The 56,059-nt window shown below is 73.6% G+C and carries 50 protein-coding genes and 2 pseudogenes (1 of these 52 cut by a window edge); 17 read left to right on the top strand and 35 right to left on the bottom strand.

Going from position 1 to position 56,059, the window contains the following annotated elements; genetic code table 11:
- The 4 genes from ACZ4W9_RS34080 to ACZ4W9_RS34065 form a co-directional block, all read right to left on the bottom strand.
- Positions 1-124: the start of a beta-ketoacyl-[acyl-carrier-protein] synthase family protein gene (locus ACZ4W9_RS34080; protein ID WP_467942298.1), read on the bottom strand. Its footprint begins 1,148 nt before the window's first position; 124 of the gene's 1,272 nt are visible here — the first part of the coding sequence; the start codon lies at positions 122-124; its stop codon lies off the left edge, out of view.
- Positions 121-453 (bottom strand): TcmI family type II polyketide cyclase, encoded by a 333-nt coding sequence (locus ACZ4W9_RS34075; RefSeq protein ID WP_467942296.1) that lies wholly within the window; start codon positions 451-453, stop codon positions 121-123. The genes ACZ4W9_RS34080 and ACZ4W9_RS34075 overlap by 4 nt, the downstream gene beginning before the upstream one ends.
- Before the next feature lie 104 nt (positions 454-557).
- Entirely contained in the window at positions 558-2,045 is a 1,488-nt protein-coding gene (locus ACZ4W9_RS34070) for an FAD-dependent monooxygenase (RefSeq protein ID WP_467942295.1), read from the bottom strand.
- 395 nt (positions 2,046-2,440) lie between these two features.
- On the bottom strand, positions 2,441-3,277 hold the full coding sequence (locus ACZ4W9_RS34065; RefSeq protein ID WP_467942294.1) for an IclR family transcriptional regulator: 837 nt from the start codon (positions 3,275-3,277) through the stop codon (positions 2,441-2,443).
- A 784-nt stretch (positions 3,278-4,061) separates the two neighbouring features.
- On the opposite strand from ACZ4W9_RS34065, the gene ACZ4W9_RS34060 reads away from it, so the two are divergent.
- Both ACZ4W9_RS34060 and ACZ4W9_RS34055 read left to right on the top strand, forming a co-directional pair.
- Positions 4,062-4,526: a hypothetical protein gene (locus tag ACZ4W9_RS34060; protein ID WP_467942292.1), complete on the top strand. Its 465-nt coding sequence runs from the start codon at positions 4,062-4,064 to the stop codon at positions 4,524-4,526.
- Positions 4,523-4,714 carry a hypothetical protein gene (locus tag ACZ4W9_RS34055; protein WP_467942291.1) on the top strand — a complete coding sequence of 64 codons (192 nt, stop codon included), beginning with the start codon at positions 4,523-4,525 and terminating at the stop codon, positions 4,712-4,714. Before ACZ4W9_RS34060 ends, ACZ4W9_RS34055 begins: the two co-directional genes overlap by 4 nt.
- A gap of 12 nt (positions 4,715-4,726) precedes the next feature.
- On the opposite strand, the gene ACZ4W9_RS34050 is transcribed toward ACZ4W9_RS34055, so the two are convergent.
- The 3 genes from ACZ4W9_RS34050 to ACZ4W9_RS34040 all read right to left on the bottom strand — a co-directional run bounded on the left by ACZ4W9_RS34050 (position 4,727) and on the right by ACZ4W9_RS34040 (position 7,786).
- Complete coding sequence (locus tag ACZ4W9_RS34050) at positions 4,727-5,431, bottom strand: TetR/AcrR family transcriptional regulator (RefSeq protein ID WP_467942289.1); 705 nt, start codon at positions 5,429-5,431, stop codon at positions 4,727-4,729.
- Complete coding sequence (locus ACZ4W9_RS34045; RefSeq protein WP_467942287.1) at positions 5,428-6,261, bottom strand: NAD(P)H-binding protein; 834 nt, start codon at positions 6,259-6,261, stop codon at positions 5,428-5,430. Before ACZ4W9_RS34045 ends, ACZ4W9_RS34050 begins: the two co-directional genes overlap by 4 nt.
- Positions 6,262-6,559: 298 nt before the next feature.
- On the bottom strand, positions 6,560-7,786 hold the full coding sequence (locus ACZ4W9_RS34040; protein WP_467942285.1) for an MFS transporter: 1,227 nt from the start codon (positions 7,784-7,786) through the stop codon (positions 6,560-6,562).
- 164 nt (positions 7,787-7,950) lie between these two features.
- Between ACZ4W9_RS34040 and ACZ4W9_RS34035 the strand changes: the two genes are divergently transcribed.
- Entirely contained in the window at positions 7,951-8,313 is a 363-nt protein-coding gene (locus ACZ4W9_RS34035; RefSeq protein WP_467942284.1) for an ArsR/SmtB family transcription factor, read from the top strand.
- Positions 8,314-8,949: a pyridoxamine 5'-phosphate oxidase family protein gene (locus ACZ4W9_RS34030; protein ID WP_467942283.1), complete on the top strand. Its 636-nt coding sequence runs from the start codon at positions 8,314-8,316 to the stop codon at positions 8,947-8,949. It begins immediately after the preceding gene.
- Between the two features lie 72 nt (positions 8,950-9,021).
- Here the strand turns inward: ACZ4W9_RS34030 and ACZ4W9_RS34025 are convergent, their stop codons facing one another.
- The gene (locus ACZ4W9_RS34025; RefSeq protein ID WP_467942281.1) at positions 9,022-9,459 is read right to left on the bottom strand and encodes a hypothetical protein; all 438 of its coding nucleotides are present in this window, start codon (positions 9,457-9,459) and stop codon (positions 9,022-9,024) included.
- Positions 9,460-9,653: 194 nt separating this feature from the next.
- On the opposite strand from ACZ4W9_RS34025, the gene ACZ4W9_RS34020 reads away from it, so the two are divergent.
- Positions 9,654-11,714 (top strand): NAD(+) synthase, encoded by a 2,061-nt coding sequence (locus tag ACZ4W9_RS34020; protein WP_467942280.1) that lies wholly within the window; start codon positions 9,654-9,656, stop codon positions 11,712-11,714.
- Between the two features lie 93 nt (positions 11,715-11,807).
- Positions 11,808-13,616, top strand: a complete 1,809-nt coding sequence (locus ACZ4W9_RS34015; protein WP_467942279.1) for a potassium channel family protein — start codon at positions 11,808-11,810, stop codon at positions 13,614-13,616.
- Positions 13,617-13,626: 10 nt separating this feature from the next.
- On the opposite strand, the gene ACZ4W9_RS34010 is transcribed toward ACZ4W9_RS34015, so the two are convergent.
- Both ACZ4W9_RS34010 and ACZ4W9_RS34005 read right to left on the bottom strand, forming a co-directional pair.
- On the bottom strand, positions 13,627-14,793 hold the full coding sequence (locus tag ACZ4W9_RS34010) for a methyltransferase domain-containing protein (protein ID WP_467942277.1): 1,167 nt from the start codon (positions 14,791-14,793) through the stop codon (positions 13,627-13,629).
- A gap of 448 nt (positions 14,794-15,241) precedes the next feature.
- A complete protein-coding gene (locus ACZ4W9_RS34005; RefSeq protein ID WP_467942276.1) occupies positions 15,242-15,592 on the bottom strand; it encodes a hypothetical protein in 351 nt (116 codons plus the stop codon).
- 376 nt (positions 15,593-15,968) lie between these two features.
- Between ACZ4W9_RS34005 and ACZ4W9_RS34000 the strand changes: the two genes are divergently transcribed.
- Together ACZ4W9_RS34000 and ACZ4W9_RS33995 are read left to right on the top strand one after the other, a co-directional pair.
- On the top strand, positions 15,969-16,283 hold the full coding sequence (locus ACZ4W9_RS34000; protein ID WP_467942275.1) for a putative quinol monooxygenase: 315 nt from the start codon (positions 15,969-15,971) through the stop codon (positions 16,281-16,283).
- A 2-nt stretch (positions 16,284-16,285) separates the two neighbouring features.
- A complete protein-coding gene (locus ACZ4W9_RS33995) occupies positions 16,286-17,530 on the top strand; it encodes a helix-turn-helix domain-containing protein (protein ID WP_467942273.1) in 1,245 nt (414 codons plus the stop codon).
- Between the two features lie 67 nt (positions 17,531-17,597).
- Here the strand turns inward: ACZ4W9_RS33995 and ACZ4W9_RS33990 are convergent, their stop codons facing one another.
- On the bottom strand, positions 17,598-19,403 hold the full coding sequence (locus ACZ4W9_RS33990) for a S9 family peptidase (RefSeq protein ID WP_467942272.1): 1,806 nt from the start codon (positions 19,401-19,403) through the stop codon (positions 17,598-17,600).
- Between the two features lie 242 nt (positions 19,404-19,645).
- Here ACZ4W9_RS33990 and ACZ4W9_RS33985 point away from each other — a divergent pair, with 242 nt between their 5' ends.
- Together ACZ4W9_RS33985 and ACZ4W9_RS33980 are read left to right on the top strand one after the other, a co-directional pair.
- The gene (locus ACZ4W9_RS33985) at positions 19,646-20,428 is read left to right on the top strand and encodes a class I SAM-dependent methyltransferase (RefSeq protein WP_467942314.1); all 783 of its coding nucleotides are present in this window, start codon (positions 19,646-19,648) and stop codon (positions 20,426-20,428) included.
- Between the two features lie 81 nt (positions 20,429-20,509).
- Positions 20,510-21,301, top strand: coding sequence for an SURF1 family protein (locus tag ACZ4W9_RS33980; RefSeq protein WP_467942270.1), 792 nt, complete (start codon positions 20,510-20,512; stop codon positions 21,299-21,301).
- A gap of 30 nt (positions 21,302-21,331) precedes the next feature.
- On the opposite strand, the gene ACZ4W9_RS33975 is transcribed toward ACZ4W9_RS33980, so the two are convergent.
- The 7 genes from ACZ4W9_RS33975 to ACZ4W9_RS33945 all read right to left on the bottom strand — a co-directional run bounded on the left by ACZ4W9_RS33975 (position 21,332) and on the right by ACZ4W9_RS33945 (position 27,759).
- A complete protein-coding gene (locus ACZ4W9_RS33975) occupies positions 21,332-22,429 on the bottom strand; it encodes a hypothetical protein (protein ID WP_467942269.1) in 1,098 nt (365 codons plus the stop codon).
- Between the two features lie 113 nt (positions 22,430-22,542).
- Positions 22,543-23,223 carry a SigE family RNA polymerase sigma factor gene (locus ACZ4W9_RS33970; RefSeq protein WP_467942268.1) on the bottom strand — a complete coding sequence of 227 codons (681 nt, stop codon included), beginning with the start codon at positions 23,221-23,223 and terminating at the stop codon, positions 22,543-22,545.
- Positions 23,224-23,545: 322 nt separating this feature from the next.
- Positions 23,546-24,628, bottom strand: coding sequence for an aspartate-semialdehyde dehydrogenase (locus ACZ4W9_RS33965; RefSeq protein ID WP_467942266.1), 1,083 nt, complete (start codon positions 24,626-24,628; stop codon positions 23,546-23,548).
- A 16-nt stretch (positions 24,629-24,644) separates the two neighbouring features.
- Positions 24,645-25,916 (bottom strand): aspartate kinase, encoded by a 1,272-nt coding sequence (locus ACZ4W9_RS33960; RefSeq protein WP_318202212.1) that lies wholly within the window; start codon positions 25,914-25,916, stop codon positions 24,645-24,647.
- 164 nt (positions 25,917-26,080) lie between these two features.
- Positions 26,081-26,743, bottom strand: a complete 663-nt coding sequence (locus ACZ4W9_RS33955) for a DUF5063 domain-containing protein (RefSeq protein ID WP_467942265.1) — start codon at positions 26,741-26,743, stop codon at positions 26,081-26,083.
- Entirely contained in the window at positions 26,736-27,335 is a 600-nt protein-coding gene (gene recR / locus ACZ4W9_RS33950) for a recombination mediator RecR (protein ID WP_467942263.1), read from the bottom strand. The genes ACZ4W9_RS33955 and recR overlap by 8 nt, the downstream gene beginning before the upstream one ends.
- Before the next feature lie 82 nt (positions 27,336-27,417).
- Positions 27,418-27,759: a YbaB/EbfC family nucleoid-associated protein gene (locus tag ACZ4W9_RS33945; RefSeq protein WP_318202215.1), complete on the bottom strand. Its 342-nt coding sequence runs from the start codon at positions 27,757-27,759 to the stop codon at positions 27,418-27,420.
- A 261-nt stretch (positions 27,760-28,020) separates the two neighbouring features.
- Here ACZ4W9_RS33945 and ACZ4W9_RS33940 point away from each other — a divergent pair, with 261 nt between their 5' ends.
- A complete protein-coding gene (locus tag ACZ4W9_RS33940) occupies positions 28,021-28,773 on the top strand; it encodes an SLATT domain-containing protein (protein ID WP_467942262.1) in 753 nt (250 codons plus the stop codon).
- Between the two features lie 2 nt (positions 28,774-28,775).
- On the opposite strand, the pseudogene ACZ4W9_RS33935 reads toward ACZ4W9_RS33940, so the two are convergent.
- From ACZ4W9_RS33935 to ACZ4W9_RS33925, 3 genes and pseudogenes are all read right to left on the bottom strand, one after another.
- A pseudogene (locus tag ACZ4W9_RS33935) lies at positions 28,776-29,161 on the bottom strand (type 2 periplasmic-binding domain-containing protein); the annotation flags it as partial.
- Between the two features lie 35 nt (positions 29,162-29,196).
- Positions 29,197-30,117 (bottom strand): hypothetical protein, encoded by a 921-nt coding sequence (locus tag ACZ4W9_RS33930; protein WP_467942315.1) that lies wholly within the window; start codon positions 30,115-30,117, stop codon positions 29,197-29,199.
- 615 nt (positions 30,118-30,732) lie between these two features.
- Positions 30,733-32,130: pseudogene (locus ACZ4W9_RS33925) on the bottom strand (serine/threonine-protein kinase); the annotation flags it as partial.
- Positions 32,131-32,384: 254 nt separating this feature from the next.
- On the opposite strand from ACZ4W9_RS33925, the gene ACZ4W9_RS33920 reads away from it, so the two are divergent.
- The 3 genes from ACZ4W9_RS33920 to ACZ4W9_RS33910 all read left to right on the top strand — a co-directional run bounded on the left by ACZ4W9_RS33920 (position 32,385) and on the right by ACZ4W9_RS33910 (position 35,323).
- Positions 32,385-33,740, top strand: a complete 1,356-nt coding sequence (locus tag ACZ4W9_RS33920; RefSeq protein WP_467942261.1) for an aminotransferase class III-fold pyridoxal phosphate-dependent enzyme — start codon at positions 32,385-32,387, stop codon at positions 33,738-33,740.
- Positions 33,741-33,867: 127 nt separating this feature from the next.
- Positions 33,868-34,563: a GntR family transcriptional regulator gene (locus ACZ4W9_RS33915; RefSeq protein ID WP_467942259.1), complete on the top strand. Its 696-nt coding sequence runs from the start codon at positions 33,868-33,870 to the stop codon at positions 34,561-34,563.
- A gap of 109 nt (positions 34,564-34,672) precedes the next feature.
- Positions 34,673-35,323 carry a hypothetical protein gene (locus tag ACZ4W9_RS33910; protein WP_467942258.1) on the top strand — a complete coding sequence of 217 codons (651 nt, stop codon included), beginning with the start codon at positions 34,673-34,675 and terminating at the stop codon, positions 35,321-35,323.
- Between the two features lie 67 nt (positions 35,324-35,390).
- Here the strand turns inward: ACZ4W9_RS33910 and ACZ4W9_RS33905 are convergent, their stop codons facing one another.
- The gene (locus ACZ4W9_RS33905) at positions 35,391-36,674 is read right to left on the bottom strand and encodes an adenylosuccinate synthase (RefSeq protein ID WP_467942257.1); all 1,284 of its coding nucleotides are present in this window, start codon (positions 36,672-36,674) and stop codon (positions 35,391-35,393) included.
- A 212-nt stretch (positions 36,675-36,886) separates the two neighbouring features.
- Between ACZ4W9_RS33905 and ACZ4W9_RS33900 the strand changes: the two genes are divergently transcribed.
- Positions 36,887-37,711: a diacylglycerol kinase gene (locus tag ACZ4W9_RS33900; RefSeq protein WP_467942255.1), complete on the top strand. Its 825-nt coding sequence runs from the start codon at positions 36,887-36,889 to the stop codon at positions 37,709-37,711.
- Positions 37,712-37,746: 35 nt separating this feature from the next.
- Here the strand turns inward: ACZ4W9_RS33900 and ACZ4W9_RS33895 are convergent, their stop codons facing one another.
- The 11 genes from ACZ4W9_RS33895 to ACZ4W9_RS33845 all read right to left on the bottom strand — a co-directional run bounded on the left by ACZ4W9_RS33895 (position 37,747) and on the right by ACZ4W9_RS33845 (position 49,165).
- On the bottom strand, positions 37,747-38,967 hold the full coding sequence (locus ACZ4W9_RS33895; protein ID WP_467942254.1) for a cytochrome P450: 1,221 nt from the start codon (positions 38,965-38,967) through the stop codon (positions 37,747-37,749).
- 249 nt (positions 38,968-39,216) lie between these two features.
- Positions 39,217-40,122: an alpha/beta hydrolase gene (locus ACZ4W9_RS33890; RefSeq protein WP_467942252.1), complete on the bottom strand. Its 906-nt coding sequence runs from the start codon at positions 40,120-40,122 to the stop codon at positions 39,217-39,219.
- 210 nt (positions 40,123-40,332) lie between these two features.
- On the bottom strand, positions 40,333-41,517 hold the full coding sequence (gene kynU / locus ACZ4W9_RS33885; RefSeq protein ID WP_467942251.1) for a kynureninase: 1,185 nt from the start codon (positions 41,515-41,517) through the stop codon (positions 40,333-40,335).
- Complete coding sequence (locus ACZ4W9_RS33880; protein ID WP_467942250.1) at positions 41,510-42,358, bottom strand: tryptophan 2,3-dioxygenase family protein; 849 nt, start codon at positions 42,356-42,358, stop codon at positions 41,510-41,512. Before ACZ4W9_RS33880 ends, kynU begins: the two co-directional genes overlap by 8 nt.
- A gap of 152 nt (positions 42,359-42,510) precedes the next feature.
- On the bottom strand, positions 42,511-42,924 hold the full coding sequence (locus ACZ4W9_RS33875) for a DUF3151 domain-containing protein (protein ID WP_467942248.1): 414 nt from the start codon (positions 42,922-42,924) through the stop codon (positions 42,511-42,513).
- 176 nt (positions 42,925-43,100) lie between these two features.
- Positions 43,101-44,123, bottom strand: coding sequence for a class II fructose-bisphosphate aldolase (fbaA, locus tag ACZ4W9_RS33870; RefSeq protein WP_467942247.1), 1,023 nt, complete (start codon positions 44,121-44,123; stop codon positions 43,101-43,103).
- Positions 44,124-44,265: 142 nt separating this feature from the next.
- On the bottom strand, positions 44,266-44,817 hold the full coding sequence (gene pyrE / locus ACZ4W9_RS33865; protein ID WP_467942246.1) for an orotate phosphoribosyltransferase: 552 nt from the start codon (positions 44,815-44,817) through the stop codon (positions 44,266-44,268).
- Between the two features lie 10 nt (positions 44,818-44,827).
- Positions 44,828-45,616 (bottom strand): aldose epimerase family protein, encoded by a 789-nt coding sequence (locus tag ACZ4W9_RS33860; RefSeq protein WP_467942244.1) that lies wholly within the window; start codon positions 45,614-45,616, stop codon positions 44,828-44,830.
- A gap of 55 nt (positions 45,617-45,671) precedes the next feature.
- Complete coding sequence (locus ACZ4W9_RS33855; RefSeq protein ID WP_467942243.1) at positions 45,672-46,775, bottom strand: SRPBCC family protein; 1,104 nt, start codon at positions 46,773-46,775, stop codon at positions 45,672-45,674.
- 120 nt (positions 46,776-46,895) lie between these two features.
- Entirely contained in the window at positions 46,896-48,530 is a 1,635-nt protein-coding gene (locus ACZ4W9_RS33850; RefSeq protein WP_467942241.1) for a polyamine aminopropyltransferase, read from the bottom strand.
- 110 nt (positions 48,531-48,640) lie between these two features.
- Positions 48,641-49,165, bottom strand: a complete 525-nt coding sequence (locus ACZ4W9_RS33845; protein WP_467942240.1) for a DUF2617 family protein — start codon at positions 49,163-49,165, stop codon at positions 48,641-48,643.
- Between the two features lie 808 nt (positions 49,166-49,973).
- Between ACZ4W9_RS33845 and ACZ4W9_RS33840 the strand changes: the two genes are divergently transcribed.
- Entirely contained in the window at positions 49,974-51,158 is a 1,185-nt protein-coding gene (locus tag ACZ4W9_RS33840; protein WP_467942238.1) for a pyridoxal phosphate-dependent aminotransferase, read from the top strand.
- Positions 51,159-51,209: 51 nt separating this feature from the next.
- Here ACZ4W9_RS33840 and ACZ4W9_RS33835 read toward each other — a convergent pair whose 3' ends face one another.
- Complete coding sequence (locus ACZ4W9_RS33835) at positions 51,210-51,743, bottom strand: YbjN domain-containing protein (protein WP_467942237.1); 534 nt, start codon at positions 51,741-51,743, stop codon at positions 51,210-51,212.
- A 1,036-nt stretch (positions 51,744-52,779) separates the two neighbouring features.
- The gene (gene clpB, locus ACZ4W9_RS33830) at positions 52,780-55,377 is read right to left on the bottom strand and encodes an ATP-dependent chaperone ClpB (protein ID WP_467942235.1); all 2,598 of its coding nucleotides are present in this window, start codon (positions 55,375-55,377) and stop codon (positions 52,780-52,782) included.
- Positions 55,378-55,490: 113 nt separating this feature from the next.
- Between clpB and ACZ4W9_RS33825 the strand changes: the two genes are divergently transcribed.
- Complete coding sequence (locus ACZ4W9_RS33825) at positions 55,491-55,904, top strand: pyridoxamine 5'-phosphate oxidase family protein (protein ID WP_467942233.1); 414 nt, start codon at positions 55,491-55,493, stop codon at positions 55,902-55,904.
- Positions 55,905-56,059 lie beyond the last annotated feature (155 nt).

Raw genomic sequence — 56,059 nt, 5'->3', positions numbered from 1 at the left:
CGAAGAAGGTGATGCCGCGGGTCGCGGTGCGGCCCTCGCTCAGCAGGCTCCAGAAGTTCTTCACGCCGATGCCGCCCGGCGCGAGGACTCCGATGCCGGTGATGACGACGCGCCGGGGCGTCATGCGGAGGCCTCCCAGTGGTAGAAGCGGGTGGCCATCGCGTCCTTGGGCGAGCGCCACGTCTGCGGGTCGTACGCCTCGATGAAGGGCTTGAGGTCCTCGCTGATCCGGATGAAGCGCGGGTCGGTCCTGGCCTCCTCGATCAGCTCGCCGCCGTTGTCGGTGTCGAAGTCCTGGAGGTGGAAGTACAGGCCCCGGTACTTGAACAGCTGACGGCGGCGGGTGCCCATGCGGTGGGGCATCTCGGTGTCGTCGAAGGCGCCGAAGAGGCGGGCGACGTCGTCACTGGCGTGCGGCTCCATCCGGGCCACGATCAACGTGCTGTGCTTCATGGTGGGTGTCTCCTCACGACGGTTCGCGACCGGACGCGGCCGGGCGCGGCCGGTGGTGCTCGGGCGGGTGGCGCAAGAGGTGGGGTGGTGGGGCGGGCGCGGGGTCAGCGGGACGGGCCGAACCAGCGCTCCAGGGCGGCGGGCAGCTCGCCGGGCCCGCCGGGCGCGATCCAGGCCACATGGCCGTCGGGGCGCACCAGGACGGCGGTGGCGCCGGCCGCCGCGTGCTCCGGGGTGATGCCGTGCGGGGCCGCGGTGACGGTGTCCACGCGGTCCGCCCAGCCGGCGGCGGCGTGCCGGAGCGCGGGGTCGTCGGCGAGGTCGAGCAGCAGGCCGCGTGCGCTGTGCAGCAGGGCGGTGGTGCCGGTCTTGTCGCCGTCGGCGGTCACGAGTTCCAGGTGCGGCATGCGGCGGCCGGGCAGCGGGTGGCCACTCGCGCCGACGTCGTAGCGGATGTCCAGGCCGCTGATCATGCCGGCGAGGTGGCGGCCGACGTCCTCGTACGCGATCAGTTCGGAGAGCACGTCGCGCAGCGGCTGCATCTCGCTGCCGCTGAGGTAGAGCAGGCCCTGGGCCTGGGTGTTCGTCAGCAGCCGGCGGCCCACCGGGTGGCGCTCGGCGTGGTAGGTGTCGAGCAGTGCCCCGGGGGCCGTGCCGCGCACGACGGCGGCGAGCTTCCAGCCCAGGTTGACCGCGTCCTGGATGCCGGTGTTCATGCCCTGGCCGCCGGCGGGCAGGTGGATGTGCGCCGCGTCGCCGGCCAGCAGGACGCGGCCGCGGCGGTACTCGGTGACCTGGCGGGCGGCGTTGCCGAAGGCGCTGATCCACACGGGGGTGGCGCCGCTGATGTCCTGGTGGGTCAGGCGCTGCCAGGCGGCGGCGACCTCGGCGAAGGGCGGCGGGCCGGTGCGCTCGCGCGGCGGGTTGTCGCGCTCGCAGACGATGATGCGGTGGATGCCGTCGCCGATGGGCACCGACATGGCCATGCCGCCGGGCACGGACTCGCCGATGGGGCGGGGCCGCACCTCGCAGTCGGTGATGTCGGCGAGGTACATCTCCATGGTCGCGGCGGTGCCGGGGAAGTCGAATCCGGCGAGCTTGCGGACCGTGCTGCGCCCGCCGTCGCAGCCCACCAGGTAGCCGGCGCGCAGACGTTCGGGGCCGTCGGGGCCCTCGGTCTCGACGAGGACACCGTCCTCGCCGGCCGTCAGGGCGACGAGTTCCCGGCCGCGCCGCACCCGGACGCCCAGCTCGGCGAGCCATGCGCCGAGCACCGCCTCCGTACGGTGCTGGGGCACGTCCTTGACGCTGAAGTGGGCGCCGTCGAGCACGCCGAAGTCGACGGGGGTGCCGCCGAAGTGGCCGAGCTTGCTGGTGACGATCTCGCCGAAGCGGGGCAGCAGTCCGCGCTGGTCGAAGACCTCCATGGTGCGAGGGGTGAAGCCGAGCCCGCGGGATTCTCCGCTGGGCTGGGGAAGGCGGTCGATGACGACGGTCTCGACCCCGGCGAGGCGCAGTTCACCGGCGAGCATCAGCCCCGAGGGGCCTGCTCCCACGATGACCACGGGAACGTCGACGAGGGCAGCGTCCATCCGCGCCTCCTTTCCTGTTGCGTACGTCCCGGTACGGGGAGACGCCGGTGAGTTGGCTGATGGCACGTCGGATCGCCGTCGCACGCGGGCCATTGCTCGCTCGCGGGCGGACGGCGGCAGACGGGAGGGAAGGTGAGGGTGAGGGTGATCGAGCGTTGCGGCGGTACGGCCGCCAGGGAACGGCACGGACGGGTGAGGCCGGTGGGACCGCGTCGGCGAGGTGGCTCTTCACGCCCCGGCGACTGGCACGAGGCGGAGCGAACACCGGCCTGAGGGCACACGTGTGCCGCCCGATCAGCGTGACAGGTGGGCCGGATGTTTGTCAATCGCCCGGCGCGAAGGGCTTGTTCGCGCGGCCGGAAGGGCACCGGCCGCGACGCCGGGCGGGCGCCCGCTCAGCCCAGGACGCGGTGGTGGGGGCCCAGCGACAGGCTGAGCTGGGTCGCGGCGGTGGTCGTCGCGTCGATCACGTCCGGGTGCGCCGCCCCGGCGTCCGGCATCAGCACGAGGACCGCGCCGAAGACCCAGCCGTCCCACATCACGGGCGCCGCGCAGGAGTTCCAGCCGGCGACGCACTCCTCCAGGCCGATGGCGTGGCCCCGGTCGCGTATGTCGCGCAGCGAGTCCCACAGCGCGTCGTTGTCCACCAGCGCGCCGGGGCCGGCCTCGGCCACGGCGGGTTCGGCGGCGACCCGTTCCTGGATCGGGCGCGGGAGGTACGCGAGGATCGCGCGGCCCGACGCGCCGGTGCGCAGCGAGCGGGTGACGGCCAGCACCTCGCGGGGCGTCATGCCGAGTTCGGACAGGTCGGAGTCGCCGACGGCCATGTCGACACACTGCCGCTGGGCACCGCCGAACGGGGCGAGCGTGTAGAGGAAGGCGAGTCCGCCCCCGGTGGCGGCGCGCAGCCTGAGCAGGACCGACCGGGCGGTGTGGCGGTCGAGGGTGTGCGCCATGGCCTGCATGCCCACCAGGGCGGCGGTGGTGCCGAGTTGGTATCTGCCGCGGCCCACGCGGTCGAAGACGCCCTCGTAGATGCCGGACTGCAGGATGCGGTGGACCGCGGAGTCGTCGAGTCCGGCCGCCTCGGCCAGTTCCCCGGGGCCGTGCGTGCGGCCGCGCAGCTTCACGAACGCCTGCTGGACCCGGAAGACGCGCTCGGCGTGGCCGGTTCCGCCCGTACGGATGCGATCGCCGGACTGTCCCCAGGCCGGATCCGCGTGCATGTTCATGGCGACCCCCGTCTCTCCACCACGCACGATCCAAGCCATCCTAACCAGACGGCTTGGTGACAATCCGTCAGCAACAGCGGCTCCGCCGCCGCCGACCCGACCCCCCGAACGAGGAACAAGCCGGATTCACGGACATACACGCACATGGAGGAGCAAAAGGGTGCGCGTTTTCGGGGAAATCGCCGTCGAGCATACGGGGACGCATGCCCACGGAACCGGACACACCTCCTGCGATTTCCCGCCCCGTGAGAAATGATCGACGCGTTCCATTTTCCCCTTTCTTTGCTTGACTCAGCCTTCCCGGCCTACGCAGACTGTGAACTGCGAGCCGGGGGCTACAGGCCTGAATTGATACGGTTGCACGGGGGCAGGCCAGACTGATAAACCGCGATTCCAGCGCACCTATCCGGTACATTCCAACCATCATTCACTCAGCGCGCGCCGCGCCATGTCCGCCGCGCAGCGCCCTCTTGCCGTCGCGCGACAGGTGAGGTGCGACAGGCGTCACCACCTGGCCAGATCATGGCCTGCCAGCCATGACCCAACGACGGGTCCGACAAACAGCAATTCCATTTCAAAAAACGGGGAACACGGAATGCGCCAAGCTCTGCCATTGTCAGAAACGTCGGATGACCAACCCTGCGCGGATGCACTGATCCCTGCTCTGCGCGCACTCGCGGAGCTTTACGAGGAATGCGGGCGGGTGTTAGCACACACCCCGTACAGCCTGCGGCAGCGCGTCACCGGAAGCCGGGCCATCGGTATTTCCCTGAACGAGAAAGCGATGGCGCTCCGGACCGAGATGAAGAACACGCTCGCCTCCTGGGCGCGCCTGGTGGTGGACGAGTGCGGCACGGCCGTCCCGTCCCAGGAGGGGGTCCGCCCCCTGGTGTCCTTCCTCGTCCGCCATGCCGGCTGGCTGGCCGCGCATCCCGCGGCCGGTGACTTCACCGAGGAGATCACGGCACTCGCCAGGTCCGCCCGCCGTATCGCGGGTCCCGGCCCGGCCCACCGTGTCGACCTGGGGCGCTGTGTGCGGTCCGGCTGCTCCGGCACGCTGCGCGCCGTGGTGCACGACGGCGACGACACGGCGCCGGGGCAGGTCTCGTGCGACGCCGGGCACGCGCTGCCGCCGCAGCAGTGGCTGCTGGTCGCGCACCGCATGCGGCGGACCGCCTCGCGCGGCGAGCGGGCCACCCGGCGCCACGACGGCGAGCGGGCCGGCACGCGGGAGGAGGCCGCCCGATGAGCCATCCGCAGCGGCGGCGCTTCGTGCCCACCGAACTGGCCGCGCTCGCGGCCGGGGTGACGGAGGCCACCATCCGCAAGTGGGCCAGCCGCGGCAAGATCACCCGCTACGGCAGCCCCCGGCGCGCCCAGTACGACCTGGACGAGCTCATCGCCCTCGTCGCCGACCGGGCCGACGCCCTCGGCTGACCACCGGTCGCGTCAGGACCCGGGCTCGGACGCCGAGCCGGACCGGGGCCCGGGCCCGGGTTCCGGCCCGGGCCCGGGTTCCGGCCCGGGCCCGGGTTCCGGCCCGGCTGCGGCTTCCGGCCCGGGTGCGATCAGGGTGCGGAACAGCGGCGCCGCCAGGCGCAGTACGTCGTCCAGGTCGGCCTCGGCCAGGTCCGGCATGCGCAGCAGGTACCGCTGGGTCGCGATGCCGAACATCATCGCCCCGGACAGCGCGGCGCGCAGCCGCGCGTCCGGGGCGTCGACGTTGGCCGCCACCCGCTCGATGGTCTCCTTGGTCACATGACGGCGCAGCAGCTCGGCGGCCTCCTCGCTGGTCATGCTGGTCCGCAGCAGCACCGCCATGGGGCTGTCCGGGTCGGCGGCCCAGCTGCTCAGCATGGCGCGCAGGTAGTTGTCGACCGTGCGGGCCGGGTCGGGGGTCGTCAGCTCCTCGATCGGCACGTGCCAGCTGACCGCCTCGCGGAAGAGTTCCTGCTTGGTGCCGAAGTACTGGATGACAGACGCCTTGTCCACACCCGCCTCGGCGGCGATGGCCCGGATCGTGGCGCGTTCGTAGCCGACCTCGGCGAATTTCCGGCGCGCGGCCCGCATGATCCGCCGGCGCGTGCGCTCGCCCTTGCGCTCGGGTTCCGCGCCGGTGGCGCCGGCCCCGGCACCGGTGCCGCCGCCGGTCACCCGAAGTCCCCGGCGTGGTGGGCCGCCCACTCGGCGTAGGTGTGCGCCGGGCGGCCGGTCACGTCCCGCACCGCCTGGCTCACGGGCACCGTCGTGCCCGACTGACGGGCGTACATGCGCAGCAGGGAGTCCACCGTCTCCGCCTCCAGGTGCCGGGTCATCCGCTCCCGCGCCGCCTCGGGCGTCAGCTCCTCGAAGCGCAGTTCCCGGCCGAGCACCCGGCCGAGGATCCGTACGCGCTCCGCCTGGGTCAGCGACTGCGGTCCGGTCAGCTCGTGCGCCCGGCCGATGTGCTCGTCGTCCAGCAGGGCGCGGGCGGCCACGGCGGCGATGTCCCGCTCGTCGACGGGCGCCGTGGCGGCGTCGCCGTACGCCGCGCGGACCACGCCCTCCGCCCTGATGCCCCACGCCCACGGCAGGTCGTTGACCATGAAGGGGCCGGGGCGCAGGAACGTCCACGGCAGACCGGAGGCGATCACGGCCTGCTCGTCGGCCGCGTTGAGCCGCCCCATCCGCTCCCGCTTCAGGTGCTCGTCCACCACCGACTGCGAGGACAGCAGCACCACCTGCTTCAGCCCCGCCCGGGTCGCGGCGTCGAGGAACGGTCGCAGGCGGCCGTGCACGGGGAAGAGGAACGCCCGCTCCACGCCGTGCAGCGCGGCGGTGAGGGAGTCGGCGTCGGTCAGGTCGCCCCGGGCCACGTCGACATCCTCCGGCAGGCCGGCGCGCCGCGGGTCACGGGTGAGCGCGCGTACCCGCGCTCCCGCGTCCAGCAGTTCGCGCACCAGGTTCCGGCCGACGTTGCCGGTCGCCCCGGTCACCAGGATCATCCCTCAGCCTTTCGTCCGTACGCGAGCCGTCGAAAGGGGGCGGGCGGGCCCCGGCCGACGGGGGTCGCGCAGGGCATGTCACACCTGCGCACGGCCGGGACACTCGCCGACTCCCTTGCCAGCAAGGGGCGTTGACGACGCTACGCCCGCCTCCGAAAAAAATCAACGCCTGTATAGTTCTACGCCTTCCGACCTAAGACCGCAGGTCCGGCCACTGATCCACGGCCGAAGGCCCGCGTCCGGTGCCACCCGGCGGCCCCTCTGAACCCCTGCCCGGCGGCGGCCGGCCCCGGTGCCGTCACCCGGCGGACGGCCCCCGGGCGCCGGCCGGTGCCGGTCCCCGGACGGCGGCCCGCTCGGTGCGGGCGGCGGCGGCCGTGACCGCCGCCGCGGCCAGCGCGAACGCGGCGCCCGCCCCGGCGACCCACGCGGCGCCCGCCGCGCCGAGGATCCCGGCGCCCAGTACGCCGGACAGCGAGATCGCCAGGTACATCACGGCGGCGTTGAGGGAGACCGCCAGGGGTTCGCTGCCCGGGCCGGCCAGCGCCATGACGCGCTGCTGCTGCGGCGCGGTCACCGACCAGGAGGCGATGCCGCACACCGCCGTCAGCGCGACGGCCGCCGGGTAGGAGGAGCGGGCACCGGCCATCACCGCGAACACCGCGGTCAGCAGCAGCATCGCGCCGGTGACCACCGCGTGCGGCCCCCTGCGGTCGGCCAGCCGGCCCGCGGTGAGGTTGCCAGCCGTCCCGGCCAGGCCGAACACCAGCAGCAGCGCGGCCACCCGGGTGCCGTTCCCGCCGGTGGCGGGCTCGAAGACGGCGCTGATGTAGGTGTACGGCAGGTAGATGCCGATGAACGCGACCAGCGTGCCGGCCAGCGCCCCGGCCACCTTGCGGTCGGCGAGCGGGGCGAGGCGCCGGCGCAGCCGGGTCGGGCCGCCGAGGGTGACGCCGGGCAGCCGCAGGGCGATGACCGGCGCCACCAGCAGGGCGAGCGCGGTGACGAACCACAGGGTGGCCCGCCAGCCCAGCGCCTCGCCGATGACGGTGCCGAGCGGGGCGCCCAGGGCGAGCGAGGCGGTCAGCCCCACGGTGACGACGGCGATCGCCCGGCCCCGGTGTTCGGGCCCGGCCAGCGTCGCCGCGGTGGCGCCCGCGTTGGGGGTGAACATCGCGGCGCCCGCCGCGGCGAGCACCCGGGCGGCCAGGACCACCGCGTAGTCGGGGGCGAGGGCGGTCACCACGTTGCCGGCGGCGAACACCGCGAGCCCGGTGATCATGACCGTACGGCGGGACCAGCGGCCGGTGAGGGCGGCGAGCACCGGGGAGAGCAGGGCGTAGGCCAGCGAGAACACGCTGACGAGCTGGCCCGCCGCGCCCAGGGAGACGCCGAGGGAGTCGCCGATGGCGGGCAGCAGGCCCGCGATGACGAAGGCGTCGGTGCCGACGGCGAAGGTCCCGAGCGCGAGCACCAGGGCGTGGGTCCGCCAGGCGTGCCCCACAGGGGCCGCGGGAGGGGTCATGGGAGCACCTGCGTTTCGATGGTTGTCGAATACGTCGATGCGGATCGTAATAGAGGTTCGATGTGTATCGTAGATGTCGAGCAACATCGCCACAGTCGCGCGCCGTCGTCACCGCCGCGCCGGTGCCGCCCGGCCGCGCTGGGCGCACAGAGCCTGGAGGCAGGATGCGAACGACGGAGGAGACCCGGCTGCCGCAGCCGGACCTCGCCACGGTGGAGATCGGCACCGTGCTGCAAGCCCTCGCGGACCCGGTGCGGCTGCAGATCGTGCGGCTGCTCGACACCCTCGGCGAGGCGCCCTGCGGCGCGCTGGACCTGCCGGTCGGACGCTCCACCGTCTCCCACCACCTGCGCACCCTGCGCGAGAGCGGCGTCGTCGAGACCCATCTGCGGGGCAACACCCGGGTCAGCCGGATCCGCGGCGAGGAACTGGACCGCCGCTTCCCCGGCCTGCTCGCCGCGATCCTGGGCGCCGCACCGGCCGCGCGAGGGAGCGCGGCCGGACCCGACCAAGAGGGAGAACGTTAGATGGGACGGTTCGCACACCTCGCCTACACGGACAGCGTGCGCCGCGTCCAGGAGGAGCAGGGCAGTGGGCAGTTAGGTCTGCGCGCCCTCGCCCAGCCCGACGCCGGCCCGGACGCCCTCGGCCCCGACGAGGCCGCGTTCCTCGCCACCCGGGACGGGTTCTACCTCGCCAGCACGAGCGAGACCGGCTGGCCGTACATCCAGTTCCGCGGCGGCCCGGCCGGCTTCGTGCACGTCCTGGACGAACGGCGGCTGGCCTGGGCGGAGGTGCGCGGCAACCGGCAGTACATCACCACCGGCAACGTGCGCTCCGACGGCCGGGTCGCGCTGTTCTTCATGGACTACGCCCGGCAGGCCCGCCTGAAGCTGCTGGGCCGGGCCCGCACGCTGGGCCTCGACGAGGATCCCGCGCTCGCCGAGCGCCTCGAGAAGCCGCGCACCGACGGCCGGGTGGAACGCCTGATGGTCGTCGAGGTCGAGGGCTTCAACTGGAACTGCCACCAGCACATCACCCCGCGCTACTCCGAGGAGGAGCTGGAGACGGCCCTGCGCCCCGTCCGCGCCCGCATGGACGCCCTGGAACAGGAGAACGCCCGCCTGCGCGCCCGCCTCGCCGAACTCGGCGAGGCGGACTGACCGAGCCGGCCCGGGGCACGGCACACCGCGGCGCGCACCCCGAACCGCCCGGTCTCCTCGGCCGCCGCCCGCCTACGGCAGGTGCCCCACCGTGGGCGGCCTGCCGCCGCCGGTGAGGGCTCGCCGCACGAAGCCGATCACTCCCGTCGCGGCGGCGGTCGCGGCGAGGCTGCCGAGGGCCACCAGGCCCACGCCGATCACGAAGAGGCCGCTGGCCTCGCCGGACCAGTCGTAGTACGCCGCGGCGGTCAGGCCGGCCGAGGTGCCGAGGACGGCGGCCAGGGGATGGCGGCGGGCGGTGGCCCAGTACACCGGCGCCAGCTGGGTGACGACCAGCCCGAGGATCTGCCAGGCCTGGTAGGGGCCGGTCGTCGTGCCGTCCGCCTGTACGTCCGGTCGCTGGTCCCAGCCCAGCCAGGCGGCCCACGCCAGGGGCGCGGCCACGGCCGGCGCGAGGACCGGCAGCAGGCGCGAAGCGGTGTTCGCCGGTTTCTTCGGTCCATTTCGCATACCCCCACCATCGCGCCGCGCGCCGCCTCCGCACAGAGCACGCGTACTCAGCCGCGCCCGAGTACATGCCCCGGTACGTCCCCGGGTACCTGGGCCGGTGCCGCCCGGGCGCACGGCCGGGTCCCGGGCTCCGCACGGCCGGGATCTAGGCTTCCCCCAGGAGGAGATTCGCTTCGTCAGTGCGGTCTGTTGAAATGAAGGAAGCCCCGTTGAACTTCTGGTCGCTCTACAGCCACGGCTTCGCACGCATCGCCGCGTGCACGGGCCACACCGTCATCGCCGACCCGCACGCCAACGCCGAAGCGGTCCTGCGCCAGGCCCGCCGCTGCGCGGACGAGGGCGTCGCCGTCGCCGTCTTCCCCGAGCTGGGCCTGACCGGCTACTCCATCGAGGACCTGCTGCTCCAGGACGCCCTGCTCGACCAGGTCGAAGCGGCGCTCCGCACGGTCGTGGCCGGCTCGGCCGAGCTGCTGCCCGTCCTGGTCGTCGGCGCCCCGCTGCGCCACCGCCACCGGATCTACAACTGCGCGGTGATCGTCCACCGGGGCCGCGTCCTCGGCGTCGTACCGAAGTCGTACCCGCCGAACTACCGCGAGTTCTACGAGCGCCGGCAGATCGCCGACGGCCACGACGAGCGGGGCGGCAGCATCCTCGTCGCCGGCGCCGAGGTGCCGTTCGGCGTGGACCTGCTGTTCGCGGCCGAGGACGTCCCCGGGCTGGTGCTGCACACCGAGATCTGCGAGGACATGTGGGTGCCGGTGCCGCCCAGCGCGGAGGCCGCCCTCGCCGGGGCCACCGTGCTGGTCAACCTCTCCGGCAGCCCGATCACCGTCGGCCGGGCCGAGGACCGCGCGCTGCTGTGCCGCTCGGCGTCCTCCCGCTGCCTCGCCGCCTACGTCTACGCGGCGGCCGGCCTCGGCGAGTCCACCACCGACCTGTCCTGGGACGGACAGACCATGATCTACGAGAACGGGGTGCTGCTCGCCGAGTCCGAGCGCTTCCCGGCCGGCGACCAGTGCGCCGTCGCCGACGTCGATCTGGACCTGCTGCGGCAGGAGCGGCACCGGATGGGCACCTTCGACGACAACCGCCGGGCACACGCCGCGCGGACCGGGGACTTCCGGACCGTCTCCTTCGAGCTGGCCCCGCCGCTCACCGACCTCGGGCTGCGCCGCCGCGTCGAGCGGTTCCCGTTCGTGCCCGCCGACCCCGACCGGCTCGCCCTGGACTGCTACGAGGCGTACAACATCCAGGTCGCCGGCCTCCAGCAGCGGCTGGCGGCCATCGGCGGACCCAAGGTCGTCATCGGCGTCTCCGGCGGCCTCGACTCCACGCACGCGCTGATCGTCGCCGCCCGGGCGATGGACCGCGCCGGCCGGCCGCGCAGCGACATCCTCGCCTTCACCCTGCCCGGCTTCGCCACCAGCGACCACACCAAGGACAACGCGCACAAGCTGATGCGCGCCCTCGGCGTCACCGCCGCCGAGCTGGACATCACGCCGACCGCCCGGCTGATGCTGAAGGAGATCGGCCACCCCTTCGCCTCCGGTGAGCCGGTCTACGACGTCACCTTCGAGAACGTCCAGGCGGGCCTGCGCACCGACTACCTGTTCCGGCTGGCCAACCAGCGCGGCGGCATCGTGCTGGGCACCGGCGACCTCTCCGAGCTGGCGCTCGGCTGGTCCACGTACGGCGTCGGCGACCAGATGAGCCACTACAACGTCAACTCCGGGGTGCCCAAGACCTTCATCCAGCACCTGATCCGCTGGGTCGTCTCCAGCGGCCAGTTCGACGACGAGACCGGCAAGGTGCTGACCGCGATCCTGGACACCGAGATCAGCCCCGAGCTGGTGCCGGGCGAGGAGCTGCAGTCCACCGAGTCCAAGATCGGCCCGTACGCGCTGCACGACTTCACCCTCTTCCACGTGCTGCGCTACGGTTTCCGGCCCTCCAAGATCGCCTTCCTGGCCTGGCACGCCTGGCACGACCCGGCCGCCGGCGCCTGGCCGCCCGGCTTCCCCGAGGCCAAGCGGGGGGCGTACGACCTGGCGGAGATCCGGCACTGGCTGGAGGTGTTCTGCCGCCGCTTCTTCGCGTTCTCCCAGTTCAAGCGCTCGGCGATGCCGAACGGCCCCAAGGTCTCGGCGGGCGGCTCGCTCTCCCCGCGCGGCGACTGGCGCGCCCCGTCCGACGGCAACGCGGAGTCCTGGCTGCGCGACCTGGCCCGCTTCGACTTCGAGGCGGCGGGCCGCTAGGGCCTGTCTGGAACCGCGCGTCCGCTTCGGCCACTCTTTCCCCTCGTGGCGAGCGTTCCGTATCAAGGGGGGCCGGGAGGCCCGCAGGCGCACATGGTGGTGTGCGGTGACGACGGGCTCGCGCACCGGCTGGCCGCCGAGTTGCGCGGGGTCTACGGCGAGCAGGTCACCCTGGTCGTACCGCCGGACCGGCGCACCGCCCGGCCCCCCGTGGTCGGCCGGGCCCGGGCCGCGTCGGCGGCGCTGTTCGACCGGGTGGTCAGCGCCGCGGTGGGGACGGTGGGCCGGGCGGGCGGACCCGGGCAGCCCACCGGCCCGGCCACCGGCCAGCGCCCGGACGGCGAGGCGGTCGTGGAGGCCGCCGAACCGACCGAGGCGGTGCTCGCGGAGGCCGGGGTGGCCCGGGCCGCCGCGCTGGCCCTCGTGTACGACGACGACGAGACCAACATCCGGGCCGCGCTGACCGCCCGCCGGCTCAACCCCCGGCTGCGGCTGGTCCTGAGGCTGTACAACCGGCGGCTCGGCCAGCACATCGAGGAACTCCTCGACCAGGCGGCCGCGCTGGCCGCCGGGGGCGGGGAGGACGGCCCGGGCGCCGGCCCGGAGGCCTCCACGACCGTACTGTCCGACGCCGACACCGCCGCGCCCGCGCTCGCGGCCACCGCCGTCGCCGGCACCGGCAGGGTCATCCAGACCGAGGGGCTGCTGCTGCGTGCCGTGGAACGGCCGCTGGCCGGCGAGGAGGGATCCGGCGCCGACCCCGGCCTGTGCACGCTCGCGTTGCTGTCCGGCGGGGAGCAGCCGCCGCTCCTGCTCCCCGGCGACGAGGAGGTGCGGCAGGCCGCCGGGCGGCACGCCGTGGTGCTGGAACACGTCTCCTCCCCCACGGACGCGGCATCCGCCGCGCCCGCCCGCCGGCTGACCGGCGTCATGCCGCTCGCCTCGCTCTTCTCCCGGCGGCTGCGCTGGTCGCTGGCCGGACTGGTCGGCTGCGTGGTCGCCCTCGCCGTCACCCTGTGGCTGGTCACCGGCATCCATCCGCTGCGCGCCTGCTACATCACCCTGCTCGACCTGTTCGCCATCGACGACCCGGCGCTCGAGGAACCCCTCGGCCGCCAGGTCCTGCAACTGCTGTCCGCACTCGTCGGGCTGCTCCTGCTGCCGGTGCTGCTGGCCGCCGGGCTGGAGGCGCTCGGCACCTTCCGCACCGCCTCCACCCTGCGCAGGCCGCCGCGCGGGCTGAGCGGGCACGTGGTGCTGCTCGGACTCGGCAAGATCGGCACCCGGGTGCTGACCCGGCTGCGCGAGCTGAACGTCCCCGTCGTGTGCGTCGAGTCCGACCCCGAGGCACGCGGCCTGGCCACCGCCCGGCGGCTGCGGGTGCCGGTGGTCCTCGGCGACGTCACCCAGGAAGGCGTCCTGGAGGCGGCCCAGATCCACCGGGCGCGGACGCTGCTCGCGGTGACCAGCGCCGACACCACCAACCTGGAGGCCGTCCTGTACGCCCGCACGGTCCGCCCCGACCTCCGGGTGGTGCTGCGCCTGTACGACGACGACTTCGCCACCGCCGTCTACCGCACCCTGCGCGCCGCCCACCCGCACGCCCTGACCCGCAGCCGCAGCGTCACCCACCTGGCCGCCCCCGCGTTCGCCGGGGCGATGCTCGGCCGGCAGGTCCTCGGCGCGATCGCGGTGGAGCGCCGCGTCCTGCTCTTCGCCGCGGTCGACGTCGACGGCCACCCCCAGCTGGAGGGCCACACCCTGAACGAGGCCTCCCACACCGGCTCCTGGCGCGCCCTGACCCGCCTGGGCCACCCGGACACGCCCTCCGGCCACGTACTGGAGAAGGGCGACCGCGTGGTCGTGGCGGCGACCCGCAGGGGCCTGGCCGAACTCCGCTGACCGCACCGCGTCACAGCGCCCAGCTCAGGGAGGGCTCGTCCAGCCAGCCCCGCCCGCCGTCGGCGGTGACGGTGACCCCGAACCGATCGACCGTGGGACGCCCCCGCTCCGCCCACCACGCGTAGGCGCCCTCCACCTCGTCCCACACCCGGCGCTCCCCGTACTGCCAGACGGTGTACTCGCGGGCGTCCGGAGAGCCGTCCCAGTCCACGGCGGCCCACGAGGTGGCATCCGTGGTCGCCAGCCACAGCCGCGTCGCAACGCCCGGAACGTCCGGCCGTTCGTGCCAGGCATGCCACACGTCCGGCAACCGCAACCCCACGGCGAAGCGGGCGTCGGCATCCGCGCCGGCGACGAGCCACGGATCCAGACCGGTCGATGTCTCCTCCGGGGTGTGCCCGTCGCGCACCACATCGCGGTAGATCCGCAGGTCCGTGCGCTGCCCGCGCATCAGCATGAACGCGGAGTACGGCGCGAAACGCCCGGAGGCGACCCCGTCACCACCCACGTGCAGTCGCAGCAGCCCGTAGCAGAACCAAGGTGTCTCCCAGGGCGTGAGGACGATCCCGCCGGGCCGGGTCTGCTCCACCCACGCGTAGGGCAGGCGACGCACGGAACAGGTGGCGATGATCCGGTCGTACGGCGCCGAGGGCGGGTGTCCGCCAGCTCCGTCCGCGCACACGACCCGCGGGCGCAGGCCCAGCGCCTCCAGCGAGCGGACGGCGGCGCCGGTGAGTGCGGGATCGATGTCGACGGTCGTCACGTTCCCGTCGCCGAGCAGAGCGGTGAGGAGCCCGGCGTTCCACCCCGTGCCGGTGCCGATCTCCAAAACCCTGTGCCCAGGGCGCGGGTCGAGCATCCGCAGCATGCGGAACACGATCGACGGCGCGGACGCGGACGACGACGGCCAGACGTCACCGTCTCCCGGTTCCCGGCCGTCATTGACCTGCGTGACGACCGGCGCGTCAGCGTAGGCGGCGGCGAGCCATCGCGCGGCCTCCTCGTCACGGTGGCAGGTCACCCAGTCGCCTTCGTCGGCCAGCCAGACCTTGCGGGGCAGGAACATGTGCCGAGGGGCACGGTGGAAGGCGGCTCCCAACTCGGGACTCAAGGACCCCAGTTCTGCCCTGAGGGCGCGGAGCAGACCACACGCGGCGGCCTGCTCCTCATCACTCATGACGTACATGCCGAAGCTCAGCCCTTCTTGTGCTTGGGGTCAGGCTTCGGCTGAGCGGTGTCCGGAGACGGCTTCGACGTACCCGGGTCCTTGCCCCCGGCATGCTTGCCGTCGCCACCGGATCCGCCCTTACCGGTTCCCCATCCCATGTGAGCCTCCTTCGTGTTGTGTCGGTTTCTGCCGCTACGGGCTGAGGCTCCGGTCGATTCACAGGACCGGCCGATGCCCCGGTCAGCCGGCCGGGGACCAGGCGGCCTGGGCCGGTCCGGAGGGGGCGGCGGAGGTTTGCTCCCCATAAGACGGTCTCCTCTTTCTTCGAGTGGGACCGGCCAATGCGTGATGGCGTGAACGAGCAGCACGCGCTGGCCAGGTGATTGAAGACGTCGGGAAACCACTGATGGGCGTGACGCCCGACGCCGGATCCGGCCGGCTGGCCCTGGCCAGGGCTCTACAACAGCGACTCGCCGGGCTCCGGATCGCCCCCGTCAGCCTCCGGCACCAGCAGCCGTGCTCCCCGACTCTCCGCCACCCACAGTGCGGCTCTCAAGGACTCGGTCAATCGCGCCGACAGGTAACGAAGTTCGACTGGCCCGGTAGCCGGGTCGTCGATCAACGCCCCCGCGTGCTGGAGAAGTTGCTCACCCATACCCAACTGAACGGACTCCACCTTGTCCGCCAGACGGGAGAGGTAGCCGCTCCCGTCGTCGTCAGGGATGAGGTAGCAAGGCTTGCCCTCCGGACTGGTCCAGGGCAGGAGGCGGGCGGCACGGCATGTGGTGCCCCTCTTGGAGTCGTCCATCAGGCCGCCGCTCCTGCATCGTTGATCCGTGGGAGATTGAGCGAGGGCCGGTGTCGCTCCCATCGGCGGTACTTGAGGGGGTTCCGCTCGGCGAGGGGTGGGGCGGAGAGGCGGACGTTACAGTGCGGCATGTCTACCTGCTTTCTCCAGGTGGCCATGCCCCCGGGCCGTGCCAGCGGTCGCGGGGGTCTGTCGTGTTGTGCGCCCTGAACGGCAGCTGGCAACGGGGCACAAAGGTGCCCCCATCCCACGCATGATCACGCTCAGTGCTGGAACGACTACGAGCGTACTCGCAGATTCTCTGCGAGTTAAGAACTTTTGCTATTCGCAGGGAGGGGTACGCCTGACAGACTGGCGCCCAAGGGAAGGAGCGCTCATGAGTGAAGGCTTCGGGCTCGTCGTACGGTTCAAGTTGCGCGACCAAGAGGCAGCGACTGCCTTTGACGCACTGTGTGGTGAGACCTTGAAAGGGATTACGCAGCATGAGCCGGGCACGCTTGCCTACGTCACCCACACTCCGGTCGGTGAGCCGCTGGTCCGCGTCTTCTACGAGTTGTACGAAGACCGCTCCGCCTTCGAGGCGCACGAAGCCCAGCCGCACACCAAGCGGTTCCTCGCGGAGCGCGAACGCTATCTGACGGGCGTGGACGTGACGTTCCTCGATGCCATCGCCAGGAAGGTGGCGGCGTAGCCGTGTCCTCAGAGGGACGTCGGGCCTTCGGGGCGCGCGTGGCCGAACTGCGACGGCAGCGAGACCTGACCCAGAACGAATTGGCCGCGGTGATCGGCCGCACGGCAAGCTGGGTGTCGCAGGTCGAGCGAGGAATCCAGCCGGTCAATCGGCTGGACGTACTGCGGCTGCTCGCCGACGGACTCGGCGTACCCTTGCATGTCCTCCAACCCGAGGCCGTCGACGCAAGGTTGGCTGACGCCGGGGCTGCCGACGAAGCGGTGCCCAACGATCTGGATCAGGCGCGGTTGGTCATCTCCGGGCACTCGGCGCTGGATGTCGTCCTCGAACCACGAGAAGACTTCCGTGCCGATGCGGTTCAAGTACTGCGGGACGAGGTGGAGCGGGTCTGGAGGCTCACGCACGAAGACCGGTTCGCAGACCTCAGCCGGGCTCTGGGCACGTTGCTGCCGCGTTTGGAGCGCGCCGCCCGGACGGCCCCTGGCGAGTTCGCGCCGGAGGTCCATGGGCTTTTGGCACGCACCTACCAAGCCCTGTCAGCGGCCTTCGTACGACAGGATGAGGCGGATGCCGCGTGGCTGGCCGCGGACCGGGCGATCCGCGCGGCCGAACTCGCCGGCGACCCTCTCGGAGTCTTCGTCGGCGTCTTCCGGCTGGTGCACGCTTTCGTCCGGCTCAAGCGCTTGGATCAGGCCGAACACGCTGCCACCGCGGCGCTCAACACCCTGACCCGGCATGCCGAAGCCGAGTCGACGCCCCCAGAGGAGCTGTCGGTCCTCGGCTCGCTCCACCTCGCGCTGGCCCTGGTGCACGCACGCGCCGGTGAACGGTCCGCCGCTCGCGAGCAGATCGACAAGGGACGCGCCGTCGCCGCCCGCCTGGGATATGAACGTAACGACTTCAACCTTGAGTTCGGCCCTACGAACGTCGAGGTCCAAGCGGTCTCCACGGCCGTCGACCTCGGTGACGCAGGAGAAGCCCTGGACACGGCCGAAGGACTGGACATCAGTGTCCTGTCCACCGAACGGCAGGCCAGACTACTGATGGATCTCGGACGTGCCCACGTGCAGCGTCGGCAACTCGGCGACGCGCTCGCGTGCCTGCTGAAAGCCGAGGAGATCGCTCCCGACCTGATCAGAACCCACATTGCCGCACGCGCAGCCATCCGAGAGCTGATGCTGATGGCCGGGCGGTCGGCCTCGTCCGAGCTACGCGGTTTGGCCGAGCGCACGGACGCCATGGGGTAGGGGCCGCAGCCATGGGGCTCGAGAGGTGGCGGACACGCCGGCGAGGCCGACGTGCGCCGACTGCGAGCTAGCCAGGCAGGTGCCGTGCCGCGAAGTCCAGTTCCAGTCCGACCTGCTTGATGCGTTCGTCGACCACCAGGGAGCCGTGGCCCGCGTCGTAGCGGTAGACCTCGTGGACCGCGGCGCGGGCTTCCAGTCTCTCGACGTAGTTGTCGATCTGGCGGATCGGGCAGCGGGGGTCGTTGACGCCCGCCGAGATGTAGACCGGGGCCCTGACCCGGTCGACGTAGGTGAGCGGGGAGGACGCGGCGAAGCGGTCCGGGACCTCCTCGGGGGTGCCGCCCAGCAGGGTGCGGTCCATGGCCTTCAGGGACTCCATCTCGTCGTGGTACGCCGTGACGTAGTCCGCGACCGGGACGACCGCGATGCCGAGCGCCCAGGCGTCCGGCTGGGTGCCGACGCCGAGCAGGGTCAGGTAGCCGCCCCAGGACGCGCCCGTGAGGACCAGGCGGCCGGGGTCGGCGAGGCCCGAGGAGACCGCCCAGTCCCGGACCGCGGCCACGTCCTCCAGCTCGATCAGGCCCACCCGGTGCTTGAGGGCGTCGGTCCAGGCGCGGCCGTAGCCGGTGGAGCCCCGGTAGTTGACACGGATCACCGCGTACCCGTGGTCGACCCAGGCCGCCGGGCCCGCCGCGAAGGAGTCGCTGTCGTGCCAGGTCGGGCCGCCGTGCAGGTCGAAGACGGTGGGCAGGGGACCCGTGGCGCCCGCCGGCTTCTGGACGAGGGCGTGGATGCGGCCGCCGGGCCCTTCCACCCACACGTCCTCCACCGGCACCGACGGCGGGCACGCCATGCCCGGGGGATCCAGCACCACACCGCCGGCCGTGGAGCGCACCGCCGGGGGCTCGGCGGCCGACGACCACAGGTACTCCACGCTGCCGTCGGGGCGGGCCGTCGCCCCGGAGACCGTGCCGGGCGGGGTCGGGATGCGGGTCAGCTCGCGGGCCGCCAGGTCGTACCGGAACAGCTCGCTGCGGGCCTCGAAGCCGTGCACGACGAGCAGGGCCGAACCGTCCGGGTACCACTCGGCGCCGACGTCGCCCGGCAGGTCCAGCGCCAGCTCGGTCTCCTCGCCCGTCGCCACGTCCCACACCATCGGCTCCCAGCGGCCCCGGCGCTGATGCCCGACCAGCAGCCGGGTGTCGCCGTCGACCGGGGCGAAGCCCAGCACCTCCAGGCCCAGTTCCTCGACGCCGCCCTTGGTGTCGTCCAGCTCGGCGACCGTCGTGCCGTCCGGGCGCAGCACCCGCAGGGCGGCGTGCATGGCGTCGCCGTGCTCGGTGTGCTCGACCGCGATCAGCGAGCCGTCGTGCGAGAGGTCGCCGACGCCCGCCGACTCGCGGTGCCGGTAGATCTCCACCGGCTCCGCGCCCTCGCGCGCCAGGTGGATCGTCGTACCGTCGTCGTCCGTGGAGCGGCCCACGACCGCCGTGCGGCCGTCGCGGGACAGGGCCAGGCCAGCCGGGTAGGACGGGGCGAGGCCGGGCACGGCCGGCTCGTCGGGGCCGCCCGCGAAGGGCTGGCGGCGCCAGATGCCGAACTCGTCGCCGTCCTTGTCGTCGAACCACCAGATCCACGCGCCGTCCGGGGAGAGCACGCCGTCCGTCGTGCCGTTCGGCCGGTCCGTCGCCTGCCGCTGCTCGCCCGTCGCGCGGTCCCAGGCGTACAGCTCGTACGTCCCCGTCGCGTTCGACACGAACAAGGCGCGGTCCGGCGCGTCCTCCGCCCAGTCGGGCAGGGAGACCCGCGGCGCCCTGAACCGCTTCTCCCAGTCCGGCATGTCCGGTGCGTCCGGTGTCCTGTTTTCGCTCATGGCCCCAGTCATGCGCCCATACTGCCTGGCCGAACCGACAATTGGGTGGCGGGTGTGCGCAGCCTGTGGATAACTTCCCGGCCATGAGCGTTTCCGCCGATTCCTCGCCCACATACGACGGGTCCCCGTCCGACGGCCCCTCGTCCGACGGATCCTCTCCGACCGCCCCGCAGGACGCACTCCCCCAGGACTCCCGCCCCCTGGACTCCCTCCCCGAGGGCTGGCTGGAGGACAACCGGGCCCTGTGGGACGAGCGCGTGCCCCTCCACGTCGCCAGTCCCTTCTACGACCTCGCCGGCTTCCGCACCCGCCGGGACGACCTGCGCGACTTCGAGACGGCGGAGGTCGGCGATGTCACCGGCAGAACACTCCTGCACCTCCAGTGCCACATCGGCACCGACACCCTCTCCTGGGCTCACCGGGGCGCCGCCCGCGTCGTCGGCCTGGACTTCTCCGCGCCCGCCGTGGAGGCGGCCCGCGCCCTCGCGGCCGACCTCGGCTACGGCCCCGAGCGGGCGGCCTTCGTCACCGGTGACGTGTACGACGCGCCCGAGGCCGTGCCCGAGCCGTCGTACGACATCGTCTACACCGGGCTCGGCGCCCTGTGCTGGCTGCCGGACATCCGGCGCTGGGCCGAGACGGCGGCGTCCCTGGTCGCGCCGGGCGGCTTCCTGTACCTCGCCGAGTTCCACCCGCTCACCGAGTCCCTGGACGACGAGACCGGCACCCGCATCGTGCGGGACTACTTCGCCCGGGACGCGCAGGTGTGGAACGAACCGGGCACCTACGCCGACCTGGACGCCGCCACCGTCCACAACCGCAGCGTGGAGTGGCAGCACACCCTCGGGGACGTCGTCTCCGCGCTCGCCGCGACCGGACTGCGCGTGGAATTCCTGCACGAGCACGACGTCTCGCTCTTCCCGCGCTTCGCGAACTTCGAGGTCCGCGACGGCTACCACCGCTTCCCGGCCGGCCACCCCCGCGTCCCGCTGATCTACTCGCTGAAGGCGAGCAGGAGCGGCTGAGGCCGGAGCCGAGCCGCCGGAGCCGGTTCAAGAGCCGACCCGCGCCCCGGGGGCCGGAGCGGGCGCCGTACCGTGGAGGGCGTGTACCGGTTTCTGCTGACACCCCGCTGGTGGGGCATCAACGTCTTCGTGCTGCTCGCCATCCCGTTCTGCGTGTTCATGGGGTCGTGGCAGCTGAGCCGGTTCGAGGGGCGCGTGGAGGACCACCGCACCGCGACCGAGCAGGCCTCCTCCGGCCGCGGCGAGGCCGCGCGCCCGCTGGACTCGATGCTGCCCGTCGACAAGAGCACCTCGGGCCGGCGGGTCACGGCGAGCGGGCACTACGGCAGGCAGCTGCTGGTGCCCGGCCGGGAGCTGGACGGCAAGCGCGGCTTCTACGTCCTCACCCTGCTGCGCACCGACTCCGGCAAGGCGCTGCCCGTGGTCCGGGGCTGGCTGCCCGGCACGGCGGACCCGGCGAAGGCCCCCGCCCCGCCCGCCGGCGAGGTCACCGTCACCGGCGCGCTCCAGGCGTCCGAGACCCCGGGGGACAACGGGGTCAGCGCGCAGGGCGGGCTGCCGGCCGGGCAGACGGCGGCGATCAGCACGGCGTCGCTCGTCAACCTGGTGCCGGACCGGCTGTACGACGCGTGGGTGACGCTGGACAAGGGCGAGGCCGGGATGAAGGCCGTGCCCGCGACCGCGCCGACCGGTACGGGGCTGGACCTGAAGGCGTTCCAGAACCTCGGTTACACCGGCGAGTGGTTCGTCTTCGCGGGCTTCGTGGTGTTCATGTGGTTCCGGTTGCTGCGGCGGGAGCTGGAGTTCCAGCGGGACGCGGCGCTGGGCCTGGTGCCGGAGGACGCGGAGCGCACCCCGGTCCCGAGCGGCTGACCCGGCGGATCCGGCGCCGGCCGGGAGGGCTCACGCCCCCGCCAGCAGCCCCGTGTAGTACACCGTCCCCGCGCACGCCCCCGGCACCACCGCGGTCGCCGCCGGTGCGCCGCCCTGAGCCGTGTGGGTGACCGCGACGCTGCCGTCGGCCGTGCCGTCCTCGGTGACCAGCTGGGTCGTCGCGCCCGGCGTCCCGGTGCTGGTGTCGGTCGCCCCGCCGGTCGCGCCCGCCTCCTGGGTCGGCGTCGGGTCGGGGGACGGGCCGCCCGTGTCGGAGCCCCCGTCGGTGCTGCCGCCCACGGCCGGGCAGGTCTCGGAGGGCACGAAGGCGAACTTCTCCTCGTACGCCGCTCCAGGCCGCAGGACCAGTGAGGCGACCTCCAGGGAGGGGTCGGGCAGGGCCGCCGCCGCGTCCCCGGCCGAGTGCCGCACGGCGCCGATCTTGGCCGGGTCGGCGGCGCCCTGGGCCGACGGGGCGACACTGCCGGGGCCGGTCACCTTGCAGGCCGTGGCGGAGACGTTGACGACGCGGAAGGTGCCGTAGACCACGCCCGCGGAGTCGGGGGCGTTCACGGTGCCGATGGCGGAGCCGAGCCGGCCCGGTGAGCACGGCGCGATGCCGGCGGGGGCGGTGGCGGTGGGCTGGGTGCCGGCCGGGGTGCCGGGGCGGTGAGCGTCCTTGTGGTCCTTCTCGCCCTCGGGCCTGTCCGTCTCCTTGCCGGGCTTGACCTCGGTGCTCGGGGTGTCCTTCTTGTCGTCCTCGCCGGCGGTGCCCTTGTCCTTGCCGTGGCCGGTGCCGCCCTGGGCCTGCGAGGTCTGGCCGGCCATCGCGGTGTTGGGGTCGGAGCCGCCGGCGTGGGAGACGTGCACCAGGGCGGGGATCGCGGTGCCGATGAACAGGGCCGCCGCCGCCACGCCGACCACCGCCTGGCGCTTGCGGGCCCGGCGCGCGGGGACCGCCCGGCGCAGGTGCTCCAGGGTGCCGCCGCGCGGTTCGATGTCGTCCACCGCCGTGTGCAGGAGGCGGCGCAGGGCCAGCTCGTCCGAGTCGAGTCCGTCGAGGCCGTCCGGTGAGTCGGTGACCGGGCCGGGCCCCTCGGGGCCCTTGCCGTCGGGGCCGTGGTTCACAGTTCCGTTCCCAGCGTGCGTTGGCGTGTGCGGTTGCCCGTGGTGGCGCGTCGGCTCGTGCCAGGCGTAGGGCTCGTGACGTTCATGGGAGTCGCCCCCTTCGGCGCGGTCGCTCATGCCGGTGTCCTCATGGCCACCCGCAGCGCGGCGATGCCCCGTGAGCCGTACGCCTTCACCGAGCCGAGGGATATGCCGAGCGTCTCGGCGACCTGGGCCTCGGTCATGTCCGCGAAGTACCGCAGGACGAGCACCTCGCGCTGGCGGCGCTGCAGGCCCTTCATCGCCTGGATGAGGTCCCGCCGCTCCAGCTGGTCGTAGGCCCCCTCCTCCGCGCTCGCCGCGTCGGGCATCGGCTTGGAGAGCAGCTTCAGTCCGAGGATGCGGCGGCGCAGCGTGGACCGGGAGAGGTTGACGACCGTCTGCCGCAGGTAGGCGAGGGTCTTCTCGGGGTCACGGACGCGCTTGCGGGCCGAGTGGACGCGGATGAATGCCTCCTGGACGACGTCCTCGCAGGAGGCGGTGTCGTCGAGGAGGAGGGCGGCGAGACCCAGCAGCGAGCGGTAGTGCGCCCGGTAGGTCTCGGTGAGGTGGTCGACGGTGGTCCCGGCGGCCTCGGCCGTCACGGCACCGGGCAGCTCCTCGGCACCGTCACGCTGACTGGGTATGCGGGCGGGCCGCGCTGCGGGCATGGGCGCGATCACCGGCATGCCGCCGGACGTGCGGGGCCGGAGCGCCGCGGGAGGCCGCAGGGCCGTGCCGCCGCGGGCCACACTGAGTTCGAGTACCTCTGCCACGCCAGTTGGACACGTCTCCCCCCTCGGGGGTTGTACGTGTTCGACGTCACATGTGCGACGACCGGCCGGGCCTCAAGTGCCGTCATGCGTCCCGCTCTTCCCTTATGTCCCATTTGAACGGGCGCCCCCACGCCCCGATCACGGCGTCCCCACGCCAGGATCATCACGTCCCCAGGTCCCGCAAGGGTGACCGCAAAGACGCTCCCCGCCCTCCGTACGGTTGCGGAAGACGGGGAGAGAAATCCTCTGCCGCCAAGAGGGACGGTTCAAGTGGTTTGGACCATGCTCCCGGCCACACTTCTTACCCGGATCCTACAAAGCGTCAGACGCGGCTGGCCGCCCCGCCCGGCTCTCCGCCGGCCGGGCCGGCCAGCAGCTCCGCGAGCTGCACGCAGTTCAGCGCCGCGCCCTTGCGCAGATTGTCGCCGCACACGAAGAACTCCAGTGCGGCCGGGTCGTCCAGGGACCGGCGCAGGCGGCCCACCCAGGCCGGGTCGGTGCCCACCACGTCGGCCGGGGTGGGGAACTCGCCGGCGGCCGGATCGTCGCACAGCACCACGCCCGGCGCGGTCGCGAGGATCTCCCGGGCGCCGTCCACCTCCACTTCGCGCTGGAAGCGGGCGTGCACGGTCAGCGCGTGGGTGGTGACCACCGGCACCTGGACGCAGGTCACCGCGACCGGCAGCGCCGGCAGGCCGAGGATCCGGCGGGTCTCCTCGCGCACGGCCAGCTCCTGCGCCGACCGGCCGTCCGCCCGGGGCGGCCCGGTCCACGGGACGACGTTCAGCGCGACCGGCTCCGGGAAGGGCCCGGTGGCGTCCCCGACGGCCCGCCTGAGGTCCCCCGGCCGGGTGCCCAGCTCGGTCCCGGCCACCAGGGCCAGCTGGGTCCGCAGGGCGTCCACCCCGGCCCGCCCGGCCCCGCTCGCCGCCTGGTACGACGAGACCACCAGCTCGCGCAGGCCGTACTCGGCGTGCAGCGCGCCCAGGGCGACAATCATCGTCAGGGTGGCGCTGTCGGGGCTCGCGACGATCCCGCGCGGGCGGGAGCGCAGGGCGTGCGGATTGACCTCGGGCACCACGAGCGGCACGTCCGCGTCGGCCCGGAAGGCGCCGGAGTTGTCGACGACGACCGCGCCGCGCGCGGCGGCGACCGGGGCCCAGGCGGCGGCGACGTCCGCGGGGACGTCGAACAGCGCGATGTCGACGCCGTCGAAGGCGTCCTCCGTCAGGGCCGTCACCTCGACCTCCACCCCGCGCACGGTCAGCTTGCGGCCGGCCGAGCGCGGGGAGGCGAGCAGCCGGATCTCGCCCCAGACGTCGGCGCGCTGGGACAGGATCCGGAGCATGACCGTGCCGACGGCCCCGGTCGCTCCCACGACCGCGAGCGTCGGCCTGCCGGTCATCGGCCCGTACCCCGGCTCATCGGCCGGTGCCTCCGTAGACGACGGCCTCGTCGGAGTCGGAGTCGAGCCCGAAGGCGGTGTGCACGGCGCGGACGGCCTCGGGCACGTCGTCGGCGCGGGTGACGACCGAGATGCGGATCTCGGAGGTCGAGATCAGCTCGATGTTCACGCCCGCGTTGCTCAGCGCCTCGAAGAAGGCCGCGGTGACGCCCGGGTTGGTCTTCATGCCGGCGCCGACCAGGGAGATCTTGCCGATCTGGTCGTCGTAGCGCAGCGAGTCGAAGCCGATGCCGGGGCGGTTGCGCTCCAGCGCGTCGATCGCCTTGCGGCCCTCGGTCTTCGGCAGGGTGAAGGAGATGTCCGTCAGCCCGGTGGCGGCGGCGGACACGTTCTGCACGACCATGTCGATGTTGACCTCGGCATCGGCGATGGTCCGGAAGATCGCGGCGGCCTCACCCGGCTTGTCCGGCACGCCGACGACCGTGATCTTGGCCTCGGAGGTGTCGTGCGCGACACCGGAGATGATGGCCTGCTCCACCTTCTTGTCCCCAATCGGCTCACTGCTGACCCATGTGCCCTGCAGTCCGCTGAACGAGGACCGGACATGGATCGGGATGTTGTAGCGGCGGGCGTACTCCACACAGCGGTGGAGCAGCACCTTGGACCCGGACGAGGCGAGCTCCAGCATGTCCTCGAAGGAGATCCAGTCGATCTTCCGGGCCTTCTTCACCACACGCGGGTCGGCGGTGAACACGCCGTCGACGTCGGTGTAGATCTCGCAGACCTCGGCGTCGAGCGCGGCGGCGAGCGCCACGGCCGTCGTGTCGGACCCACCGCGCCCCAGCGTGGTGATGTCCTTCTTGTCCTGGCTGACGCCCTGGAAACCGGCGACGATGGCGATGTTGCCCTCGTCCAGGGCCGTGCGGATCCGGCCCGGCGTGACGTCGATGATCCGGGCTTTGTTGTGGACCGAGTCGGTGATGACGCCTGCCTGGCTGCCGGTGAAGGACTGCGCCTCGTGGCCCAGGTTTTTGATCGCCATCGCCAGCAGGGCCATGGAGATCCGCTCTCCGGCGGTCAGCAGCATGTCGAACTCCCGCCCGGCAGGCATCGGAGACACCTGCTCGGCGAGATCGATCAGCTCGTCCGTCGTGTCGCCCATCGCGGAAACGACGACGACAACCTGGTTGCCGTTCTTCTTCGCTTCCACGATCCGCTTGGCGACGCGCTTGATGCCCTCGGCATCGGCTACGGAGGAGCCTCCGTACTTCTGCACGACAAGGCCCACGTGCGCTCCTCGCTCGGTTCGTTTGTGTCGGCTCAGTCTAACGAGCGTCCGAATACCACCACCCTGCTCCCGCATGGTGAGACATCCTCCGCTCCCGTCCGACCCTGCCCAGCGCGCGGCACCCCACTCCGAAAGTGCCCCGGCTCACAGCCGGCCGGCCGCCCCTACGGCGCCGGCCGGATGCCCAGCGGAGCGCCGATCTCCTCGGCCATGACCCGGCCCGCCTCGAACTCCAGCGTCTCGTCGCCGATGTCGGCCTGGTCGGTGTCCAGGCCGTCCAGCTCCTCCAGGGGCTGGTTCAGCCGGACGTGGATGAGGACGGACTGCAGGGCGCGCAGCACCGCCGAGGCCGTCCCGCCCCAGTTGGAGAAGTACGAGAACTGCCACCACCACAGGGCCTCGGTGGTGCGGCCCGCGCGGTAGTGGGCCATGCCGTGCCTGAGGTCGGTGATGATGTCGGCGAGGTCGTCGGAGATCCGGGCCGGCACGGGCGCCTTGCGGGGCTCGTACGGGTCGAAGACCTCGGAGTAGACGTCGACCGGGTCCAGCAGCCGGGCGAAGTTCTCGCGCAGCTCGTCCACGTCCGGCTCGGGGCCCGGGTCGGGCTCATAGCGCTCGTCGGGGACGAAGTCCTCGTGGGCGCCCAGCCGGCCGCCGGCCAGCAGCAGCTGGGAGACCTCCAGGAGGAGGAAGGGGACCGCCGAGCCGGGCTCGGCGCCCCTGGCCACCTCCGTGACGGCCACCAGGAAGCTCTCCACCTGGTCCGCGATCTGCACCGCGAAGTCGTCCGGGTTCTGCGTCGTGGCGTGCAGCGTGGCGTCAGACATCTAGCAGTCGTCTCCCCTCGAAGGCGCGGCCGAGGGTCACCTCGTCCGCGTACTCCAGGTCGCCACCCACCGGGAGGCCGCTGGCCAGGCGGGTGACCTTCAGGCCCATGGGCTTGATCATGCGGGCGAGGTACGTGGCCGTCGCCTCGCCTTCCAGATTCGGGTCCGTGGCCAGGATCAGCTCCGTGACCGTCCCGTCGGCCAACCGCGCGAGAAGTTCCCGTATACGCAGGTCGTCGGGTCCGACGCCCTCGATGGGGCTGATCGCGCCGCCGAGCACGTGGTACCGGCCGCGGAACTCGCGGGTGCGCTCGATGGCGACGACGTCCTTCGGTTCCTCCACCACACAGATGACGGCGAGGTCGCGGCGCGGGTCGCGGCAGATGCCGCACAGCTCCTCCTGCGCCACGTTGCCGCAGGTGGCGCAGAAGCGGACCTTCGCCTTGACCTCCAGCAGGGCGTGCGCGAGCCGCTTCACGTCGGCCGGTTCGGCCTGCAGGACGTGGAAGGCGATCCGCTGCGCGCTCTTGGGACCGACGCCGGGCAGCCGCCCCAGTTCGTCGATGAGGTCCTGGACCACGCCTTCGTACAACGGACTGCCTTTCCTGGAGACCTTTCGGTACGTACGGTAGTTGCCTTCCGCCTCCGCCCGGAAGGCGGCGGGTCGGGCCGGGTCAGAACGGCAGGCCCGGGATGCCGCTGCCGCCGCCCAGACCCTGCGCCAGCGGGCCGAGCTTCTGCTGCTGGAGCGTCTGCGCGTTCTGGTTGGCCGCCTGGACGGCCGCCAGGATCAGGTCGGCGAGGGTCTCGGTGTCCTCCGGGTCCACCGCCTTCGGGTCGATCCTCAGCGCGCGCAGCTCGCCGGCGCCGGTCACGGTGGCCTTCACCAGGCCGCCGCCCGCCTGCCCGTCGACCTCGGTGTTCGCCAGTTCCTCCTGCGCCCGCGCCAGGTCCTGCTGCATCTTCTGGGCCTGCTGGAGCAACTGCTGCATGTTGGGCTGGCCACCGGGGATCACGATCAGCTCCTCGCCGTCTTCCGGGTCGTCGTCTCCGACGATTTCTCAGTCGTCAACGAGCCTACGTGGTCCACGCGGTCCCCGCCCTGCCACTCTTTCGAGTGAGAAAGACGGCTGTCCTATACCTGATCAAGGCCCCCTTCCGGGCGGAAAACCGGGGAAACCTCCCTCTCCGCCACCCGTTGGGCGGTAGGAAGGTGGCCGCGCGTCGGCATGGAATGTCACGGAACGCGACCGGTCGTGATCAGTAGGGAGTGCCGGGTGGGTCAGCCGGAGATGCAGCCCGAGGGTCCGCCTCAGGACGGGCGGGGCGAGGGCGCGGCCGGGCTGCGGCCGGGCGATCTGACCGGGCGGACGTTTCCGCTCGGGGACTGGGGCGAACCTGCCGAGCGGCTGGACGAGCTGTACCGCTGGGTGGAGCGCCGGGGCCTGGAGACGGCCGCCTGGTACCTGCGGGACCGGTCCTGGAAGCGGCGCGGGGCGCGTGCGCTGCGGGTCACCACGGCGGCGGGGGCGGTGGCCGGGGCGGCGCTGCCGCTGCTGGACCTCACCGGGGTGGCCGCCGGGGCGGCGCCCTGGGGCTGTCTGGCACTGCTGCTCGCGGGGGCCGGCGTGGGTGTCGACCGGTTCTTCGGGTGCACGTCCGGCTGGATGCGGGACGTGGCCACCGCCCAGGCGGTGCAGCGGCGGCTCCAGGCGTTGCAGTTCGACTGGGCGGCGGAGAGCGTGCGCGAGGTGCTGGGCCCGGCGGAGGGCACCGCGAGCGAGGCGGCCGAGCGGTGCCTGACGGTGCTGCGCCGCTTCTGCGAGGACATCGCGGAGCTGGTGCGCGCGGAGACGACCGACTGGATGGCGCAGTTCCGCGCGGGGCCGGCCCCGCAGGGCCCGCAGACGGCGGTGGCCGCCGTGCCCCGGCGGGAGACGGGCGGCGCGGGCGGGGGGCGCTTCCCCCTGCCGCCGGCGAGCGGCAGCCGCCCCAACATGCCGAGGCAGCGTCCCCCGGAGCCGCGCTGACCTCAGCCGCAGAGCTTCATCCCCTCCGGGGTCCAGCACGGCACGTGTCCGTGCGTGCGGATGATCCCCTGCCCGTTCCCCCGGGACAGATACGTCAGGAAGCCGGACGTCAGCGAGTCGGCGGGCGGGCTGCCGTAGGTGGAGGCGTACTCGATCTCCCGGTACGGGTAGGCGCTGCGCCCGTGCTCGATCGCGTCCACGGGGGGGGGCGCCGCCGTCGAGACCCTCAGCGGGTCACCGGCGCCGCCGGATCGTCCTTGTGGACGCAGTCGACGGAGGAGTTCGCCGGCTCGCCCCGCCCCAGCACCCGCCGCTGGACGACCTGCCGGGTCCCGGAACCGGCGTCCCGGCTGACCAGGTGAACCGGCACCGGACGCCCGCCGAGCCGCGCCCTTCAACAACCGGGCTGCCGGGGCGGGCGGGTCACTCCTTGCCGTACGTCAGGCTCTCCCCGCCGCTCGCCTTGGCCCGCTTCAGCCGTCCGTCCGGCAGCAGGGTGACCTCGGTGGCCTCGCCCGGGGTGCACGAGGTGGCGGGTTCCCCGGTGGTGACGGTGGACGGCCCGATCGTCAGCGGTCCGTCCTCCGCGGCCACCGCGGTCAGCTCGGCCTCGAAGACACAGTGGTACGACCCGCCGCCCTCGGCCGGCCCGTCCGCGACCAGGGTCAGCACGGTGTCCCCCACCTCGCCCTGCCGGATGGTCAGTTCGCGGGTGCCGGTGCCGGCCGCCCCGCCGAGGGTCGTCCGCCAGGTGCCCAGATAGGCGTCCGGGACGGCCCCGGCGGCGGACGTCCCGGAGGGGCTCGGGGTGGGCGCGGCCGACGTGGCCGTGGGGGCGGCCGAGCCGTCCTCGGGCGTGGAGGCGTGGGTGGGGGCCGTGCCGACCGTGCCGCTGCCCTGGTTCCCGGTGTCGCCGCCGTTCTTCATCAGCGCGTACACCGAGCCGCCCGCGCCCAGCGCCACGACCAGCGCGATCGCGACGAGCAGCGCGGTGGACCGGCCGCTGCGCGGCTCCGGCTCCCCGGGCGGGCCGGCGTCCGGCGGGCCGTACGGCGGTGTGGCGCCGAGTCCGCCGGCATAGGGCTGGTACGACGGCGGCTGCGCCGCCCCGCCCCAGGCCCCGGCCCCGGTCTGCTGCGGGTAGCCGTAGGCCGGGTGGGGGTGCTGCGGGTGCGGCTGGGGCTGCGGAGCCCCGTACGCCGCGCCGAACCCGGCGGGCGCCGCGGGCGGCGGGGTCCGGGGGGTGACGACGGTGGGCAGGGTCAGGTGGCTGCCGGGCGCGGGGGCGCCGCCGTCGGAGACCGGCGCGTGCTCGGGCGGTCCGTCGGCAGCCGGGAAGGACATCCCGGCCCGGGGAGGCATCACCCCGCCCCCTACGGACCCACCGCCGGACACGTCCGGGGCGGGGGGCACCGCCGACGCGGAGGGGGCGGCCGTACCGGCGGGTGCGCCCGGCCGAGGAGGCGTACCGGGCCCGGCGGAGAAAGCGGCACCATCGGCCGACCCCGGCCCGGGGAGGGTGCCCGGCCCGGCGGGGAACGCGGCACCAGAGGGCGTCCCCGATCCGGGAGGCGTCCCCGGCCCGGCGGGCGTCCCCGATCCGGCGGGCGTGCCCGGCCCGGGCGTCCCCCGCCCGGGAGGCATGCCCGGCGCGGAGGGCACCCCCCGCCCGGCGAAGGCGCCCGCACCGGCAGCCGTCCCAGCCCCGGGAACCACACCGGGCCCGGCGGGCACCCCCGGCCCAGGCGTACCAGGTCCGCCGGGCGCCCCAGCCCGAGCAGACGCGTCCAGCCCGGCGGGCACCCCCGGCCCGGAAGACGGCCCCGACCCAGGAGCACCAGGCCCGGCAGGCTCCCCCGACCCACGGACACCAGGCCCGCCGGGCACCCCAGGCCAAGCAGACACGTTCAGCCCAGCGGACACCCCCGGCCCGGAAGACGGCCCCGACCCACGGACACCAGGCCCGGCAGGCTCCCCAGCCCGCGCAGACACGTTCAGCCCAGCGGACACCCCCGGCCCGGAAGACGGCCCCGACCCAGGGGCACCAGGCCCGGCAGGCTCCCCCGACCCACGGACACCAGGCCCGCCGGGCACCCCAGACCAAGCAGACACGTCCATCCCACCGGACACCCCCGGCCCGGCGGACACCCCCGACCCAGGCGTACCAGGTCCGCCGGGCGCCCCAGCCCGAGCAGACGCGTCCAGCCCGGCGGGCGTCCCCGGCCCGGAAGGCGTCCCCGGCCCCGGAGGCGTCCCCGGCGCGGCGGTGGAAGCCGCGCCAGCGGGCGCCCACCATGCGGCAGGCGCGCCCGGTCCGGTGGGGGAAGTCGTCCGGGCGGGCCATTCCGCCCCCGCCCCTTCCCCGGCCGGGCGCGTGCCCGGGTGGTCCCCGCCGGCCCGGCCCGGGTCACGGTGGCCGTCGGCGGCCTCCTCCGGGCTCTCCGCCTCCAGCAGCCGTACGGCGTGCCGGCCGAGTTGGGCGACCAGGGCGCCGGGCAGCCAGGGGTCGCGGGAGCGGCCCCCGGTGACGGTGTCCTCCACCCCGGTCCGCTCCAGGATCGCCTCCAGCGGGGGCCGGTTCGCCGGGTCCTTGCGCAGGCAGTCCCGTACCAGGTCGGCGACGCCCTCCGGCACGCCCGTCAGGTCCGGCTCCTCCTGGGCGATGCGGAACATCAGCGCGTGGACCCCGCTGTCGGCGGTCCCGAAGGGCAGCGACCCGGTCGCCGCGTAGGCGAGCACGGACCCCAGGCAGAACACGTCGCACGCGGCCGTGATGCGGTCCCCGCGCACCTGCTCGGGCGCCATGAACCCGGGCGACCCGACGAGCGCGCCGGTCCGGGTGAGCCCCTCCGCGCCCGAGGCCGCGGACTCCAGCGCCCGCGCGATCCCGAAGTCGATCACGCGCGGCCCGTCGATGGTGACCAGCACGTTCGACGGCTTGAGGTCCCGGTGCACGATCCCGGCCGCGTGGATGTCCTGGAGCGCCTGCGCGAGCCCGGCCGCCAGGATCCGTACCGACCGCTCGGGCAGCGCCCCGTGATCGTGCCCGACGACCCGCTGGAGGCTCGGCCCCGCCACGTACCCGGTCGCCACCCAGGGCACCGGCGCCTCGGTGTCCGCGTCCAGCACCGGCGCCGTCCAGTACCCGCCGACCCGGCGCGCGGCGTGCACCTCCTGCCGGAACCGCGCCCGGAACTCCTCCCGCTCGGCCAGCTCCGCCCGGACGAGCTTCACCGCCACGGTCCGGCCCCGGTCCGACCGGGCCAGGTACACCCGGCCCATGCCGCCCGCGCCGAGCCGCGCCAGCAGCCGGTAGCCCCCGATCGCCGGCGGATCCCCCGGCCCCAGCTTCTCCATCCCCGCGCCGCCTTCCCCCCATAGGTCTGCAACGCCCGACAATAGTGCGCCGGTACGACACCGGGCCCGGGCCCGGTTCCACGGTTCCGTAACAGGAACGGACCGCGTCGCGAACCGGCCACCCCGGGCACCGCCCGGAACGCGCCACACCCGCACCGCGCCGCCGCCCGTCGACAATCTGTCGCGGATTCCCCCCGTCCACGGAACAAGACGCCGATATGCCTTCCGCATCGCGGACATTTACCCTCACCGGCATGACCCCTCAGCCCAGCCCCGAAGCCGGCGCCGCCGTGAAGGCCGCCGACCGTGCGCACGTCTTCCACTCCTGGTCCGCCCAGGACCTCATCGACCCGCTCGCCGTCGCCGGCGCCGAGGGGTCGTACTTCTGGGACTACGACGGCACCCGGTACCTGGACTTCACCAGCGGGCTCGTCTTCACCAACATCGGCTACCAGCACCCCAAGGTCGTCGCGGCGATCCAGGAGCAGGCCGCGAAGCTGACCACCTTCGCGCCCGCGTTCGCCGTCGAGGCCCGCTCGGAGGCGGCCCGGCTGATCGCCGAGCGGACCCCCGGGGACCTGGACAAGATCTTCTTCACCAACGGCGGCGCGGACGCGGTGGAGCACGCGGTGCGCATGGCCCGGCTGCACACCGGCCGCCCCAAGGTTCTCTCGGCGTACCGCTCGTACCACGGCGGCACCCAGCAGGCGGTCACCATCACCGGCGACCCGCGCCGCTGGGCGAACGACAGCGGCTCGAACGGGGTCGTCCACTTCTGGGCGCCGTTCCTCTACCGCTCCCGCTTCTACGCGGAGACCGAGGAGCAGGAGTGCGCCCGGGCGCTGGAGCACCTGGAGACGACGATCGCCTTCGAGGGCCCGGGGACCATCGCCGCGATCATCCTGGAGACCATCCCGGGCACCGCCGGGATCATGCTCCCGCCGCCCGGTTACCTCGCCGGCGTGCGCGAGCTGTGCGACAAGTACGGGATCGTCTTCGTCCTGGACGAGGTCATGGCCGGTTTCGGCCGGACCGGCGAGTGGTTCGCGGCGGACCTGTTCGGCGTCGTCCCCGACCTGATGACCTTCGCCAAGGGGGTGAACTCGGGGTACGTGCCGCTCGGCGGCGTCGCCATCTCCGGCAAGATCGCCGAGACCTTCGGCAAGCGCCCTTACCCGGGCGGCCTCACCTACTCCGGTCACCCGCTGGCCTGCGCCGCCGCCGTCGCCACGATCAACGTGATGGCGGAGGAGGGCGTCGTGGAGAACGCCAGGCGGCTCGGCGAGAGTGTGGTCGGCCCCGGCCTCGCCGAGCTGGCCGCCCGTCACCCGAGCGTCGGCGAGGTGCGCGGCACGGGCATGTTCTGGGCGCTGGAGCTGGTGCGCAGCCGGGAGACCCGCGAGCCGCTGGTGCCGTACAACGCGGCCGGCGAGGCGAACGCCCCCATGGCCGCCTTCACCGCCGCCGCCAAGCGGCACGGGCTGTGGCCGTTCGTGAACATGAACCGCACCCACGTCGTGCCGCCGTGCACCGCCACCGAGGCGGAGCTGAAGGAGGGCCTGGCCGCCCTCGACGCCGCGCTGAGCGCCGCCGACGAGCACACGGTGTGACCGCACGCGGCTGCCGCCGCACCGATTCGAACGCGTAAGGTGGCGTGCTCGTAAGGAAGAGGGACCCGCGGGTGCTCGCGGGTCCTCGCGAGCACCGCACCCGGACGTGTGAGGAGAGGCACGGAGCATGCCCGGAAACGGCCCCGTGACGCGCAGCACCCTGCGCCAGCAGATCGCGGACGCGCTCCGTGACGAGGTGCTGGCGGGACGGCTGCGCCCGGGCCGGGCGTTCACCGTCAAGGAGATAGCCGACCAGTACGGCGTCTCCGCCACCCCGGTCCGCGAGGCGCTGGTCGACCTGTCCGCGCAGGGCATCCTGGAGGCCGATCAGCACCGCGGCTTCCGGGTGCCGGAGTACTCGGTCTCCGACTACCGGCACATGATCGAGGCCCGCGGCCTGGTCACCGACGGCATGTTCCAGGCCCTCACCGCGGGCCACCCCGCCTTCCGCACCCCGCCGGAGGACCCCCGCACCGGCGCGGCCCTGACCACCGTGCGCCGTCGCGGCGAGGAGGCCCAGCGGGCGGCCACGGCCGGCGACCTGACCGTCCTCATCGGCTACGACCTGCGCTTCTGGCGCGAGCTGAGCGCCCTGTTCGGCAACCCCTACCTCGGCGACTTCCTGCACCGGCTGCGCGTGCAGTCCTGGGTCTGCGCCGTGCAGCACCTGCTGCGCCTGCCCGATCTGCGCGGCCGGCTCTGGGACCGGCACACCGAGCTGGTCGACGCGCTGGCCCGGCGCGAGGCGGAGACGGCCCGCGCGATCGTGGCCGACGCGAGCGACCACTCGCTGGCACTGCTGGAACACCTGGCGGGCGGGTAGACGACCGATACCGGCCCACGGGGGAGCGCCCGGGGGCCGCAGCGACTACCCTTCCCTGACCACCCGCTGCCGTGCGTGACGGCGCACCCGCCGATGCGAGGAGCCCTCTTTGGCCTGTGACCTGTGGCTGGTACCGCTCGTGGACGTGTTGTGCCACACCCCGGACAACCCCTTCGCCGAGGAACTCGCGCAGTACGACAAGGCGCTGGCCGAGGCCGGCCTGCCGCCGGTGCCGGTGTACCAGTACATGCCGGGCCTGTCCGGCGATGTCGCCCCGGTCGCCGGTTTCGACTACGACGCCCTGCACTTCCTGCGCCGCGCCTATCTGCTCCAGGTCTGCGGGCTGCCGGTGACACCGGTGGACGAACTGGGCGGCGACTACGAGCAGTTGCTGGAGATGTTCGAGTCGACGGCCCAGCAGTCGCACCTGGTGTGGCACTACGACCACGCGGGTGCCTACGTCCCCGTGGACTTCCCGCACCCGCTGTCCAACGACGAACTCCTGGCGGGCGGCGGCCCCTTGGGCTCCTCGCAGACCCTGCTGCGGGAACTGCAGTACGTGGCCCCCACGATCGGCATCGACCCGGCCAACCCCCCGGCCGCCCCCGCCCCGCCCCCGGCCCCCACGGAGCTGGAGGAACCGGCGGCCGCGCCCCCCTACGACCCCAGCCCCTTCGCCCGGGAACGGCACGTCTGGCTGGGCCTGCACGCGGCCGCGACCCGCTCCCTGGCCCAGGGCTCGATGATCGTCTTCAGCTGAGCCGCGCGGGAGAAGACGGACGCCCTGCCGGCCGGACCGGCAGGGCGCCCCACGAGCGGCGCCCGCTCTACAGGAACGAGTTGATCTCGATCGTCTCGTCGCGGCCCGGGCCCACGCCGATCGCGGAGATCGGGGCGCCGGACATCTCCTCCAGCGCCTTGACGTAGTTCTGGGCGTTCTTCGGCAGGTCGGAGAAGGACTTCGCCTTGCTGATGTCCTCGCTCCAGCCCGGCAGCATCTCGTAGACCGGCTTCGCGTGGTGGAAGTCCGTCTGCGAGTACGGCAGCTCCTCGACGCGCTTGCCGTCGATCTCGTAGGCCACACAGACCGGGATCTGCTCCCAGCCGGTGAGGACGTCGAGCTTGGTGAGGAAGAAGTCGGTCAGGCCGTTGACGCGGGTGGCGTAGCGGGCGATGACCGCGTCGAACCAGCCGCAGCGGCGGTCCCGGCCGGTGGTGACGCCCCGCTCGCCGCCGATGCGGCGCAGCGCCTCGCCGTCCTCGTCGAACAGCTCCGTGGGGAACGGGCCCGCGCCGACCCGGGTCGTGTAGGCCTTCAGGATGCCGATCACGCGGCTGATCCTCGTCGGGCCCACGCCCGCGCCCGTGCAGGCGCCGCCCGCCGTCGGGTTCGAGGAGGTCACGAAGGGATAGGTGCCGTGGTCGATGTCCAGCAGCGTGCCCTGGCCGCCCTCGAAGAGCACGACCTTGTCGTCCTCCAGGGCCTGGTTCAGGACCAGCACCGTGTCGGCGACGTACGGCCGGATCTGCTCGGCGTAGCCCAGCAGCTCCTCGACCACCTGGTCCGCGGCGATCGCGCGCCGGTTGTACAGCTTGGTGAGGATCTGGTTCTTGACGTCGAGCGCGGCCTCCACCTTCTGCTGGAGGATCGACTCGTCGTACAGGTCCTGGACCCGGATGCCCACGCGGTTGATCTTGTCGGCGTAGGTCGGGCCGATGCCGCGGCCGGTCGTGCCGATCTTGCGCTTGCCGAGGAAACGCTCCGTCACCTTGTCGACGGTCACGTTGTACGGCGTGATGATGTGCGCGTTACCGCTGATCAGGAGCTTGGACGTGTCGACGCCTCGCTCGTTCAGACCGCTCAGCTCGGAGAGCAGGACCGACGGGTCGACGACGACACCGTTGCCGATGACCGGCGTACAGCCGGGCGACAGGATTCCGGAAGGGAGGAGGTGCAGTGCGTACTTCTGGTCGCCCACGACGACCGTGTGGCCGGCGTTGTTGCCACCCTGGTAACGCACCACGTAATCGACGGAACCACCGAGGAGATCCGTCGCCTTTCCCTTGCCTTCGTCACCCCACTGAGCACCGAGCAGCACAAGTGCGGGCACGCGCGTACACCCCTTCCGGGCGGGGCATGTCCAAGGTCGGGGGCATGGGCGTAACGTTCACCGCCGCGTACCACCGCGACCGTCTTCGGTCGCACAACCGTCGGACCGGATGCCCCGGAATAGACGAAGCCCCTGGCGCAATAGCGCAAGGGGCTCTTGCACAAAGATGCTACCCGAGGAAGCGAGGCAGGACCGAGGTGGCGACTTCCGCGATGTCCGATCAGCTGCTGGTGATCATCGATCCGGCGGCACGGCAGGCGGACGGGGAGTCCGTACGGATCGCGAAAGACGTGCTCAGCGCGGGTGCGGCGGCCAAGCTGTGCCTGCCGGACGGCCCGGAGGAATTCGCCCGCGCCCTGGGCCGCAGGGGGTCGCGGCGGCCGGTCGTGGTGGGCGACGGCCGGGCCCTGGCGCGGGCCGTCGCCCTGCTGCACCGGCAGGGGGAGCTGGCCGGGTGCGTGCTGTCGGTGGTCCCGGTCGGGGACACCTCGCTCGCCGAGTCGCTCGGGGTGCCCGGCGGCGCGGTGGCAGCGGCGCGGGCCGTGCTGGACGGCACGGCGCGGCGGCTGGACCTGCTGGTCGACGAGGGGGACGACGTGGTGCTGGGCGCGCTGCGCATCCCCTCGGCGCCGCCGCGGCCGCCCGCCGCCGCGCCGGTGCCCCTCTCCGCGGGCCGGCCCTGGTACCGCTCGCTGGTCCGCACGCTCGCCGCCCGGCCGGCCCGGCCGGCCGCCGTGCCCGCCCCGAGCGCGGCCCGGCTGCGGGTGGAGGTCGACGGGGAGCCGGTGGTCGACACGGACCAGCCGGTGGAGGCGGTGTCGGTGACGCCGGGCCCGGCCGGGGTGGCCTCGGTGGAGGTCCGGCCGCTGTCGGTGGGCGCGGAGGCGACCCCGCTGCTGGCCTCCGGCCGCACGGTGACGGTCACCGGGGCGGAGTTCCGCTACCGGGCGGACGCCAGGGTGTCGGGCCCGGTGCGCCGCCGGAGCTGGCGGGTGGTGGAGGGCGCCTGGAGCCTCGTCCTGCCCGCCGACCGCTGACCCGCCGGGCCCCGCCGGGCGGGATCCGTCACGGCTCAGCGCACCTCCACGGCGAGCCCCCGCAGCCCCCTGATGACGAAGTTCGGGCGGCGTTCCGGCTCCGCCGCGAGGGCGAGCGTGGGCGCCCGCTCCAGCAGCGCCGTCAGGGAGGCGGCCAGCTCGATACGGGCCAGGGGGGCGCCGACGCAGTAGTGGATGCCGGCGCCGAAGGAGATGTGCGGGTTGTCCGCGCGGGCCGGGTCCAGGCGGCCGGGGTCGGCGAAGACGGCCGGGTCGTGGTTGGCGGAGCCGAAGAGCAGGGCGACCTCGGCGCCCCTCGGGATCGTCGTGCCGCCGATCTCGATGTCGTCCAGGACCCAGCGTTCGAAGAGCTGGAGCGGGGTGTCGTAGCGCAGCAGCTCCTCGACGGCGGAGGGGACGAGGGAGTGGTCGGCGCGCAGGGCCGCGAGCGGGCCGGGGTGGCGGAACAGGGCGTACCAGCCGTTCACCGTGGCGTTGACGGTCGCCTCGTGGCCCGCGTTCAGCAGCAGCACCACCGTGGAGACCAGTTCCTGCCCGGTGAGGCGGTCGCCCTCGTCGTGGGCCGCGATCAGCGCGGAGACCAGGTCCTCGCCGGGGTCGGCGCGGCGGGCCGCGATCAGCTCCCGGAGGTACTCGGAGAACTCCACCGACGCCCGCACCGCCCGGGCCGCCGTCTCCTCGGACGGGTTCAGCTCGTACATCCCGCAGATGGCCGCCGACCACGGCCGCAGCAGCGCCCGGTCCGCCGCGGGGATGCCGAGCAGCTCGGCGATCACCGCGACCGGCAGCGGCTCCGCCACGTCCGTCAGCAGATCGCCGCCGCCGTCCGCGACCAGGGCGGCCACCAGCTCGTTCGCCAGCCCGTGCACGTACGGTTCGAGCCGCGCCACCGTGCGCGGGGTGAACGCCTTCGACACCAGGCGCCGGATCCGGGTGTGGTCCGGCGGCTCCAGGTCGAGCATCCCGTGGTCGTTGAGGGTGTGGAAGGGCTCGTGCTCCGGCGGGGGCGGGGTCCGGCCGAACTCCTCGTGGGTGAACCGGTGCAGATAGGTGCGGCCGAGCCGGCGGTCCCGCAGCAGCGCCGAGACGTCCGCGTGGTGCGGGACCAGCCACTGGCCGGTCGGCTCGTACTGGATCACCCGGCCGCGGGCGCGCAGCCCGGCGTAGGCCGGGTAGGGGTCGGCGACGAACGCCGGGTCCCAGGGGTCGAAGACAGGGTCCGCAGCAGCTGTCATGAACGGACGCTAGCCCGGCCCGCCCCGGCGTGGCCAGCCTCCGCCCCGGCCCGGGTCGGAGGGCGGCGGGGCGGCGGGGCGGCCGCACCGGACTCGTACCCCGTCGAGACCGATCCCCGTCGGCGGCCGCGAGTCCGGCGTTGTCCGGTGCGCGGGGCCGTCGTGGGGCCCCGGCGCGGCCGCCGCGCGTCCGTCGCGCGGAGGGTTTCCGGCCGTGCGGGGCTCGTTGCCGGGTGGTACTTACGGGTACTACCAGGCCAGTTGGGCGATCTCCTCCGCCACCACCGCGCAGGAGTCCGCCGCCGGGTCGATCAGCGGGAAGTGGCCCACGTCCTCCAGCAGCGTCAGCCCGACCACCTCTCCCGCCTTCGCCGCCGCCTCCGCGTACGCCTCGGCCACCTGGTGCGGCACCACGACGTCCGCCCGGCCCTGGACCAGCGTCGTGGCGATCCCCGTCGGCAGCAGGAGCGCCGGGTCCGCGTACGGGCGGCGCGGGGCGAACCCGTCGTTCCCGCCGAGGAGTTGCCACGCCGCGTGGTCGCAGACCCCCAGCTTCTCCGCCACCTCGAAGTCCGCGATCGGCGCGAGCGCCACGACACCGCGCAGCGGCGCCGGACGGCCGGTGCGCCACGGGGCGTCCGCCGGCAGCAGGTGCCGGGCCGCCGCCCACAGCGCCAGGTGGCCGCCCGCCGAGTGCCCGGTCAGCACCGTACGGCGGGCGTCCGCCTGCGGAAGCGCCTCCCGGACCAGCGCGGGCAGGGCGTCCAGGGCCGCCGCCACGTCGTCGAAGGTGTCCGGCCAGCGGCCTGCGGGCGGCACGCTCCCCCCGCCGTCACCGCCGTGCCCCTCTTCCGCACCACCCCGCCGGTACTCGACGTTGGCCACCGCGAAGCCCCTGCGGGCCAGGTAGTCCGCGAACGGGGTGACATGGCGCCGGTCGTAGCGGGCACGCCAGGCACCGCCGTGCAGGACGACGATCAGCGGGGCGGCCGACACGGGGCCGGTGCCCCCCGGGCCGGGACGCGGGGCGTAGAAATCGATCACCTGGTCGGGGTGGTCGCCGTACGCCGCGGTGACGTCCGGGGCGACCGGCGGGTGGGAGAGGGCCGACTCCTCTTCGGCGGCGGCGCGGGCTAGTGCGGCGTCGTCCGGCATGCTCCAACCTCTCAGCGACGTGACGGGGATGGCGGACCAGGAGGGAAACGGCCGTCGGCCGGGACGGTATCAGGCCGGTGACGTGCGGGGATACGGGCATGTCGCGCACCGGCGGCGGCCCGCGTCCGCACCATGCCCGGCCCTCGCGCCCCGGCCCACACCCGGCACGCGGCCCCCCGGCCCTCGCGCCCGCACCCGACGCCGAGCCCCCTAAGCCAGCTCCTCCCCCAGCACCCGAGCCGCCCGTTCCACGTCACGGAAGCCGACGTACAGCGGGGTGAAGCCGAAGCGGAGGACGTCGGGGTGGCGGAAGTCGCCCACCACGCCCCGGGCGATCAGGCGCTGCATCACCTCGCCCGCGTCGGGACAGCGCAGGGCGATCTGACTGCCCCGCTCCGCGTGCCGTTCAGGGGTCACGCACTCCACCCGGCCCGGCTCGGTGTACGCGGCCACGCACCGCAGGAAGAAGTCCGTCAGCGCCAGGGACTTGGCGCGGACGGCGGTGATGGACACCCCCTCCCACACGTCGAGGGCGGCCTCCAGCGCCAGCAGGGAGAGGATGTCCGGGGTGCCGACCCGCCCCCGCACGGCGCCCGGCGCCGGGGCGTAGGCGGGGCTCATCCCGAACGGCTCGGCGTGGGAGTTCCAGCCGGGCAGCGGGGAGTCGAAGCGGTCCTGCAACTCCTCCCGCACATACAGGTACGCCGGCGAACCCGGGCCGCCGTTCAGGTACTTGTAGGTGCAGCCGACCGCGAGGTCCACGCCGTGCTCGTCCAGGCCCACCGGCAGCGCGCCCGCGCTGTGGCACAGGTCCCACACCGCGAGGGCGCCGGAGGCGTGGATCGCGGCGGTGAGCGCGGGCAGGTCGTGCAGCCGGCCGGTGCGGTAGTCGACGTGGTTGAGCAGCACCGCGGCCGTGCGCCCGGTCAGCGCGCCCGGCACCTCGTCCGGGGTGACCGCGCGCAGGGTGCGGCCGGTCAGCCGGGCCGCCGACGCGGCGATGTAGCCGTCCGTGGGGAACGTCGTCGCGTCGACCAGGAGTTCGTCACGGCCGTCGCCCGCCATGCGGACCGCCGCGACCAGCGCCTTGAAGACGTTGACGCTGGTCGAGTCGCCGACGACGATCCGGCCGGGCCCCGCGCCCACCAGCGGCGCGATCCGGTCGCCGATCCGCTCGGGCGCCGTCCACCAGCCGCTCTCCTCCCAGGAGCGGATGCGCAGTTCCCCCCACTCGCGGCGGACGACGTCCGCCAGCCGGCCGGGGACGTGCGCGGGCAGGGCGCCCAGGGAGTTGCCGTCCAGGTACACGGCGTCGTCGAGGACGAAACGGTCGCGCAGGGACGCGAGTCCGTCCTCGGCGTCCAGCTTCTCCGCGCGCAGGGGCAACTCAGACATGGGACCTCGCCGTCCACAGCTCGGGGAACACGTTCTTGCGGGCGCGCTTCTCCAGCCAGGCCACGCCGGCGGAGCCGCCCGTGCCGGCCTTGGCGCCCATCGCGCGCCGGGTGGCGACCAGGTGGTCGTTGCGCCAGCGCCACACCAGTTCGGCCACATCCGTCAACGCCTCGCCGAGCCGGGCGAGTTCGTCGCCCTGGTCGCCCGCGTAGATCGCGGTCCAGGCGGCCTCCACGGCCGGTGAGGGCTCGTACCGCACGGAGACGTCCCGGTGCAGCACGGCGTCCGGGAGGGCGTGGCCGCGGCGCGCGAGGAGCCGGAGCACCTCGTCGTACAGGCTCGGCTCGTGCAGGGCCTTCTCCAGCTCCGCGTGCACGCGCGGGGCACCGTGGTGCGGTACGAGCATGGAGGCGGACTTCTCGCCGAGCAGGAACTCCAGGCGCCGGTACATCGCCGACTGGAAGCCGGATCCCTCGCCGAGCGCGCCGCGGTAGGCGTTGAACTGCGCCGGGGTCAGCTGCCCGAGCGGCTTCCAGGAGGCGTTCAGGGCCTCCAGCTCCCGCACGGAACGTTTCAGCGCGGCGAGCGCGGCCGGTACGTCGTCCGAGCGGAGCGCGCGGGCGGCCGTCTCCCACTCGTGCACGATGACCGTGAACCACAGCTCCATGACCTGGGTGGTCACCAGGAAGACCATTTCGCCGGGGTCGTCGGAGAGGGTGTGCTGGAGGTGGGTGAGGACGTCGGCCTTGACGTAGTCCTCGTACGGCGTCGTCCCCGCGAAATCCAGGTTCGGGGTCTCGGGCTCAGCGGCCTGATGAGGGTGGTGAGCCTGTTGGGACATCGCTGTCTCCTGTGTTACTCCGGGTAGCGGTCCGCCCCTGCCGATGCCGGCACGGGGGCCCCGGTCCCCACCCCGCCATCCTCCGCAATGCCCCGGGGGACGGCAAGGCCCGCCTGCTGCCAGACGGGCCACACCGGTGACGTCCGCGCCGGTCAGCCCAGGGTCTGGGCCGCCGTCGCCGAGGAGTCCTTCAGGAACTGGGAGCAGCGCTCGTACTCCTCCTGCTCGCCGATGGCCTGGGCGGCGCGGGCGAGGGCGTGCAGGGCGCGCAGGAAGCCGCGGTTCGGCTCGTGCTCCCACGGCACCGGGCCGTGCCCCTTCCAGCCGTTGCGGCGCAGGGCGTCCAGGCCGCGGTGGTAGCCCGTACGGGCGTAGGCGTACGACTCGACGACCGAGCCCCGCTCGAACGCGTCGTCGGCGAGCTGGGCCCAGGCGAGGGAGGAGGTGGGGTGCCGAGCGGCGACGTCCGCCGGCGCGGTGCCCGCCGCGAGGGCCTGACGCGGCTCCGGGTCGTCGGGCAGGTGGGTCGGGGGCGGCCCCCCGAGAAGGTTCTGGTGAATCGACATGCGTCCAGTGTGGCCCACGGGAGCGGGGCGGGGCGGGGCACCTCCGCGGGTGCCGGAAACCGCGCCGGCCGCACACGGGAACGCCCCGCACCCCGCCCGGGACATACGACGGGCCCGGCGGCAACGAAGGCCGCCGGGCCCGCCACGGGCACCGCCTACTTGTTCACGGGCACCGCTTACTTGATCTTGTTGCCCGCCGAGCGCAGGTGCTGCGTGGCCTGGACGACGCGCGCGGCCATGCTCGCCTCGGCCAGCTTGCCCCAGGTGCGCGGGTCGTAGGCCTTCTTGTTGCCGACCTCGCCGTCGACCTTCAGGACGCCGTCGTAGTTCTGGAACATGTGGGCGGCGACCGGACGTGTGAAGGCGTACTGGGTGTCGGTGTCGATGTTCATCTTCACCACGCCGTTCTCCAGCGCGGTCTGGATCTCCTGCTCGCTGGAGCCGGAACCGCCGTGGAAGACGAAGTCGAACGGCGACTGCTTGCCGAACCGGGCGGCGACGCCCTCGTTCAGCTCCTTCAGCAGCTCCGGACGCAGGACGACGTTGCCCGGCTTGTACACGCCGTGCACGTTGCCGAAGGAGGCGGCCAGCAGATAGCGGCCCTTCTCGCCCAGGCCCAGCGCCTCGGCGGTGCGGATGGCGTCGTCGACGGTGGTGTACAGCTCGTCGTTGATCTCGTGGGTGACACCGTCCTCCTCGCCGCCGGTGGGGGTGATCTCCACCTCGAGGATGATCTTGGCGGCGCGGGCCTGCTCCAGCAGCTCCTGCGCGATCGCCAGGTTGTCGGCGAGGGTCTCGGCGGAGCCGTCCCACATGTGCGACTGGAACAGCGGGCCGAGACCGGCGTCGACGCGCTTCTTGGACAGCGCGATCAGCGGACGCACGTACCCGTCGAGCTTGTCCTTCGGGCAGTGGTCCGTGTGCAGGGCGATGTTGACCGGGTACTTCTCGGCGATGATGTGCGCGAACTCGGCGAGCGCGACCGCGCCGGTCACCATGTCCTTGCTGTACTGGCCGCCGAGGAACTCGGCGCCGCCGGTCGAGATCTGGACGATGCCGTCGCTCTCCGCCTCCGCGAAGCCGCGCAGTGCCGCGTTCAGGGTCTGCGTGGAGGTCACGTTGATGGCCGGGTAGGCGAACTTGCCTGCCTTCGCCCGGTCGAGCATCTCGTTGTAGACCTCGGGGGTTGCGATGGGCATCTGTCCGCTCCTTGTGTTGCGGGTAGGGGTTCTGCGTTACGGCCCTGACCTAGACCTTGGGGGCGACGTCATCGTCGGCCCCATCTTCCCAGACATGAACCGATGGTCCACGTGCCGGTCAAGTCCAGGTCAATCCCGGTCGTCAGTCCAGCCCCAGTTCATCCTTCGAGAAGGCGAAACGGTAGGGAACACCCGCGCCCGCTTCGATCTTCTCTGCGGCCCCGGTCGCCCGGTCCACGATCGTGGCGACGGCGACGACCTCCGCGCCGGCCTCCCGCACGGCCTCGACGGCGGTCAGCGGGGAACCGCCGGTGGTGGAGGTGTCCTCGACCACCAGGACCCGGCGGCCCGCGATGTCCGGACCCTCGACGCGCCGCTGGAGCCCGTGCGCCTTGGCCGCCTTGCGGACCACGAACGCGTCGAGCCGGCGGCCGCGCGCGGCGGCGGCGTGCAGCATGGCGGCGGCGACCGGGTCGGCGCCCATGGTGAGCCCGCCGACCGCGTCGAACTCCAGGTCCGCGGTCAGGTCCAGCAGTACCCGGCCGACCAGCGGGGCGGCCTCGCCGTCGAGGGTGATGCGGCGCAGGTCGACGTAGTAGTCGGCCTCCAGACCGGAGGAGAGGGTCACCTTGCCGTGCACCACGGCCTTGTCCTTGATCTGCTGCAGCAGCGCGCCGCGCACGTCGTCCGTCATGCCGACCAGCTTAGAGCCGACGCCAGCTCCAGGTCGTACTCGCCTCCAGCGGCTCCAGCGGGGTGACCAGGCGCGGGTGGGTGTTCAGGCCGTTGGGCGGCCCGGTCTGCGGTTCGACGCAGACGGCCTCGGCCTGCTCGTCGTAGACCACCACCCACTCCTGCCGGCCGGCCACCTTCAGCTCCAGCCGGTCCGGCCAGGTGAGGGTGACGTCGACACCGCCGGGCATGCCGAAGCAGTCGTCCCAGGGGCCGGGCCGGGGGTCGATCCGGTTGCCGGTGGGCAGGTGGTCGGCGCCACGCTCCTCCTGCCAGGCGGGCTTGAAGTCCAGCTCCACGCCGGCGCCGTCGAGGTTCCGGTTGAACCACGGGTGCCAGCCGAGCTGGGCCGGGAAGGAGTCGTCGTACGTCTCCACGGACAGGGTCAGGGTCAGGCCGTCCTCGGTGAGCGCCACGACCTGGGTGACGCGGCCGGGGTGCGGCCAGGGGTCGGTCAGCTCGTACGTGATCACCGCCTCGTCCTCCGTGACGCGCGCGGTGCGCCAGGCGCCGTCGCGCGCGGTGCCGTGGATGGCGTGCGGCGGGGAGTTGAGCGGCATCTGACGGACGGTGCCGCCGTCCAGGAAGCGGCCGTCGCGGATCCGGCCGCACCAGGGCACCATCGGGAAACAGCCGTAGCGCGGGCCCTGCCGCAGCAGTTCCAGGGAGCCGACCCTGAGCCCGCTGATCCGGCCGCCGTTCGCGGGGCTGACGCGCACTTCCGCTTCACCTGCGGTCAGCGTGATGTCTTCGTTGCTCACGGGACGACACTACTGGGGCGCTCAAGGGGGCGTGCGCAGTCCGTCGGGCCTTTGCTCAGCGCCGTCTGCGCAGGGCGCGGGTGACCACGACCGCGGAGGCCAGGGCGAGGGCCGCGGCGGGGGCCGCCCAGCGCAGGGCCGGGTTCCCGGCGACGGTCTGGGGGGCGGGCACGGGGGCGTACCGGCCGCGCGGCGGGGCGTGGTCGACCTCCTCGGCGCTGCGCCCGATCATCGTCCGGCGCGCGTGCGCGGCCTCGGCGGGCGGCTCCCCGGTGTCGCCGAAGTCCTCGGCGAGCCGGTCGTCGGCGGAGTCGGTGCCGGTGCCTGCGCCGTCGGCGCCCTCATGGCCGGCGTCCGTGTCCGCGTCCGCGTCCCGGTCCAGGGAGGGCGGGGGGACCTCGGTGTCGAAGACGGAGGGGCGGCCCTCGTCGGCCGCCTCGGACCCGGATTCCCCGACCCCGGCGGTCTCGGCGGCCCCAGCGGTCTCGTCCGTCACCGTGTCCTGGGGCCCCGCCGTCTCCTCGGCCCCTGAGGACTTCTCGGCCCCGGTCGTCTCACCGGCCTCCGCCGTCTCCTCGTCCCCTGAGGGCTTCTCGGACCCGGCGGTCTCATCGGCCCCTGCCGTCTCCTCGGCCGCCGTCTCCTCGGCCCCGGCCGTCTTCTCGACCCCTGAGGGCTTCTCGGCCGTGGCCGTCTCACCGGCCCCCGGCGTCTCCTCGGCCGCTCCCGCCCCCTCCGTCTCCTCCGCCGCCAGGGTCTCCAGGAACCGGTCCAGCAGTCTCGTCGTCGCCGTCGTCACCTGTTCCGGCGGGAGTTCCGTGAGCCGGCCGGTCGCGGTCGCCGTGCCCTCGGCCGTGACCGCGCAGCCGCCGTCGGCGGCCGTGAGACGCAAGGTCAGGGCCAGTTCGACCGTGCCACTGCCGCGGGCCTCGCCGGCGTCGGCCTCGACGGCGTACGTGCCGTCGGCGCGCGCGGTCACCCGGGCCGTGCCCCGGTAGGTGACGGAGTGTCCGCCGACGCGCAGTTTCAGGCGGCCGGTGATCGGTTCGGCACCGGCGTCCTGTTGCAGCCCGGGCACGGCGCGGGCGACGCGAGCGGGGTCGGCCAGGGCGGCGCCGAGCCGTTCGGTGGAAGCCTGGACGAAGACCTGGTGCTCCATGGTCCCGGAGCCTACCCACTCGCGGCCGGAACTCACCCGGACGTGCGCGCGGCTCGGCCCCGGGACCCCCGTTCGCCGGACCCCCGTACGCGACGCCCCCGCCCCGGCCCCCGCAAGCCCTCAATACCGGGGATGCACCAGCGTGGACCCCGGCAGCCCGTCGATCCGGGTCCGCTCGGCCGCCCGCGCGTCCGCGGTCAGCCGGGCCTGGGTCAGGGTGCGCGGGTGCGCGGAGCCGAGGCGCAGGGGCGGCGGGACGCGGCCCGGGGCCGCCAGCAGGAAACCCCAGTCGTGCGGGGTCCGGGACGCGCCCGCCGAGCGGTAGGGGCCGGCCGTGAAGCCGCTGTCGGGGCCGGGCACCCGGTAGGGGGAGACGCCGAAGCCGGCCGCGCGGAGGGTCGCGGCGACGGTCCAGTAGGCGCGGGGCCGGGTGGTGACGGGCCCGGCGTGCACCACCAGGCGCCCGCCGGGGGCGAGCACCCGGCGGACCAGGCCGTAGAACTCCTGGGAGTACAGCTTGGTGCCGGCGGTGATGCCGGGGTCGGGCAGGTCGCTGATCACGACGTCGTACGTCCGCCCGCGCGCCCCGCGCAGCCAGCCGAGCGCGTCGGTGGTGGTGACCCGGACGCGCGGGTCGGCGAGGGCGCACGCGTTGACGGCGGCGAGGCCCGGGTCGTGCCGGGCCAGCTCCACCAGGCCCGGGTCCAGCTCGACGAGGTCGAGGCGGCGCACGTCGCGGTGGCGCAGCACCTCGCGGGCGGCCAGTCCGTCGCCGCCGCCGAGGATCAGCACGCGCGCGTGCGGGCCGGACAGGGCCGGGTGGACGAGGGCCTCGTGGTAGCGGCGCTCGTCGCGGCCGTCGACGCGGAGCCGGCCGTCCAGGAAGAGGCCGAGGGGCCGGCCGCGGGTGCCGCCGGCCAGGACGACCTCCTGGGCGTCGGTCCGCACGGCCACCCGGACGTCGGTGCCGTACACGGCGCGCCGGGCGGCCCGTTCGAAGTCGCCGGCGAGGGCGGCGGCGCAGGCGAGGACACCGAGGACGGCGAGGCCGGTGAGCAGGAGGACCCAGCGGGCGCGGCGGCCGAGGTCGCGGCGGAACAGGCCGAGGACCAGGGCGCCGCCCGCGACCACGTTGACCGTGCCGGTCAGCAGCGCTCCGGTCAACTGGCCCAGGTACGGCAGGAGGAGGAAAGGAAAGGCGAGGCCGCCGACCAGGGCGCCGACGTAGTCCGCGGCGAACAGGTCGGCCACGGCGCCGCCCGCGTCCTGCCGGCGGATGCGCTGGATCAGCTCCATCAGCAGCGGCACCTCGGCACCCACGAGCAGGCCGATGGCCAGGGAGAAGGCGACGAGCAGACAGCGCGGTCCGGCGGCCCAGGCCCCGCCCCAGCCGGCGGTCCAGGCGAACACGGCGTACAGCGCCATGGCGCTGCCGCCGCCGACCAGCGCGAGGGCCGACTCGACCGCGCCGAAGCCGGCCGCCGCGTGGCAGCGCAGCCGTTTGGCGCCGAGGGAGCCGATGCCCATGGCGAACACCATCACGGACAGCACCACGGACGCCTGGGTGACCGAGTCGCCGGTCAAGTAGGAGGCGAACGCAACCAGTTCCAGTTCGTACACGAGTCCGCAGGCCGCGCAGACGAAGACGCACGCGAGGACCAGGAACCGCCCGGTGCCGGGCCGGACAGGCAGCCGTGCGGGGCTCGTCCAGGAGGGCGGGGCGCCCGGGGGCGCGGGGGCGTGCGGTTCGATCACGCTGCGACGTTACGTCACTTCCCGGCCACGCTTCGTCACCCACACGTGTGGATCCAGGGGCGCTTGACGCATTACGGGTTTATGTCACCACGGAGGACACGAGTCCGCGCTCAGCCCGGCCGGGTCGCCCGCGTCCGCTCGCCGACCCGGGTCCGGGTGGCCACCAGCTGTCCGTCCTGCGGGTAGGCGTGCCAGGTGCGCCAGTGCACCTGGCCCTCGTGCCGCTGGGCGAGCATCGCGGTGAAGGCGTGCGGACTGCCGGGGAAGACGCCGGCGAGGCCGTGCGGATGGTCGGAGACGAGGGCCAGCAGCTCCTGGGCGCGGCCCGCGAACGAACCGGGGGTGAGCACCTCCACGCGGGCGGCGAACTCGTACTCCCAGTCGCCGACGCGTTTGGCGACGCCGAGCGGCAGCGGGGTGCTGGAGCCGGGGATGCACGCGACCGTCTCGGAACAGGAGCCGCGCTCCTCCTCCAGAAGCACCTGGTGGGAGGCGCCGAGCAGCCGCAACTGGAGCCTGGCGCCGGTCAGTTCGAGGTCGAGGGTGGCCAGGGCGGGCAGCGGTTCGCGGCCCAGGGCCCAGGCGAGGTCGGCAGCGCGCGTATCGGTGTAGGAGGTGTTCAGGGTCGTGAGCATGGATCGGCTCCGCTAACACGCAATGAGGGGGAAATCAGCCAATCTCAGCCCGGCCGGCCCGGCCGGAATGGGGAGTCAGGGGGCGTTCGAGGGGCTGTGTCGGCGTTTAGAGGGAACCATGAACTAGGGCTCCGCCACAGGGTTTTTACCCAACTTCGTTGTGTTTCCATCCCTCGGGGGGCTCACAGCTCAACTGTTCATGCATGGTGTGCGCCGGTCGCGAATAAGACACGCCGGGCGCCTGCCGGATGTCCGTCCGGCGAGCGCCCGGCGTGGTGCGGCCCGGATGCGGTTCCCCCCGCTGTCCGGAGGCCCGGCTGCCCCGTGTCAGCCGCCTCCCCCGCATCCGCCCCCGCCACCGCCGCACGACGAACCCCCGCCGCACGACGACCCTCCGCCGCACGACGATCCCCCGCCGCAGGAGTGCCCGCCGTGCCCGTGTCCCCCGTGGTGCCCGCCGTGGTGCCCCGACGAGCCGGAGTCGCCGGCCCACCAGCTGCCGGTCGTCGAGCCGTCGTGGGACGAGGACGAGGACGACCCCCGGTACGTCCCGCCCCCGCGTCCGCGTCCCTTGCCGGCCGACGGCCCGGTCCGCCGGTTGCGGCGGGCCTGGCCCACCGCGATGAACGCCATCGCGATCAACGCCAGGATGATGCCCACGATCATGGCGCCACCCTCCTTCCGTTCCCCCGAAGCGGCCCCCCGTGGGCGCCTCGCCGTGCCACCGCGTCCCGCGCGGTGCCGGGGAGATGCCCGGCCGGCGAAGCGCCCAAAGCGGAGTTGAGGAACTCCAGAGCTTGAGCGCAGGATGACCGGCATGACCTCCAGCGCACGCCCTCACCTCAACCGCCGGCTCGCCGAGTTCGGGACCACGATCTTCGCCGAGATGTCGGCGCTGGCCGTGGCGACCGGATCGATCAACCTGGGCCAGGGCTTCCCGGACACCGACGGCCCCGAGGAGATCCGGGAGGCGGCCGTCCGGGCGCTGCGCGACGGGCGCGGCAACCAGTACCCGCCGGGCCCCGGCGTCCCCGAACTGCGCACCGCGATCGCCGCGCACCAGCTGCGCCGCTACGGCCTGTCCTACGACCCCGACACCGAGGTGCTCGTCACGGCGGGCGCCACGGAGGCGATCGCCGCCGCGCTGCTGGCGCTGGTCGAGCCGGGGGACGAGGTGGTGGCGCTGGAGCCGTACTACGACTCGTACGCGGCGAGCATCGCGATGGCGGGCGGCCGACGGGTGCCGGTGACCCTGAGGCCGCACGAGGGCAGCTTCCGGCTGGACCTGGACGAGCTGCGCGCGGCCGTCACCGACCGCACCCGGCTGCTGCTGGTCAACACCCCGCACAACCCGACCGGCACCGTCCTCACCCGCGCCGAGCTGGCCGCGATCGCCGAGCTGGCGGTGGAGCGGGACCTGCTGGTGGTGACCGACGAGGTGTACGAGCACTTGGTCTTCGACGACGCCGAGCACCTGCCGCTCGCCACGTTCCCCGGGATGCGCGGGCGCACCGTGAGCATCGGGTCGGCGGGCAAGACGTACTCGTTCACGGGCTGGAAGGTCGGCTGGGTGACGGCCGCTCCGGAGCTGGTCGCCGCCGTCCGTTCGGCCAAGCAGTTCCTGACCTACGTCGCCTCCGGCCCGTTCCAGTACGCGGTGGCCGAGGCGCTGGCGCTGCCCGACTCGTACTACGAGGACTTCCGCCGGGGCATGCTGGCCCGCCGGGAGATCCTCGCGGAGGGGCTCACGGCGGCCGGTTTCGACGTGTTCCGGCCGGCCGGCACCTACTTCGTCACCACCGACATCCGGCCGCTGGGCGAGAAGGACGGCTTCGCCTTCTGCCGCGCGCTGCCCGAGCGGGCGGGGGTGGTGGCCATCCCGAACGCGGTCTTCTACGACGACCGGGAGGCGGGGGCGCCGTTCGTGCGGTTCGCCTTCTGCAAGCGCGAGGAGGTGCTGCGGGAGGCGGCCGAGCGGCTGCGGGCCATGTGAGCGCGGCGCGCCCGGCCGGGGGCGGACCCCCGGCCGGGACGCGCGGCCGCGTTACTCGCCGCCGGCCTCGGGCTGCTCGCCCTCGCCGCCCTCCGGCTCCAGGCCGAGCTGCTCCACCAGCCACTTGTCGAACTCGATCGCGGCCCGCACCCAGCTGACCGTGGAGGAGACGAAGTGGTTGATGTCGACGCCCGTGCCGATCAGCATCTGGGCCTCGCCGATCAGCCGGACGGCGCCGTCGTCGTGGGTGTGGGTGTACACCTTGGGCCACAGGGTGCGGCGGTTCCAGTCGTCGATCGTCTCCAGGAGCTGCGGCTTCTCCTCGATCTTGTGCGGACGGTCGAAGAAGGTCCGCACCGAGAAGATGGCCTGCTCGGGCTCGTCCCCGCGGAACATGAAGTAGGTGCGGAACTGCTCCCACGGCGCGACGAGGTCACCCTCCTCGTCGACGACGTACTTCAGCTCCATCTGGTCGAGAAGCTGCTTCACCAGGTCCTGATCCGGGAGGACGGGGCCCGCCGGTCCTTGGGGCTGCGGTTCGGGCTGGCCCCCGAAATTCGGAATCGAGGACGGGTCGATGCTCACCGTGTTTTTCCCTTCATGCGGATGCCCGCCATCCTCCCCCATGCGGGGAGGGGCGTGGCAAGCCCCGACCCACCGCTCAGCCCTGAGCGGAAGCGCCGTGTCGGCGCGGGGGCGTGTCGGGGCGGGGGCGTGTCGGGGCGGGGGGCTTGTCCGCGCGGGGCGCGCCCGCGCGGAGGTCGTGCCCGCACGGAGGCCGTGCCCGCGCGGAGGCCGTACCGGGCGCACGGCGGCCACCCGGGCGGGCCGGAACCACCGGGGCCGACCGAACCAGCCCGGACGCCCCGGCACGGGAGTCCCGGCGCGGGAGTCCCGGCGCGGGAGTCCCGGCGCGGGAGTCCCGGCGCGGGTGTCGCGGCGCGGGGGGAGTGTCGGGGCGGGGGTGTGTCCGCGCGGGGCCGTGTCCGCACGGAGGCCGTACCGGGCGCACGGCGGCCACCGGGCGGGCCGGAACCACCGGGGCCGACCGACCAGCCCGGACGCCCCGGCACGGGAGTCCCGGCGCGGGTGTCGCGGCGCGGGTGTCGCGGCGCGGGTGTCGCGGCGCGGGTGTCGCGGCGCGGGAGTCCGGGCTCGGTGTCGCGGCGCGGGGGCGTGTCGGCGCGGGGGCCGTGTCCGCCGCAAGGGCCGTGTCCGCGCGGAGGCCGTGCCGGGCGCACGGCGGCCACCGGGCCGGGCCGGAACCACCGGGGCCGACCGAACCGGCCCGGACGCCCCGGCACGGGAGTCCGGGCACGGGTGTCCCGGCACGAGTGTCCCGGCACGGGAGCCCCGCCGCTCGGCCGCGCCGAAGGTCCGCGCCCCCGTGCCGGTGAAGACCGTCGTCCGTCCGGGGGGCCGGGGTGAGGGGCCCGGGCATGTGCCTGGCCGCCGGCGCCCAGCCCGAGCGGCGCGCGGCGCCCGGCGAAGAAGTCCCGCGCCGTCGCCTCCGGCGACACCCTCGCCGTACGCCCGGCACCGGCTCCGCCCGGGAACGAAGCGCCCCCGCCCGCCCGGGCGGACCGGGGCGGGCGGGGGCTTTTTCACGGGGAGAGGCCGGTCAGAGGGTCTTGCCGGTCGCCGGGCCCACCAGGAGGCCGGCGCCGAAGCGGTCCACGCGGACCGTGTCACCGTCCTTGATCTCGCCGGACAGGATCTCCCGGGCGAGGCGGTCGCCGATCGCGGACTGGACCAGGCGGCGCAGCGGGCGGGCGCCGTAGGCCGGGTCCAGGCCCTCCTCCGCGAGCCAGGCCAGCGCCTCGGGAGTGACGTCCAGGGTGAGCCGGCGTTCGGCCAGCCGCCTGGCGAGCCGGTCGGTCTGGAGCCGGGCGATCCGCTCCAGCTCCGGCTTGGTCAGCGCCGAGAAGACCACCAGGTCGTCCAGCCGGTTGAGGAACTCCGGCTTGAACGAGGCCCGCACGACCTCCAGCACCTGCTCCCGCTTCTGCTCCTCGCCGGTCAGCGGGTCCATCAGGAACTGGCTGCCCAGGTTGGAGGTGAGCACCAGGATCGTGTTGCGGAAGTCGACCGTGCGGCCCTGGCCGTCGGTGAGCCGGCCGTCGTCCAGCACCTGGAGCAGAATGTCGAAGACCTCCGGGTGGGCCTTCTCCACCTCGTCCAGCAGCACCACGCTGTACGGGCGCCGCCGCACCGCCTCGGTGAGCTGGCCGCCCTCCTCGTAGCCGACGTAGCCGGGGGGCGCGCCGACCAGCCGGGCCACGCTGTGCTTCTCGCCGTACTCCGACATGTCGATGCGGACCATGGCCCGCTCGTCGTCGAAGAGGAAGTCCGCGAGCGCCTTGGCCAGTTCGGTCTTGCCGACGCCGGTCGGGCCGAGGAAGAGGAAGGAGCCGGTGGGGCGGTCGGGATCGGCGATGCCGGCGCGGGAGCGGCGCACGGCGTCCGACACGGCGCGTACGGCCTCGCTCTGGCCGATCAGCCGCTTGCCGATCTCCTCCTCCATGCGCAGCAGCTTCTGCGTCTCGCCCTCCATCAGCCGGCCGGCCGGGATGCCGGTCCAGGCGGCGACCACGTCGGCGATGTCGTCGGCGCCGACCTCCTCCTTGACCATGGTGTCCCGGGCGGCCTCCTGCTCGGCGGCGGAGGCGGCCCGCAGCTCCTTCTCCAGCTGCGGGATCTCGCCGTACAGCAGCTTGGCCGCGGTGTCGAAGTCGCCGTCGCGCTGGGCCCGTTCGGCCTGCCCGCGCAGGTCGTCCAGCCTCTCCTTCAGCTCGCCGACCCGGTTGAGGGACTGCTTCTCCTTCTCCCAGCGGGCGGTGAGCCCGCGCAGCTCCTCCTCCCTGTCGGCGAGGTCGCGGCGCAGCTTCTCCAGGCGGGCGACGGAGGCCGGGTCGGTCTCCTTGGCGATCGCCAGCTCCTCCATCCGCAGCCGGTCGACGGAACGCTGGAGCTCGTCGATCTCCACGGGGGAGGAGTCGATCTCCATGCGCAGCCGGGACGCGGACTCGTCCACGAGGTCGATGGCCTTGTCGGGAAGGAAGCGGGAGGTGATGTACCGGTCGGACAGGGTGGCGGCGGCCACCAGGGCGCTGTCGGCGATCTGCACCTTGTGGTGGGCCTCGTAGCGGCCCTTGAGACCGCGCAGGATGGCGATGGTGTCCTCGACGGTCGGCTCGGCGACCAGGACCTGCTGGAAGCGCCGTTCCAGGGCCGGGTCCTTCTCGATCCGCTCCCGGTACTCGTCCAGGGTGGTGGCGCCGACCATCCGCAGCTCGCCGCGGGCGAGCATGGGCTTGAGCATGTTGCCCGCGTCCATGGCCGAGTCGCCGCCGGCCCCGGCGCCCACGACGGTGTGCAGTTCGTCGATGAAGGTGATGATCTGGCCGTCGGAGCCCTTGATCTCGGCGAGGACGGCCTTCAGCCGCTCCTCGAACTCGCCGCGGTACTTGGCGCCGGCCACCATCGCGCCGAGGTCGAGCGCGACCAACCGCTTGTCCTTCAGCGACTCGGGCACGTCGCCCTTGACGATCCGCTGGGCGAGCCCCTCCACGACGGCGGTCTTGCCGACGCCCGGCTCGCCGATGAGGACCGGGTTGTTCTTCGTACGGCGGCTCAGCACCTGCACGACCCGCCGGATCTCCTGGTCCCGTCCGATGACGGGATCCAGCCGGCCCTCGCGGGCGGCGGCGGTGAAGTCGGTGCCGAACTTCTCCAGGGCCTTGTACTGGCCCTCGGGGTCGGCGGTGGTCACGCGGCGTCCTCCCCTGGCCTTCTTGAAGGCCTCCAGCAGCTTCTTGGCGTCGGCGCCCTGCCGGGCGAGCAGTTCGCCGGCGGCACCGCCCTGCGCGGCGATGCCGATCAGCAGGTGCTCGGTGGACAGGTACTCGTCGCCCAGCTCCCGGGCCCGCTCGCCGGCGTCGGCGATCACGGCCAGCAGCTCGCGGCTGGGCTGCGGCGGCGCCACGGTGGAGCCGGCCACGCTGGGCAGCCCGGCCAGGATCCGCTCCGCGCCCGAGCGCACGGCGGCCTGGTCGGCGTCGACCGCGGCGAGCAGGTCGGTGATGTTCTCGTTGTCCTGCCCCTGGAGCAGAGCCAGCAGCAGGTGGGCGGGGGTGAGGTCCGGGTGCCCCCCGGTCACGGCGCGGTTGCTCGCGGCGTTGATCGCGTCCCGGCTCCTGTTGGTCAGCTCGGCGTCCACGTCTGCGTTCTCCTCCTCGACCGCTCTCCAGTGCTGACTTCACCAGCGTACACAAAGTTGAGTCTATTCCGCTCAAGCTTCGCCGGGAAGTGCCGAGGGGTTAGGTTGCGCGCATGAGCAGGCACTCCCAGGACCCGGCCGCCCCCGACGAGCCGTACCTCGCCTTCTGGCGCGAACGGCATCTGTGCACCCTGACGACCCTGCGCCCGGACGGCAGCCCGCATGTGGTGCCGGTGGGGGTGACGTACGACGCCGGCGCGCGGCTGGCCCGGGTGATCACCAGCGGGACCAGCGCGAAGGCCCGGTACGTGGCCGCGGCCGGCGAGGCGGGCGCCCGGGTCGCGGTGTGCCAGGTGGACGGCCGGCGCTGGGCGACGCTGGAGGGGCGGGCGCGGGTGCGGACCGAGCCGGAACGGGTGGCCGAGGCCGAGCGGCGCTACGCCGAGCGCTACCAGCGCGTGCCCCGGCCGAATCCGGCGCGTGTGGTGATCGAGATCGAGGTCGACCGGACGCTCGGGAACGGCTGACGTACGGCGATTTTCGGCCAGCATGGAAATATCCGCATACCGCGATATATCCCTGCAAACGGCAGCGGGGGGGGGGGGGGGGGGGGGGGGGGGGGGGGGGGGGGGGGGGGGGGGGGGGGGGGGGGGAGTGGGGGGGGGGGGGGGGGGGGGGTGGC

Source organism: Streptomyces sp. NPDC029296, from assembly GCF_055569255.1.
The sequence above is the reverse complement of the archived record's forward strand: the minus strand, read 5'-3'. Positions and strand labels throughout refer to the sequence as shown.

Bases quoted from the DNA above. Each gene is read 5' to 3' on its own strand.
- ACZ4W9_RS33915 (WP_467942259.1), top strand. From the start codon at position 33,868: ATGCCCGGAAACGGCCCCGTGACGCGCAGCACCCTGCGCCAGCAGATC.
- ACZ4W9_RS34000 (WP_467942275.1), top strand. From the start codon at position 15,969: ATGAGTGAAGGCTTCGGGCTCGTCGTACGGTTCAAGTTGCGCGACCAA.
- ACZ4W9_RS33990 (WP_467942272.1), bottom strand. From the start codon at position 19,403: ATGAGCGAAAACAGGACACCGGACGCACCGGACATGCCGGACTGGGAG.
- ACZ4W9_RS33890 (WP_467942252.1), bottom strand. From the start codon at position 40,122: ATGCCGGACGACGCCGCACTAGCCCGCGCCGCCGCCGAAGAGGAGTCG.
- fbaA (WP_467942247.1), bottom strand. From the start codon at position 44,123: ATGCCCATCGCAACCCCCGAGGTCTACAACGAGATGCTCGACCGGGCG.
- ACZ4W9_RS34015 (WP_467942279.1), top strand. From the start codon at position 11,808: ATGGTGGTGTGCGGTGACGACGGGCTCGCGCACCGGCTGGCCGCCGAG.
- ACZ4W9_RS33845 (WP_467942240.1), bottom strand. From the start codon at position 49,165: ATGCTCACGACCCTGAACACCTCCTACACCGATACGCGCGCTGCCGAC.
- ACZ4W9_RS33855 (WP_467942243.1), bottom strand. From the start codon at position 46,775: ATGGAGCACCAGGTCTTCGTCCAGGCTTCCACCGAACGGCTCGGCGCC.
- ACZ4W9_RS33920 (WP_467942261.1), top strand. From the start codon at position 32,385: ATGACCCCTCAGCCCAGCCCCGAAGCCGGCGCCGCCGTGAAGGCCGCC.
- ACZ4W9_RS33930 (WP_467942315.1), bottom strand. From the start codon at position 30,117: ATGTCCTTCCCGGCTGCCGACGGACCGCCCGAGCACGCGCCGGTCTCC.
- ACZ4W9_RS34005 (WP_467942276.1), bottom strand. From the start codon at position 15,592: ATGGACGACTCCAAGAGGGGCACCACATGCCGTGCCGCCCGCCTCCTG.
- ACZ4W9_RS34010 (WP_467942277.1), bottom strand. From the start codon at position 14,793: ATGAGTGATGAGGAGCAGGCCGCCGCGTGTGGTCTGCTCCGCGCCCTC.
- kynU (WP_467942251.1), bottom strand. From the start codon at position 41,517: ATGTCTGAGTTGCCCCTGCGCGCGGAGAAGCTGGACGCCGAGGACGGA.
- ACZ4W9_RS33965 (WP_467942266.1), bottom strand. From the start codon at position 24,628: ATGACCGGCAGGCCGACGCTCGCGGTCGTGGGAGCGACCGGGGCCGTC.
- ACZ4W9_RS34045 (WP_467942287.1), bottom strand. From the start codon at position 6,261: ATGATCCTGGTGACCGGGGCGACCGGCAACGTCGGCCGGAACCTGGTG.
- pyrE (WP_467942246.1), bottom strand. From the start codon at position 44,817: ATGACGGACGACGTGCGCGGCGCGCTGCTGCAGCAGATCAAGGACAAG.
- ACZ4W9_RS34075 (WP_467942296.1), bottom strand. From the start codon at position 453: ATGAAGCACAGCACGTTGATCGTGGCCCGGATGGAGCCGCACGCCAGT.
- ACZ4W9_RS33900 (WP_467942255.1), top strand. From the start codon at position 36,887: ATGTCCGATCAGCTGCTGGTGATCATCGATCCGGCGGCACGGCAGGCG.
- ACZ4W9_RS34030 (WP_467942283.1), top strand. From the start codon at position 8,314: ATGGGACGGTTCGCACACCTCGCCTACACGGACAGCGTGCGCCGCGTC.
- ACZ4W9_RS34040 (WP_467942285.1), bottom strand. From the start codon at position 7,786: ATGACCCCTCCCGCGGCCCCTGTGGGGCACGCCTGGCGGACCCACGCC.
- ACZ4W9_RS33875 (WP_467942248.1), bottom strand. From the start codon at position 42,924: ATGTCGATTCACCAGAACCTTCTCGGGGGGCCGCCCCCGACCCACCTG.
- ACZ4W9_RS34035 (WP_467942284.1), top strand. From the start codon at position 7,951: ATGCGAACGACGGAGGAGACCCGGCTGCCGCAGCCGGACCTCGCCACG.
- ACZ4W9_RS34020 (WP_467942280.1), top strand. From the start codon at position 9,654: ATGAAGGAAGCCCCGTTGAACTTCTGGTCGCTCTACAGCCACGGCTTC.
- ACZ4W9_RS33840 (WP_467942238.1), top strand. From the start codon at position 49,974: ATGACCGGCATGACCTCCAGCGCACGCCCTCACCTCAACCGCCGGCTC.
- ACZ4W9_RS33955 (WP_467942265.1), bottom strand. From the start codon at position 26,743: ATGTCTGACGCCACGCTGCACGCCACGACGCAGAACCCGGACGACTTC.
- ACZ4W9_RS34025 (WP_467942281.1), bottom strand. From the start codon at position 9,459: ATGCGAAATGGACCGAAGAAACCGGCGAACACCGCTTCGCGCCTGCTG.
- ACZ4W9_RS34070 (WP_467942295.1), bottom strand. From the start codon at position 2,045: ATGGACGCTGCCCTCGTCGACGTTCCCGTGGTCATCGTGGGAGCAGGC.
- ACZ4W9_RS34060 (WP_467942292.1), top strand. From the start codon at position 4,062: ATGGCGCTCCGGACCGAGATGAAGAACACGCTCGCCTCCTGGGCGCGC.
- ACZ4W9_RS33880 (WP_467942250.1), bottom strand. From the start codon at position 42,358: ATGTCCCAACAGGCTCACCACCCTCATCAGGCCGCTGAGCCCGAGACC.
- ACZ4W9_RS33825 (WP_467942233.1), top strand. From the start codon at position 55,491: ATGAGCAGGCACTCCCAGGACCCGGCCGCCCCCGACGAGCCGTACCTC.
- ACZ4W9_RS34065 (WP_467942294.1), bottom strand. From the start codon at position 3,277: ATGAACATGCACGCGGATCCGGCCTGGGGACAGTCCGGCGATCGCATC.
- ACZ4W9_RS33895 (WP_467942254.1), bottom strand. From the start codon at position 38,967: ATGACAGCTGCTGCGGACCCTGTCTTCGACCCCTGGGACCCGGCGTTC.
- ACZ4W9_RS34055 (WP_467942291.1), top strand. From the start codon at position 4,523: ATGAGCCATCCGCAGCGGCGGCGCTTCGTGCCCACCGAACTGGCCGCG.